This window comes from Pseudarthrobacter sp. 01T43, from assembly GCF_056398665.1.
On the sequence record NZ_JBFTPV010000012.1, the window covers coordinates 1 to 55,824 of the forward strand.

53 protein-coding genes (1 of these 53 only partly in view) are annotated in these 55,824 nt (G+C 65.4%); 23 read left to right on the forward strand and 30 right to left on the reverse strand.

Going from position 1 to position 55,824, the window contains the following annotated elements; translation table 11 throughout:
* A partial coding sequence (locus AC1DIM_RS12105) for a phage holin family protein (protein ID WP_477710848.1) occupies positions 1-176 on the reverse strand: 176 nt, incomplete at its 3' end.
* Positions 173-1,096 (reverse strand): hypothetical protein, encoded by a 924-nt coding sequence (locus tag AC1DIM_RS12110; protein ID WP_477710733.1) that lies wholly within the window; start codon positions 1,094-1,096, stop codon positions 173-175. The genes AC1DIM_RS12105 and AC1DIM_RS12110, both read right to left, overlap by 4 nt.
* A gap of 357 nt (positions 1,097-1,453) precedes the next feature.
* Between AC1DIM_RS12110 and AC1DIM_RS12115 the strand changes: the two genes are divergently transcribed.
* A complete protein-coding gene (locus AC1DIM_RS12115; protein ID WP_477710734.1) occupies positions 1,454-1,933 on the forward strand; it encodes a MarR family transcriptional regulator in 480 nt (159 codons plus the stop codon).
* A 48-nt stretch (positions 1,934-1,981) separates the two neighbouring features.
* Here AC1DIM_RS12115 and AC1DIM_RS12120 read toward each other — a convergent pair whose 3' ends face one another.
* A complete protein-coding gene (locus AC1DIM_RS12120; RefSeq protein WP_477710735.1) occupies positions 1,982-2,260 on the reverse strand; it encodes a zinc-binding dehydrogenase in 279 nt (92 codons plus the stop codon).
* A gap of 192 nt (positions 2,261-2,452) precedes the next feature.
* The gene (locus AC1DIM_RS12125) at positions 2,453-2,764 is read right to left on the reverse strand and encodes a putative quinol monooxygenase (RefSeq protein ID WP_477710736.1); all 312 of its coding nucleotides are present in this window, start codon (positions 2,762-2,764) and stop codon (positions 2,453-2,455) included.
* 260 nt (positions 2,765-3,024) lie between these two features.
* Between AC1DIM_RS12125 and AC1DIM_RS12130 the strand changes: the two genes are divergently transcribed.
* A complete protein-coding gene (locus AC1DIM_RS12130; RefSeq protein WP_477710737.1) occupies positions 3,025-3,396 on the forward strand; it encodes a VOC family protein in 372 nt (123 codons plus the stop codon).
* A 20-nt stretch (positions 3,397-3,416) separates the two neighbouring features.
* On the opposite strand, the gene AC1DIM_RS12135 is transcribed toward AC1DIM_RS12130, so the two are convergent.
* Positions 3,417-3,989, reverse strand: a complete 573-nt coding sequence (locus AC1DIM_RS12135) for an MOSC domain-containing protein (protein ID WP_477710738.1) — start codon at positions 3,987-3,989, stop codon at positions 3,417-3,419.
* Between the two features lie 152 nt (positions 3,990-4,141).
* Here AC1DIM_RS12135 and AC1DIM_RS12140 point away from each other — a divergent pair, with 152 nt between their 5' ends.
* On the forward strand, positions 4,142-5,797 hold the full coding sequence (locus AC1DIM_RS12140) for an HNH endonuclease signature motif containing protein (RefSeq protein ID WP_477710739.1): 1,656 nt from the start codon (positions 4,142-4,144) through the stop codon (positions 5,795-5,797).
* Between the two features lie 3 nt (positions 5,798-5,800).
* On the opposite strand, the gene AC1DIM_RS12145 is transcribed toward AC1DIM_RS12140, so the two are convergent.
* Together AC1DIM_RS12145 and AC1DIM_RS12150 are read right to left on the reverse strand one after the other, a co-directional pair.
* Positions 5,801-6,490: a matrixin family metalloprotease gene (locus AC1DIM_RS12145; protein ID WP_477710740.1), complete on the reverse strand. Its 690-nt coding sequence runs from the start codon at positions 6,488-6,490 to the stop codon at positions 5,801-5,803.
* A 401-nt stretch (positions 6,491-6,891) separates the two neighbouring features.
* Positions 6,892-7,212: a DUF427 domain-containing protein gene (locus tag AC1DIM_RS12150; RefSeq protein ID WP_477710741.1), complete on the reverse strand. Its 321-nt coding sequence runs from the start codon at positions 7,210-7,212 to the stop codon at positions 6,892-6,894.
* Positions 7,213-7,458: 246 nt separating this feature from the next.
* On the opposite strand from AC1DIM_RS12150, the gene AC1DIM_RS12155 reads away from it, so the two are divergent.
* On the forward strand, positions 7,459-8,505 hold the full coding sequence (locus tag AC1DIM_RS12155; RefSeq protein ID WP_477710742.1) for a hypothetical protein: 1,047 nt from the start codon (positions 7,459-7,461) through the stop codon (positions 8,503-8,505).
* A 92-nt stretch (positions 8,506-8,597) separates the two neighbouring features.
* Positions 8,598-9,650, forward strand: coding sequence for an LLM class flavin-dependent oxidoreductase (locus tag AC1DIM_RS12160; protein WP_477710743.1), 1,053 nt, complete (start codon positions 8,598-8,600; stop codon positions 9,648-9,650).
* 87 nt (positions 9,651-9,737) lie between these two features.
* On the opposite strand, the gene AC1DIM_RS12165 is transcribed toward AC1DIM_RS12160, so the two are convergent.
* Positions 9,738-10,661, reverse strand: coding sequence for an AraC family transcriptional regulator (locus AC1DIM_RS12165; RefSeq protein ID WP_477710744.1), 924 nt, complete (start codon positions 10,659-10,661; stop codon positions 9,738-9,740).
* 272 nt (positions 10,662-10,933) lie between these two features.
* Between AC1DIM_RS12165 and AC1DIM_RS12170 the strand changes: the two genes are divergently transcribed.
* From AC1DIM_RS12170 to AC1DIM_RS12200, 7 genes are all read left to right on the forward strand, one after another.
* A complete protein-coding gene (locus AC1DIM_RS12170; protein ID WP_477710745.1) occupies positions 10,934-12,280 on the forward strand; it encodes an ABC transporter substrate-binding protein in 1,347 nt (448 codons plus the stop codon).
* A gap of 26 nt (positions 12,281-12,306) precedes the next feature.
* On the forward strand, positions 12,307-13,275 hold the full coding sequence (locus tag AC1DIM_RS12175) for a carbohydrate ABC transporter permease (protein WP_477710746.1): 969 nt from the start codon (positions 12,307-12,309) through the stop codon (positions 13,273-13,275).
* Complete coding sequence (locus AC1DIM_RS12180; RefSeq protein WP_477710747.1) at positions 13,272-14,201, forward strand: carbohydrate ABC transporter permease; 930 nt, start codon at positions 13,272-13,274, stop codon at positions 14,199-14,201. Before AC1DIM_RS12175 ends, AC1DIM_RS12180 begins: the two co-directional genes overlap by 4 nt.
* A gap of 40 nt (positions 14,202-14,241) precedes the next feature.
* Positions 14,242-15,321 carry an NAD(P)-dependent alcohol dehydrogenase gene (locus AC1DIM_RS12185; protein WP_477710748.1) on the forward strand — a complete coding sequence of 360 codons (1,080 nt, stop codon included), beginning with the start codon at positions 14,242-14,244 and terminating at the stop codon, positions 15,319-15,321.
* 2 nt (positions 15,322-15,323) lie between these two features.
* Positions 15,324-16,358, forward strand: a complete 1,035-nt coding sequence (locus AC1DIM_RS12190; protein WP_477710749.1) for a carbohydrate kinase family protein — start codon at positions 15,324-15,326, stop codon at positions 16,356-16,358.
* 63 nt (positions 16,359-16,421) lie between these two features.
* The gene (locus tag AC1DIM_RS12195) at positions 16,422-17,189 is read left to right on the forward strand and encodes a formylglycine-generating enzyme family protein (RefSeq protein WP_477710750.1); all 768 of its coding nucleotides are present in this window, start codon (positions 16,422-16,424) and stop codon (positions 17,187-17,189) included.
* A gap of 230 nt (positions 17,190-17,419) precedes the next feature.
* Positions 17,420-18,193 (forward strand): oxygenase MpaB family protein, encoded by a 774-nt coding sequence (locus AC1DIM_RS12200; RefSeq protein ID WP_477710751.1) that lies wholly within the window; start codon positions 17,420-17,422, stop codon positions 18,191-18,193.
* A gap of 81 nt (positions 18,194-18,274) precedes the next feature.
* Here AC1DIM_RS12200 and allB read toward each other — a convergent pair whose 3' ends face one another.
* The 9 genes from allB to AC1DIM_RS12245 all read right to left on the reverse strand — a co-directional run bounded on the left by allB (position 18,275) and on the right by AC1DIM_RS12245 (position 30,040).
* Positions 18,275-19,618, reverse strand: coding sequence for an allantoinase AllB (gene allB, locus AC1DIM_RS12205; RefSeq protein ID WP_477710752.1), 1,344 nt, complete (start codon positions 19,616-19,618; stop codon positions 18,275-18,277).
* 136 nt (positions 19,619-19,754) lie between these two features.
* Positions 19,755-20,198, reverse strand: coding sequence for a hypothetical protein (locus tag AC1DIM_RS12210; RefSeq protein ID WP_477710753.1), 444 nt, complete (start codon positions 20,196-20,198; stop codon positions 19,755-19,757).
* Positions 20,199-20,461: 263 nt separating this feature from the next.
* Positions 20,462-21,274 (reverse strand): bifunctional allantoicase/(S)-ureidoglycine aminohydrolase, encoded by an 813-nt coding sequence (locus AC1DIM_RS12215; RefSeq protein ID WP_477710754.1) that lies wholly within the window; start codon positions 21,272-21,274, stop codon positions 20,462-20,464.
* Positions 21,275-21,288: 14 nt separating this feature from the next.
* Complete coding sequence (locus AC1DIM_RS12220; RefSeq protein ID WP_477710755.1) at positions 21,289-22,602, reverse strand: DUF6986 family protein; 1,314 nt, start codon at positions 22,600-22,602, stop codon at positions 21,289-21,291.
* Positions 22,603-22,605: 3 nt separating this feature from the next.
* The gene (gene aceB / locus AC1DIM_RS12225; protein WP_477710756.1) at positions 22,606-24,219 is read right to left on the reverse strand and encodes a malate synthase A; all 1,614 of its coding nucleotides are present in this window, start codon (positions 24,217-24,219) and stop codon (positions 22,606-22,608) included.
* A gap of 68 nt (positions 24,220-24,287) precedes the next feature.
* Positions 24,288-25,196, reverse strand: coding sequence for a factor-independent urate hydroxylase (gene pucL, locus AC1DIM_RS12230; RefSeq protein ID WP_477710757.1), 909 nt, complete (start codon positions 25,194-25,196; stop codon positions 24,288-24,290).
* A 23-nt stretch (positions 25,197-25,219) separates the two neighbouring features.
* On the reverse strand, positions 25,220-26,077 hold the full coding sequence (gene xdhC, locus AC1DIM_RS12235) for a xanthine dehydrogenase accessory protein XdhC (protein WP_477710758.1): 858 nt from the start codon (positions 26,075-26,077) through the stop codon (positions 25,220-25,222).
* A 1-nt stretch (position 26,078) separates the two neighbouring features.
* On the reverse strand, positions 26,079-28,532 hold the full coding sequence (gene xdhB / locus AC1DIM_RS12240; protein ID WP_477710759.1) for a xanthine dehydrogenase molybdopterin binding subunit: 2,454 nt from the start codon (positions 28,530-28,532) through the stop codon (positions 26,079-26,081).
* A complete protein-coding gene (locus AC1DIM_RS12245) occupies positions 28,529-30,040 on the reverse strand; it encodes a xanthine dehydrogenase small subunit (RefSeq protein ID WP_477710760.1) in 1,512 nt (503 codons plus the stop codon). Before AC1DIM_RS12245 ends, xdhB begins: the two co-directional genes overlap by 4 nt.
* A gap of 76 nt (positions 30,041-30,116) precedes the next feature.
* Here AC1DIM_RS12245 and AC1DIM_RS12250 point away from each other — a divergent pair, with 76 nt between their 5' ends.
* A complete protein-coding gene (locus tag AC1DIM_RS12250; protein WP_477710761.1) occupies positions 30,117-31,097 on the forward strand; it encodes an aldo/keto reductase in 981 nt (326 codons plus the stop codon).
* A gap of 1 nt (position 31,098) precedes the next feature.
* Here AC1DIM_RS12250 and uraH read toward each other — a convergent pair whose 3' ends face one another.
* Both uraH and uraD read right to left on the reverse strand, forming a co-directional pair.
* On the reverse strand, positions 31,099-31,440 hold the full coding sequence (gene uraH / locus AC1DIM_RS12255) for a hydroxyisourate hydrolase (RefSeq protein WP_477710762.1): 342 nt from the start codon (positions 31,438-31,440) through the stop codon (positions 31,099-31,101).
* Positions 31,437-31,934: a 2-oxo-4-hydroxy-4-carboxy-5-ureidoimidazoline decarboxylase gene (uraD, locus tag AC1DIM_RS12260; protein ID WP_477710763.1), complete on the reverse strand. Its 498-nt coding sequence runs from the start codon at positions 31,932-31,934 to the stop codon at positions 31,437-31,439. The genes uraH and uraD overlap by 4 nt, the downstream gene beginning before the upstream one ends.
* A 274-nt stretch (positions 31,935-32,208) precedes the next feature.
* On the opposite strand from uraD, the gene AC1DIM_RS12265 reads away from it, so the two are divergent.
* A complete protein-coding gene (locus tag AC1DIM_RS12265) occupies positions 32,209-33,582 on the forward strand; it encodes an MFS transporter (protein ID WP_477710764.1) in 1,374 nt (457 codons plus the stop codon).
* A gap of 246 nt (positions 33,583-33,828) precedes the next feature.
* Here AC1DIM_RS12265 and AC1DIM_RS12270 read toward each other — a convergent pair whose 3' ends face one another.
* Together AC1DIM_RS12270 and AC1DIM_RS12275 are read right to left on the reverse strand one after the other, a co-directional pair.
* Positions 33,829-34,785: a zinc-binding dehydrogenase gene (locus AC1DIM_RS12270; protein ID WP_477710765.1), complete on the reverse strand. Its 957-nt coding sequence runs from the start codon at positions 34,783-34,785 to the stop codon at positions 33,829-33,831.
* A gap of 203 nt (positions 34,786-34,988) precedes the next feature.
* Positions 34,989-35,186: a hypothetical protein gene (locus AC1DIM_RS12275; RefSeq protein WP_477710766.1), complete on the reverse strand. Its 198-nt coding sequence runs from the start codon at positions 35,184-35,186 to the stop codon at positions 34,989-34,991.
* A 328-nt stretch (positions 35,187-35,514) separates the two neighbouring features.
* Between AC1DIM_RS12275 and AC1DIM_RS12280 the strand changes: the two genes are divergently transcribed.
* From AC1DIM_RS12280 to AC1DIM_RS12295, 4 genes are all read left to right on the forward strand, one after another.
* Complete coding sequence (locus AC1DIM_RS12280; protein ID WP_477710767.1) at positions 35,515-35,847, forward strand: ArsR/SmtB family transcription factor; 333 nt, start codon at positions 35,515-35,517, stop codon at positions 35,845-35,847.
* 13 nt (positions 35,848-35,860) lie between these two features.
* A complete protein-coding gene (locus AC1DIM_RS12285) occupies positions 35,861-36,361 on the forward strand; it encodes an SRPBCC family protein (RefSeq protein WP_477710768.1) in 501 nt (166 codons plus the stop codon).
* A 98-nt stretch (positions 36,362-36,459) separates the two neighbouring features.
* A complete protein-coding gene (locus AC1DIM_RS12290) occupies positions 36,460-36,987 on the forward strand; it encodes a hypothetical protein (RefSeq protein WP_477710769.1) in 528 nt (175 codons plus the stop codon).
* 4 nt (positions 36,988-36,991) lie between these two features.
* Positions 36,992-38,680 carry a long-chain-fatty-acid--CoA ligase gene (locus AC1DIM_RS12295; protein ID WP_477710770.1) on the forward strand — a complete coding sequence of 563 codons (1,689 nt, stop codon included), beginning with the start codon at positions 36,992-36,994 and terminating at the stop codon, positions 38,678-38,680.
* Between the two features lie 111 nt (positions 38,681-38,791).
* Here AC1DIM_RS12295 and AC1DIM_RS12300 read toward each other — a convergent pair whose 3' ends face one another.
* Together AC1DIM_RS12300 and AC1DIM_RS12305 are read right to left on the reverse strand one after the other, a co-directional pair.
* On the reverse strand, positions 38,792-39,433 hold the full coding sequence (locus AC1DIM_RS12300) for an NADPH-dependent F420 reductase (protein WP_477710771.1): 642 nt from the start codon (positions 39,431-39,433) through the stop codon (positions 38,792-38,794).
* 123 nt (positions 39,434-39,556) lie between these two features.
* Positions 39,557-40,264 (reverse strand): molybdate ABC transporter substrate-binding protein, encoded by a 708-nt coding sequence (locus AC1DIM_RS12305; protein WP_477710772.1) that lies wholly within the window; start codon positions 40,262-40,264, stop codon positions 39,557-39,559.
* A 265-nt stretch (positions 40,265-40,529) separates the two neighbouring features.
* Between AC1DIM_RS12305 and AC1DIM_RS12310 the strand changes: the two genes are divergently transcribed.
* A complete protein-coding gene (locus tag AC1DIM_RS12310) occupies positions 40,530-41,003 on the forward strand; it encodes a MarR family winged helix-turn-helix transcriptional regulator (protein WP_477710773.1) in 474 nt (157 codons plus the stop codon).
* Positions 41,004-41,084: 81 nt separating this feature from the next.
* Entirely contained in the window at positions 41,085-42,548 is a 1,464-nt protein-coding gene (locus tag AC1DIM_RS12315; RefSeq protein WP_477710774.1) for an MFS transporter, read from the forward strand.
* 76 nt (positions 42,549-42,624) lie between these two features.
* Here the strand turns inward: AC1DIM_RS12315 and AC1DIM_RS12320 are convergent, their stop codons facing one another.
* On the reverse strand, positions 42,625-45,066 hold the full coding sequence (locus tag AC1DIM_RS12320; protein WP_477710775.1) for a transglycosylase domain-containing protein: 2,442 nt from the start codon (positions 45,064-45,066) through the stop codon (positions 42,625-42,627).
* A 211-nt stretch (positions 45,067-45,277) separates the two neighbouring features.
* Here AC1DIM_RS12320 and AC1DIM_RS12325 point away from each other — a divergent pair, with 211 nt between their 5' ends.
* Positions 45,278-45,916, forward strand: a complete 639-nt coding sequence (locus AC1DIM_RS12325; RefSeq protein ID WP_477710776.1) for a PadR family transcriptional regulator — start codon at positions 45,278-45,280, stop codon at positions 45,914-45,916.
* 33 nt (positions 45,917-45,949) lie between these two features.
* Here AC1DIM_RS12325 and AC1DIM_RS12330 read toward each other — a convergent pair whose 3' ends face one another.
* From AC1DIM_RS12330 to AC1DIM_RS12355, 6 genes are all read right to left on the reverse strand, one after another.
* Positions 45,950-47,665, reverse strand: coding sequence for a CocE/NonD family hydrolase (locus tag AC1DIM_RS12330; protein WP_477710777.1), 1,716 nt, complete (start codon positions 47,663-47,665; stop codon positions 45,950-45,952).
* Entirely contained in the window at positions 47,658-48,626 is a 969-nt protein-coding gene (locus AC1DIM_RS12335) for an MBL fold metallo-hydrolase (protein ID WP_477710778.1), read from the reverse strand. Before AC1DIM_RS12335 ends, AC1DIM_RS12330 begins: the two co-directional genes overlap by 8 nt.
* A complete protein-coding gene (locus AC1DIM_RS12340) occupies positions 48,623-49,555 on the reverse strand; it encodes an alpha/beta hydrolase (RefSeq protein WP_477710779.1) in 933 nt (310 codons plus the stop codon). The genes AC1DIM_RS12335 and AC1DIM_RS12340 overlap by 4 nt, the downstream gene beginning before the upstream one ends.
* 5 nt (positions 49,556-49,560) lie before the next feature.
* Entirely contained in the window at positions 49,561-50,688 is a 1,128-nt protein-coding gene (locus tag AC1DIM_RS12345) for an FAD-dependent oxidoreductase (protein WP_477710780.1), read from the reverse strand.
* 66 nt (positions 50,689-50,754) lie between these two features.
* Positions 50,755-51,708 (reverse strand): phosphotriesterase family protein, encoded by a 954-nt coding sequence (locus AC1DIM_RS12350; protein ID WP_477710781.1) that lies wholly within the window; start codon positions 51,706-51,708, stop codon positions 50,755-50,757.
* Positions 51,709-51,758: 50 nt separating this feature from the next.
* Entirely contained in the window at positions 51,759-52,769 is a 1,011-nt protein-coding gene (locus AC1DIM_RS12355; protein ID WP_477710782.1) for a phosphotriesterase family protein, read from the reverse strand.
* 245 nt (positions 52,770-53,014) lie between these two features.
* On the opposite strand from AC1DIM_RS12355, the gene AC1DIM_RS12360 reads away from it, so the two are divergent.
* Positions 53,015-54,736, forward strand: coding sequence for an MFS transporter (locus tag AC1DIM_RS12360; protein ID WP_477710783.1), 1,722 nt, complete (start codon positions 53,015-53,017; stop codon positions 54,734-54,736).
* A 53-nt stretch (positions 54,737-54,789) separates the two neighbouring features.
* Positions 54,790-55,824, forward strand: the 5' portion of a protein-coding gene (locus AC1DIM_RS12365) for a cytochrome P450 (RefSeq protein WP_477710784.1). Its footprint extends 138 nt past the window's final position; 1,035 of the gene's 1,173 nt are visible here — the first part of the coding sequence; the start codon lies at positions 54,790-54,792; its stop codon lies beyond the right edge, outside the window.

Here is a 55,824-nt window from a genome sequence, read left to right on the forward strand (position 1 = left end):
CCGCCCTTGCCTGCCTTGCCGGCTGAGTCTTTGAGTTCGGCCTTGGCGAGGTCGACTTCCTGGCGCATCAGGGTGGACAGGTCGCGGGTGACTTCACCGAGCAGCTCACCCAACGAGGTGTTATCGGCCTTCACGTGCGCCGCCGACGCTGGAGACTCCGGAATCTGACTACTCACAGGTGGCGCCCTTCCCCTTCGGCGTACGGGTCTGCGACCGTTGCCGGCCGCACGGGCTCACCCAATGCAGGCTCACCGAATGCAGGCTCGCCGTAGGCTGGCTGACCCAATGCTGGCTCACCGAATGCGGGCTGGCCGTATGCGGGCTGACCCGATGCTGGCTGGCTGTATGCGGGCTGACCGTATGCCGGCTCACCGTACGGGGGCTGGGCCAGTCCGGGCTGGGCTGATCCTGGCCGGCCGACGACTGGTTCGTCGTAGAACGGCCCACCAACCCCGGCCGTCATGCCCGGCTCGGTGGTGGGATATGCCGGCGGGTAGCTGGACTGCTGCACTGCCGGGCTGGGGGTTCCGGTCGAAGCGGGGGCGCCGGCCTGCAGGCTGCGGCCCAGCCGTCCTGCCAGCACGCCCGCGCCTGCGGCGAGGAGGAGGAAGGTGCCGGGTCGCTGCCGCGCGAAGCCCTTGACTTCTTTCAGCAGGGATCCGGGGTCCCGGCCGTCAAGCCACGACGCTACGGACTGCGACCGATCGGCGGCCTGCCGCACGAGGTCCGAGGCCACGCCAGGCTCATTGGAAGCTTCCGCCATGGCGCGCAGTTCGTCCGAAACCGAGCGCAGGCCGTCGGCTACCTTCTGCTGCTGTGTTCCCGCCTGGCTGGTGAGATCTGATTTGGCCTGGTGCAGGAGGTCCCGGGCGTTGGCTTTCGCCTCGGAGGCAACATTGGCAGCCTCCGCCTTGGCCGTATGGACCACGTCCTGGGCCGCGCCAGCTGCCTGGTTGGCCACCTGTGAAGCCTCTGTTTTCGCCGCGTCGGTTTTTGAAGCAGAGCCGCCCGGCGCTCCGGCGAGCGTGGCCGGGGCCGGGTCGCCGTACTGGTCGAGGGTCGACGGGGATGTCTGGGGCCATTGGTTCTCAGTCATTGTCGCTCTCTTTCTTGATGGATCACGTTCTTGATGGATCACTATGGCGAGGAGTGCCAGCGATGCCGGCGCGGATCGAATAGTAAGCAAGGTTAGTATTCGATACTAAGCACACTTGCCATCTAGTTTGCAATGGTTGGCTTTCCTGGCGCGGGCATTCGGGAGGGGAGGCGGGCACTCTTCGGCAAGAATCACAAGCCTGCTTGCCAAGTGGATGATAAGCATGCTTATGGTGGTGGCGTGAACCATGCGTAATCCGCCGACGACGTGCCCCGCCGTCGTAGGCAAGGCAGCATCGACGTCACTGCGTCGTGTGAACGTCAGAAGGTGTGAACGTCAGAGGCAAGGACGGTTCAGATGAAGAGCAATTCAGAGAATGATGTCCGGGACGGATACCGGCTCCTCATCCTGGCGGCGAGGTTGTTACAGCGCCGCCAGGATCAGGTCCTGGCTCCCTTGGGACTGACCCGGGCTGCGGCTATTGCCATGGGCGGCCTCGCCAACGGGCCCCTCAACCAGGAACAGTTAGCCACTGTCATCCATGTCAAAAGCCAGACCATCGGCAGGGTCCTGGAGCGGCTCCACGGGGCGGGGCTGGTCACCAGGACACGCCATCCGCGGGACCGGCGCCAACTAACCATTGGGCTCACGGACGCTGGCCGGGCCCTCCTGCAGTCCGCCCGTGATGCCCAGGCCAACGCCTACCCCGTGGACTCGCAGGGATGGCGGAAACTCCGCAGGGAACTCACCAGGTTCGTGGACAGCCTGCAGGAGGACCCCGCTTCCGCAGGACCCCATTCAACGTCCAGAGTGCCCCGTCATTGGAACAATGAGTGAGGAAGCCATGCAGGACCCGCCTCATATTGAGAGCCGAAACGACGGTGCTCATGATGCTTGTCCCTGGCGTGTGTGGACGCGCAGGCCTGCGTTGCCCCGCGTCCGTCCGGCGTCCACCAAGCGCTGGGCCTCGACGACGTCGGCGAGGCTGTCGGTCCTGTCGATGACCGCCCTGTACTTGCCTTCCCCCGCGAGGCTTGCGAGGTAGCGCACGTCGCCGGCGGCGTATCTGAGCTTGAGGCCGCCGGCGGTGACCAGGAGCAGGGCACCTCCCGCTGCGGGACTCCCTTGCACCCTCGCGAACGGAGCGTTGCGCACGCAGGCCATGACGACGTCGTACGTTGCGTCCCTGCGGTGAAATCAGCCGTCGTGATTCGCGTTCGCCCTGGACCTCTTCCTGGACGGCATCGAACGGCTCAACCAGCGTGGCTGGAGTTCCCGGGCAGCCCGACTCGAGCGTGGATAAATGGAAGCGGACGACGACGGGATCTCCCGACGTCGTCCGCTTGGCTTTGGTGCCTAGAGTTCGCCCTGGTGCGCGGTGCCCGCCGGCACGGGCACCAGACGGGTAACTTCCACCGGCTTTTCGAGGAGTCCGTCCAGCGACGCGTTGAGCCGTTTGACGGGCTCGCCGGCGCCGTGGGCGTCCAGCAGCTCCGCACTTTCCCATTTTTCGATCATGATGATGCGGCCAGTCGGCGATTCATGGATGGCGTACAGCAGGCAGCCCGCTTCCTCGTGCACTTCTGCAATGGCCGGGGCGAGGGCAGCGACCACTTGGTCATAGGTGCCTTCTCTGGGAGTGAATTCTGCGGTGACAACGATGGTCATGGGCATCTTTTCCTTACGAGTGAAACGGGATCTGCATTGGAGGTCATGTTAGCCGTGTGGGGACAGTAATCCTGCCTCGATGTTGTGCGCGGCCGACGCCGGAATTGATTCAGTGTTGTTCAGTTCCTCGTTCGTTCTTGTCGTCGTCGGTCGTATCCCGTGGGGATAAGCCTCGAAGTAGTACGCCAGGGCACCCGGGGATCCTTGGCGCTGAAGTAGGTATCATCGGAGCATTCGTCCCCTTGAGAGTGGAGTGGTCCATGCAGCTCGGCGCCTTTTCGATCAGTCTCACAGTCAAGGACATCGCAGCGTCAGCCGCGTTCTACGAGAAACTCGGCTTCACCAGCTTCGCCGGCGACATCACCCAAAACTGGCTGATCCTGAAGAACGGCGAGACGGTGATCGGCCTCTTCGAGGGGATGTTTGAGAAGAACATGCTCACGTTTAACCCGGGCTGGAACCAGAACGCCGAGGCGCTCGGCGCCTTTACCGATGTGCGCGATATCCAGAGGGAACTCAAGTCCCAGGGCGTGGAGTTTGTGTCCGAGGCCGATGACGCCACAGCGGGCCCGGGTAGCTTCATCGTGGTGGATCCGGACGGTAACCCGGTGCTGGTCGATCAGCACGTCTGACCCGTTTCCCCGGGACCGCGCTAGGGCAACCGTGACGCCTTGAGCATCGTGGCCTCGCCGGCCCGGCCGGGCTCCAACGGGACCGGGCTGACCAGAACGGCCGGCCCGCGGTGGAGGAATCCGTCCGTGAGCGGCTGGCAGCGCACACCACCTCGGCCACGCATTGCCTTATGCGCGCCGGGGGCGAGCATCTGGTCCATCCATGCGCAGGGGTTGGCGGGACGGCCGGCCTTCAGCCCCACCTCCTGTCCGCGCGATTCCAGCACGAAGTTGCCGCCAATCAGTGGTGCCAGCTGGGCGCCCCGGAGGACTATGTTGCGCCGGGTCAGCAGCGGGTCAAACGGTGAGGTGCCGAGCTCCGCCGCCATCGCTTCGAGAGCCTCGATGGACATCAGGGTCACGGCCGCGTCCATATGTGCGGCCTTGCCGAAAAACCGGTCCCCGACGATCCCCTTCCCCGCCACCAGTTCGACACATTCCGCGTCCGTGGTGGGGACATCGGCCGCCCCTTCGCGTGCGCGGCCGAAGTAGGCGTGCGCGGGGGACACCAGCAGATGCAGGATGTCGACGTCGTACCGAAAGCTTTCCGTCATGCTTCCACGCTATCCCCACAGCCGGTGTGCGTCGCGTGCGGGTGATGGACGACGGCGGGGAGTCCCGCTGTCGTCGGTCCGTGGGGCTCGTGCTGGGCCGCACGAAGCGGCCGTCTTGCTTGAATGTCGGACCCCCTTGTCATGATGGGTGTATGGGGAAAGCGGCGGTGGCGAAGGCGTTTGCGGACATGGAGTCTGCTCTTGCTGTGCTCACTGCCGAGGCGGACGGTTCTGGTTCTGAGTGGTCGGCGGAGGGTGATCCGTTGGCGGGTGTGGCTGATGGGTGCTTGGATATCCTTGCCGGGGCCCGGAGGGTGGAGGCCGGGTTGGCGGGGGTGAAGGCCCGGTCTGCCGTGACGTACGCGGACGCCGTCCAGGCTGTCGCGCCGCCGGAGGCTTCGGTGCGGGCGCAGGAGGCGGCGGTGACTGCGGAGATCGGGTGTGTCCTGATTATCGGGCCGCGGGCCGCGGGGGCTTTGCTGTCCGAGTCCCGTGAGCTGACCACGAGGTTGCCGTTGACCCTGGCCGCGCTGCGGGCGGGCACGATTTCGTGGCAGCATGCCCGGGTGATGGTGGATGAAGCCGGCACCCTTGATCGGGCCGGTGCCGCGGCGCTGGAGGCCCACTTCCTGGACCCGGACGTACCGGACCCGGCTCTGGGGTGTCCTGCGGGGGAGATGCCGGCGTCCCGGTTCCGGGCCAAGGCCCGCACGTGGCGGGAACGCCACCACGCCGAGAGTATCGAGAAACGCCACGCCAAGGGTGTCCTGGACCGGCGGGTTGAGTATGCCCCGGACCGGGACGGGATGGCGTGGCTCTCGGCGTATCTGCCCGCGGACCGGGCGGCGGCGATCTGGAACCGGACCACCGCGATCGCCCGAGGCCTGCAGGGCCCGGAGGAGTCCCTGACCCTTATGCAGCGCCGAGCTGACGTGTTCGCCACAGCCCTCCTGACCAGCGGAACCAACGGATCCAACGGATCAAACGGATCAAGGGACGATGCTGCAGCCTTCCTGGCCAGCGGACCCAGCGGATCAAGCCCCGATGCTGCCGGGAGCACGAATCCGGCAGGCCACGGTCCCGGGCAGGTCCCGCACCCGCGGGCCCAGGTCCTCGTGACGGTCCCGGTGTTTTCCCTGCTCGGGGCCACCGAGGAACCGGCGATGCTGGACGGGTACGGCCCGATCCCGGCGTCGATGGCGAGGGACCTCGTGGCGAACGGGGCGGACTCGTTCTACCGGGTCCTGGTTGACCCGCGGGACGGGGCGCCGCTGGAGATCGGCCGGACCAGCTACCGTTTGACCAAGGCGATGCGGAACTGGCTGCGGCTGCGGGACGGTAAGTGCCCGTTCCCTGGTTGTTCCAACCAATCCCTGGACAACGAAGCCGACCATATCCTCGCCTGGGCCAAGGGCGGCACCACCGGCATAACAAATCTGGGCCAGCCATGCCCCAACCACCACCGCCTGAGGCATACCAGCGCCTGGCGGCCCACCCCGGCGACCAAGAACGAACCGCCGGGCTGGATCTCGCCCTCGGGGCGACGATACCGAAGCGAACACCAGGATTGGGAAACACCCCACTGGCCCCACCAACCCAAACCGCAGGAAAAATCGAAGGAAAAACTGAAGGAAGGAGCACCGCGCCGTCACCCGGCCAGACACCCGGCTACAAACCCGGTCAGCCACCCGCGCGGCCACCCGGACAGACACCCGGCCAGAGACCCAGCCAGTCACCCGGACCTTATCCACACCGAACTATCACCGGGCGAAGACGGCCTGGAACGGTTCCTCCACGCCCTCGCCTAACTGTCACAGCCGTGGGACGCACGCCCCGGTTCCCAAGAGGGCGAGCCCGGCCCGGTCGCCGGCGCCAAAGTCGAACTGCCCGCTGTTCTCTTCATGCATCAATTGCGTCGGGTCGTCCACGTGATCCAAGCCGAGGACGTGCGCGAGTTCGTGCATGATGATGGCGCGGACCAGCAGGGAGCCGTCGGAACGGGCCAGGATTTCCCTGAGTCCAGGTGCGTCAAGTGTCACCTGGCCTGCGACAAAAACGTACGGCTCACCGGGGATGTGGGCGTAGGAGCTGCCTCCAGTTCCCGCAACCTTCCCGGCCAAGTCTGGTGATTCCTCCGGCGTTGACCAGACAATGAGCACTGGCGCCCATTGTTTGCCGTAGCGGTCAGGTTGGTACGTCGAACGCGTTTTCGACGGCGCCTCGGCAGTCGTTCCGTCGTAAACAAAGTGCAGGCCCGAGGCGGCGGAGACCAAGGACACTGCCTGTTCGATAAGCCGCTCGGTTCCGGGCGGCGCGTTATCGGGCCGAACCACGTAGTGCACGGGGCGGCAGGGGTCATAGGCAACAAAACGCTGGCCGGGGTCCGGCGACTGCTGCAGGACGTAGGCGGTCGATCCGCTGGACGCCGGCGGGAGCCCGAGCGGCGCGGACGCAGCCTCAAAACCAGGCGGCGGCACCTTGGCACCAGGCAGGTATGGCATGACGTCGGGTAGCACGTACCGATCGAAGAGAGCCGGTGTGAAGTAGAGACCCACTACCAAGGCGATACCCAGAATCGTGGTAAACGGCTTTCTCCACCTTCGCCCGCGGATTTTCTTTCGGTTGGCGGTCCTCCTGGCTGAGATTTGCGAAACCGGGGGACCCCGCCAGGGATCCGGAGCCTGCAACTTGCCCAGTGCCTCATCAATCGCCCACTGCGGAACGCGTCCGCTGGGCGAACGGCGGATCCGCGGAAGACCGTCGTCGCCAGAATCCGATCCCAATAGTTCCCCCTTGTGCCGCCATACCCATCTCCGTTGATGGTCAGATCAGCATAATGCCCGGCGCTGAAGCGTACGACGCCGTCGCCTCCCGCCGTCTCCTGCTTGATTTGTGTGCCGCGCTAGTCCTCGATGGTTACGCCGCGCCAGAAGGCGATACGGCCCTCGATGGGCTTCGCCCGCGTTGTGGTCTCCGGGTAGAACCAGGCGGCAGCAACGTTCAGCTTCCCGTCCACTTCCAGCGTATGGTAACTGGCTTGGCCCTTCCACGGGCAAACGGAATGCAGATCGCTGTCCCTGAGGTAACCGGCGGTGACGGTGTTGCGGGGAAAGTAGTGATTGCCTTCCACCACCACTGTCTCTTCGGACTCGGCAATGACTTTCCCGTTCCAGACAGCCTTGACCATGTGGTTCCTCTCTTTGGGGGGGGCGGCCCGTTCCATGAGGGACCTCCTTCTGGTGTGCCACTTTAGGTATGCCAACGGCATCGCCGGGGCGCTTTGTTCCCGGCCGCACGTGGGTACCACCAGGCGCAGGCCACGAGGACAGCTTCTGTTCATGGCCCCGAAACCGTGCAGCCCCGCGACGTTAGTCCTCGGCATGAAGTCTGTTAACGCACAAGCTCAGCGAAATGCCAGGGGATTCCCCGGTCACCTGAGCTGCCATTGACTCGACCGAGGAGTACTCCTGTGTTCGTGAGAAGCGCCGTCACCGCCTTTGTGGCACTTGCGTCCGCGACCGCACTCGCGGCCGCGCCTGCTGTTCCATCCGCCGCCAGTGTCCCCTCGAATGACAAGGCGTTCAGTTTTGGGGTCGTCGGCGACATCCCCTACGGCGCCGATGACCTCGCCAAGTTCCCCGCACACATCAAGGACATCAACGCCGATACCGACCTGAAGTTCGTCGCGCACGTGGGGGACATTAAGAACGGGTCATCCGTTTGTTCCGACGAATACTTCCAGCGCATCCGCACCGAGTTCGATAGCTTCGAGCACCCGCTGGTCTTCACCCCCGGCGATAACGAATGGGTGGACTGCCACCGCACCAACAACGGTGCATACAACCCGCTGGAACGGCTGGACAAGCTGCGGGAGGTGTTCTTCAACCGACCCGGGAAGACGCTCGGCGAGACAATGCCCATCAAGAGCCAGGAACGCCTGGGCCTGCCCGAGAACGTCCGCTTCACGCAGAACCGCGTGGCATTCTCCGTGGTGAACGTCCAGGGCAGCAACAACTCCCTCCAGCCGTGGACCGGCCTGGGCGAGACGGCTGCCACGCCTGAGCAGCTGGCCGAGGTGGAGCACCGGAAGGCGGCCGAACTGGAGCAGATCCGCGCCACTTTCAGCGACGCCACGCGCCGCAACGACCGTGCCGTGGTCCTGATGACGCAGGCTGACATGTTCGATCCGGCGCTGCTCGACGCAGCCCTGGCCAACCCGGAAACAGTCTCCGGCTTCCGCGAAATTGTCCGGGCCATCATCGACGAGACCAACCGTTTCGACGGTCCCGTCTATCTCATCAACGGTGACAGTCACGTCTACGCCGACAACCAGCCGCTGGCGGCCGGCTCACCGTGGCTGGCTGTCTACGGCCACGCCGCGGCCGCCGACCAGCTTCAGCGCATCACCGTGGACGGATCGGCCAACGCCACCAACTACGTGAAGTTCCGCGTCGCCCCCAACAGCTCAAAGGACGGCGAGGTCCTGTCCTGGGAAAAGGTCCCCTTCAGCGGGTAACCGCTGCGGTGGAGCGGACGAYGGCGGCGCCTCCCGCCGTCGTCCGCTTCCGTTTCCCGTCCGAAACCTGCCCCGGGAATGAATCCTTGAACTTGAATGTTCAAGCAATCATGGACTTTGGCATCTTTACTTTCGGCGAACTAACCCGCAGCGACACCGGCAGCGCCCTCTCGCCGCATCAGCGGCTCAAGGAGATTATCGAGCTAGCGAAGCTGGCGGACCAGGCAGGCCTCGGCTTCATGGGCCTGGGCGAGCACCACCGGCACGACTTCGCCCTCTCGGCCCCCGAAATCGTGCTGGCGGCCATCGCCCGGGAAACCACCAACCTCCGGCTCAGCACGGCAGTGACCGTGCTGTCCACCCAGGACCCCGTGCGGCTCTTTGAGCAGTTCGCCACCCTGGACCTCATCTCCGACGGCCGTGCCGAGATTATTGCCGGCCGCGGGGCCTTTATCGAGTCCTACCCGCTGTTCGGCCACGACACCGCCGACTACGACGGACTGTTCGACGAGAAGCTGCGCATGCTCCTCGAGCTCCGCGACAATGCAGTCCTGGACTGGAAGGGGAGCCTGACCCAAAGCATTCCCGGCATGGACATCGCACCCCGGCCCCTGCAGGAAAAGCTTCCCGTGTGGGTGGGTGTCGGCGGGACGCCCGCCAGCTTCGCCCGCGCGGGCAGGCTCGGACTGCCGCTGTCCATCGCACTGCTCTCCGGCCCGGAGCGCTTCCGCCGCCTGGCCGAGCTGTACCGGCACAGTGCGGAAGAAGCAGGCCACGATGCCGCCGCACTGCCGGTGGGGGTGGGCGGCCACTTCTTCGCGGCCGCCACGTCCCAGCAGGCGCGCGACACCTTCTACCCGCACTACCGGGCGTATTTCGAGCAGAACATGCCACGCAATGTGGACCATTTCCCGCGTTCCACCTTTGATGATTGGAGTGATCCCGGCGGTGGACTGCTGGTGGGAAGCCCGCAGCAGGTCATCGAGAAACTCCTCCAAATCCACCAGACCCTGGGCAATACCCGCTACATGGCGCAGATCGGCCTCGGCGGCCTGCCGTTCGCCGAAACCGCCCGCTCCATCGAACTGCTCGCCACCGAAATCATGCCCGCCGTCAATCGGGAGCTGGGCGTCGGAGTCGCCTAAACGCAACGGAAACGGGCGACGGCGGGAGGTCCCGCCGTCGCCCATCCCACCTGAACTGCCTGGGAAAGCCCGGCAGCGGCCCGAAGGTCAGCCTTGCGTCCGTTGGCGGTACTGCCGGGGCGTTTCGCCGGCGTCGTTCAGGAAGTGCCTGTTGAAGTTGGACAGGTTGGAAAACCCGACTTCGTAGCAAATGTCCGAGATGGCTTTGTCGCTGTGCTCCAGCAGGCGCCGGGCATGGGCGAGCCGAAGCTTGCGGACCAGGTCGCTGAAATTCTGCCCGGTGGCGCGTTTGAAGTACTTCGAAAATGTCGGTTCGGGCATGCCAACCAGGGCAGCCGCCTCGGACATTTTCACACTGCCAGCGTGGTTGCTGAAGACGTACTCAAGAACGATATCCACCACGGCCGCGGCCTGGCCATCCAGCTGGGGCCTGAACCATTCATCCGCCAGATAGCGCCGGTCCTCCTGCGGTGCATGCGCTAGCACCGCAAACAGTTCCAGGAGATGGTGCAGCCGCGCCAGTCCGGTGGAAACGCCCATGGCTTCGATGGCCGCCGCCGCGGCCTCAGCCGTTCGCCCCAGGAACTCGATCCCGCGCGCGGACTGTTCCAGCAGCGGCTTAACCTCGGCCAGTTCCGGAACAAGCCCAGCGGTCTGCTCCACCCACTTTCCATCGAACTGGATCAGGGCGTCCCTGCCCTCGATGACTTCGCCGGGCTCCAGGTCGCTGACCCAGTCGTGGGGCAGTCCTGATCCGACCAGGGACACGTGCCCGGCCTCGAAGGTGCCGATGTGGTCTCCCACGATGAACTTGCCGGTGCCCTTCCGGATCAGATGGATCTCGTACTCGGGGTGATAGTTCCAGCGGGCTGCCGCGGTGGGATAGTCATGCTCGTGCCACCGGACCGAATGGTCCGGGTCGGGCGGGATGACTTCCCGGCTGGCGCGCATCCCCAGCAGCCTCTCGGCCAGCCTGGCTGTTGCTCCGTCGGTGGGAACTGCCGTGCTCATGCTTGTACTCCAGGCATCCGCGGTTATGAAAAATGGACAGCACCGTGGGGCGCCTTCCCACAGTAGCGCCTGCCGCCCACAGTCCGGTAGGGAAAATTTGTATCAGAAACGGGCATGCACGGCGCTAGTTGTGCCGTACCCCACACCCCTACAGTTGAGGAAGACCAGCCCGGCACATCGAAATCCCGATGACCGGCCCTACAGCCCAGTACGTCGATAAAGCAGTCGACGCGAGCAGGCTGTGTACCCCCCTAAGAACAAAGGAGTCCTTAATGCGCCCAAAAATGCGTGCTGCGACCCTCGCCGTCGGCGCTTTGTGCGTCGCCCTGAGTGCCTCAGCCTGTGCCGGTGCCGGCGGAGGCAATTCAGCCGGAGACCCGAAAAGCATCAACGTCCTGATGGTGAACAACCCCCAGATGGAGGACCTGCAGCGGCTCACCGCTGATAACTTCACCAAGGAAACCGGCATCCTGGTCAACTACACCATCCTTCCGGAGAACGACGTCCGCGCCAAGATCAGCCAGGAGTTCTCCAGCCAGGCCGGCCAGTACGACGTCGCGTCGCTGTCCAACTATGAGATCCCGTTCTACTCCGCCAACGGCTGGCTCGCGCCGCTGGACAATGTGGCCGCCGACGCGAAGTTTGACCAAAAAGATATCCTGCCCGCCTACACGGCATCCCTCACCGGCACGGACGGAAAGCTGTACGGCGAACCGTTTTACGGTGAATCGTCCTTCCTGATGTACCGGAAAGACATCCTGGCGGCCAAAGGCCTGACCATGCCGGCCAAGCCCACTTGGGATGAGGTCGCGGACATCGCGGCGAAGGTGGACGGGGCGGCTCCGGGGATGAAGGGCATCTGCCTGCGCGGCCAGCCGGGCTGGGGCCAGGTCTTCGCTCCGCTGACCACCGTGGTGAACACCTTCGGCGGCACCTGGTTCGACAAGGACTGGAACGCTCAGGTCAACAGCCCTGAATTCACCGCCGCCGTCGATTTTTACACCAAGCTCGTGCGCGAGCACGGTGAAGCAGGCGCCGCGCAGGCAGGCTTCACCGAATGCCTGAACAACCTGAGCCAGGGCAATGTGGCCATGTGGTACGACGCCACCTCGGCCGCAGGTGCCCTGGAAGCCGACTCGTCACCGGTGAAGGGGAAGATCGGCTACGCCCAGGCACCGGTCAAGGAAACCAAGCCCTCCGGCTGGCTGTGGACCTGGTCCTGGGCCATGCAGGCGGCCTCAAAGAAGCAGGATGCCGCCGGGAAATTCATCTCCTGGGCCAGCTCAAAGGAGTACGAGGCACTCGTGGCGTCCAAGCTCGGCTGGGCAAAGGTTCCCTCCGGCAAACGCATCTCCACCTATGAGAATCCCGAATTCCAAAAGGCGGCGCCGTTCTTCGAAGCCGAACGTTTCGCCATTGAGAACGCGGACCCGAAAAACCCCGGCGCGCAGCCACGTCCCGCCGTCGGCATCCAATTTGTCGGCATTCCCGAGTTCGCTGCCCTGGGCACCAACGTCTCCCAGGGAGTGAGTTCGGCCATCGCAGGCCAGGGCTCCGTGGCTGATGCGCTGGCCAAGGGCCAGGAAGCCGCCCAAAAAATCGGCAACAAGTACAAGTAGCAACAACCGAACCGCAGGAGAACATCATGACTACCGCAACGGCGCGCATCTCCCGCCCGGGACACCACGCAGCCAAACCAACACGAAACGCCCGGTCGCGCGAACGCGCCCTGGCCTGGGCCCGGCGTGCACCGCTGCTTCCGGCCCTGATCTTCCTTATCGTTGTCACCCAGCTTCCGTTCGTGGTGACACTGATCATCTCGTTCCTGAACTGGAACAGCCTGAGCCCTGACAAGACCGCATTCGCCGGCCTCGAGAACTATGCCACGGTCCTCACAGACCCGGACCTGCGGCAGGCGATCTTCACCACCATCCTTCTCACTGTCTCCGTGGTGCTGTTCAGCCTGCTCGTCGGCCTGGGCCTTGCCCTACTGCTGGACAAGAAGTTCATCGGCAGGGGACTGGCACGGACCCTGTTGATCGCACCGTTCCTGGTGGTGCCGGTGGCAGCGGCCCTCATCTGGAAGCATGCCCTCCTCAACCCCACCTACGGGCTGATCAACGGCATCCTGACCTGGATCTGGTCACTCTTCGGCAGCGGCACGGCGCCCCAGCTGGACCTGCTCTCGCAGGCACCCCTGATGGCCGTGATCATCTCACTGGTGTGGCAGTGGACCCCGTTCATGATGCTCATCCTGCTGGCGGGCCTGCAGTCCCGCCCCATGGACACCGTCGAAGCGGCGCAGATGGACGGCGCCACACCCTGGGCGATATTCCGGCACCTCACGCTGCCGCACCTGCGCCAGTACATCGAGCTCGGCGGCCTTCTCGGAGCCATCTACATCGTGCAGAACTTCGACGCCGTCTTCACCCTCACCGCGGGCGGACTGGGCACAGCCAACCTGCCCTACGCCATCTACCAGACGTTCTATTTCGCCAACGAATACGGCCTGGCCTCCGCAGCCGGCGTCGTGGTGGTCATCGGCACCATCATCGTGGCGACCTTTGCCCTCCGCACCGTATTCTCGCTCTTCAAGAAGGAGGCAGCACGATGAGCACGCTCACTCCTGCCGCGCCACGCAATACGGGCTCTGCCCGGTCCGCATCAGCCACCGCACTGAACACCGGCACCCGCAAGCGCGGCAAGTCGCGCATGGACCCCACCCGCAACAACACCGCCGCCGGCCTCGGGGCCTGGCTGCTCGCCCTGCTGTTCGCCGCCCCGGTCCTGTGGATGATCCTGACGTCCTTCCACTCCGAAACCGATGCAGCCACGAACCCGCCGTCCATCGCCGCAAACCTCACCCTGGACGCGTACCGGGAATTCTTCGGGGAAACGTCCGGCGTCAGCCCGTGGCCGTCGCTGATCAACTCCGCCACCGCCTCGATCCTGTCCACGGTCCTCGTCCTGGTGCTGGCCATCCCGGCCGCCTACGCACTGTCCATCCGGCCGGTGAAGAAGTGGACCGACGTGATGTTCTTCTTCCTCTCCACCAAAATGATGCCGGTGGTGGCTGCGATCCTGCCGCTCTACCTGTTCGCCAGAACCGTCGGTGCCCTGGACAACATCTGGTTCCTGGTCCTGATGTACACGTCCATGAACCTGCCCATCGCGGTCTGGATGATGCGGTCCTTCCTCGCTGAAGTACCGGTGGAAATGCTGGAAGCCGCCCAGATCGACGGCGCCGGGCTGCTCCTGACGCTTCGCAAGGTAGTTGCACCCGTGGCCATGCCCGGCATCGCCGCGACCGCCCTGATCTGCTTCATCTTCAGCTGGAACGAGCTGCTCCTGGCCCGGGTCCTCACGGGGGTGGTGGCAGGCACTGCCCCCGTTTTCCTCACCGGCTTCGTCTCGGGCCAGGGCCTCTTCCTCGCGAAGGTCTGCGCGGCCGCCGTCGTCATCTCGCTGCCGGTGCTGTTCGCCGGTTTTGCCGCCCAGGACAAGCTCGTCCAGGGCCTCTCGCTCGGCGCCGTGAAATAACTGGCACCTCCACTTTCGAATTCGTAGAAGGAGTACTCCCATGACCACCCCAACCACCCATTCCCCCGCTACCAGCCTCGATGCCCCCGCCGTCAGCCCCGAACGCCCCACCACCATGCGCGCCTCCGTCCTGAAGCGCCAGGGCGAAATGGCGATGGAAACCCTGCCCGTTCCGCAGCTCGACGCCGACCAGGTCCTGGTGCAGGTCGCCGCCGTAGGCGTCTGCGGCAGCGACGTCCACTACTACGAACACGGCCGGATTGGTGACTACGTGGTGGACCACCCGCTCATCCTCGGCCACGAACTCTCCGGCCGGATCGCCGCCGTCGGAAGCGCCGTGGATCCCGCCCGCATCGGTAACCGGGTCGCCGTCGAACCCCAGCGCCCTTGCCGCAAGTGCAAGCAGTGCAAAGCCGGGCGCTACAACCTCTGCCCGGACATCGAGTTCTACGCCACCCCGCCGATCGACGGCGCCTTCGCCGAGTACGTGACCATCCAGTCTGACTTCGCCTTCGACATCCCGGACAGCGTCAGTGACGAGGCGGCCGCGCTCATCGAACCGCTCTCTGTGGGTCTTTGGGCCTGTGAGCGCGCCGAGATCAAGCCCGGTAGCCGGGTCCTGATCGCCGGTGCCGGCCCCATCGGCATCATCGCAGCCCAGGCCGCCCGGGCCTTCGGTGCCACGGAAATCTACATCACGGACATCGCCGAAGACCGGCTGGACTTCGCGCTCCAGCACGGGGCAACGCACGCGCTCAACGCCAAAACGGACAGCGTGGAAGGGCTTGACGTCGATGCGTTCATTGACGCATCCGGCGCCCCGCAGGCAGTCCGTTCCGGCATCAAGGCAGTGGGCCCGGCCGGCCGCGTGATCCTGGTGGGGCTCGGGGCGGACGATGTGGAACTCCCCGTTTCGTTCATCCAGAACCGGGAGATCTGGCTCTCCGGCGTCTTCCGGTACACCAACACCTGGCCGCTGGCGATCCAGCTGATCGCCGACGGAAAAGTGGACCTGGACATCCTGGTGACCGGCAAGTTCAGCCTCGCCGAGTCTGAAGAAGCGCTGAAAGCCGGCAAGCAGGCGGGCCAGCTCAAGGCCGTCGTCTACCCGGGCCGCTGACCATGATCACCGTCATCGGCGAATCGCTGGTGGACATCATCAGCGACCCGCACCGGGAGCTGCCTCCCCAGGGAACTTCTACGCAGGCGCACCCGGGCGGGAGCCCGCTGAACGTGGCGGTGGGCGCTGCCCGCCTCGGCCTGGCGACCACGCTCGTGACGCACTACGCCGACGACCCCTACGGCGATGTGATCGAAGACCACCTCAACACCAATGGCGTCACGGCGATCAGGGGCGGCAGCGCACCGACGTCGACGGCGACAGCCACGCTCAGTCCCGACGGCGCCGCCACCTATGCGTTCAACATCAGCTGGGACATCAACGGGGCAGCCCTTCCCGCCCTTGAAGCCGTGCAGCGTTCCCACCATGTCCATACAGGCTCCATCGCGGCCGCCGTTGCTCCAGGAGACCAGGCCACGCTTGCCCTCCTGGCGGGAGCGGGGGAGCACGCGAGCATCAGCTACGATCCGAATTGCCGCCCCGGGATCGGCCCGGATGTGGCTGCGGCACGCGGGCAGGCGGAACGCTTCGTGGCCGCCAGCGACATCGTCAAAGCCAGCGATGAGGACCTGGCCTGGCTCTACCCGGACCGGACGCCGGAGGAGACCGCTTCAGCATGGCTGGAACTCGGGCCGGCAGTGGTGGCCATGACGCGAGGCGCCGAAGGTCCGGTCCTCCTTTCCCGCCACGGCAGGGTGGAGCTGGCAGCCGAACCCGTCGCCGTGGCAGACACCGTAGGCGCCGGCGACTCTTTTATGGCCGCGCTCATCTCCGGCCTGGACCAACTCAAAGCACTTGGAGTTGCCGGCCGGCCGCGGCTGCAGGCCCTGACCGTAGAGGACCTGCGGACGCTCGCCGCCTACGCCAACCGCGCGGCGGCGATCACCTGCTCCCGTCCGGGGGCCAACCCGCCGGACGCGACCGAACTCGGTCCGCTGGCTCTCCCAGCCGCGGTCCTGGAAACGTCAAGCGAAGGATACTTCGAACCGCTGCACGCTTGCCCGGCGGCCCGTGCTGATGCTCGGAACCGCGACTAAAGCCGTTCAGGACTGAGCGGTACGTGACAGGGGGAAGTCCCACCGGCACGTACTGTTGGCGGCATGGTCTTCCCATCACTCCAGCTGGCAACGATTCCCGCCGGCACCGTGGAGTTGCACGATGCACGGTCCGGTTCCAGCCGGGAGGTCGCGCTGCTGCCGTTCGAGATCGGACGGACCCCGGTCACGTGGGCGGACTGGGCTGCGGTCTTCGACGCGGCAGATCGACCCGGTACGTCACCTAACCTGCCCGCACATCCGGTGACCTGGTTTGAGGCAGTGCAGTGGTGCAACGAGGCATCTGCCATGGCCGGGCTCAGTCAGGCTTACCAAATCCGCGACCGCAAAGTCCTCTGGGAGGTCGACGCCGACGGGTTCAGGCTGCCCACGGAGGCAGAGTGGGAGTGGGCCTGCCGTGCCGGGACCAGCGGACCGATCTACGCGCTCCTGCGGGACATTGCGTGGACGGCGGCCGATCAGGTGGACGGCCCCCAAGAGGTTGCGCACAAGGCACCGAACGCGTTCGGTGTCTTCGACATGATCGGCAACGTCTGGGAGTGGTGCTGGGACTACGCCGATACCGCCCGCTATGGCGATTACCGGAGCCTTCGCGGCGGAGGCTGGGCCGACCCCGAGTGGAGCTCCCGGTCATCAGTCCGCCGGGGCAGTGCGCCGGACGCGGTCCTGGAGGACGTCGGGTTCAGGGTGGCTCGCGGGCCGGTGGGTGAATCCGGCGCCCAGACCGCACAAGGCTGGTCGGCGGCAGCCGACCAGCGCAGGGCCGGCATCCGTGGCCCGCGTCCGGTCGGATGGACACCGCTGCGGGACTGATCGGAGAACGGGATCAAGGGAACGGGACTGATCGGAGAACGGGACCAGGAGAACGGGACTGATCGGAGAACGGGACCAGGAGAACAGGACTGATCGGAGAACGGGACCAGGAGAACGGGACCCGGAGGACCGGACCAAACGACGACGGCGGGGCCACCGAAGAGGACCGGTTGCACTCCGTGACGTTGGACTCCGTTTCCGCCTGCGGGGATTCCCGGTATCGTGTGGTGATGGTGCGCAGCTTGGCTGATATCGGGGCAGAAGGTGTCCTGCTCGTGGGAGCCGGCCGCGCCATCTTGCTGCAGATCGCGAACCCGGCCGTGGGGCACGGCGTGGCCGAGCACAGCGACTTCGCTGGCCGCCCGCTCCAGCGGTTCCGTTCCACCGTCACGTACGTGTACGCCGTGGTGTACGGGACGGAGGACCAGATCGCGGCCGTTCGCCGCAGCGTGAACCGCGCGCATGTCGCCGTCCGCCGCCGGCCGGATGCCGGTTCCCCCGGGTACAGCGCGTTCGACGCACAGGCCCAGTTGTGGGTGGTGGCAACACTGTACGACACCGCGGTGATCATCTACGAGAAGATCTACGGCCAGTTGGACGACGAGACAGCCGATCTCATGTACCAGGACTACGCGCGGATTGGGACCGTCCTGCAGCTCCCGGCGGAGCTGTGGCCGGCCGACCGTGCAGCTTTCAGAGCGTACTGGGATGCACGCGTCCAGAATCTGGAACTCGACACCGTCACAGCCCGGGTAGGCCGCCAACTCCTTTACCCGCCCGCTGGCCCCCTCTGGCTCCGGATGAGCATGCCGCTGATCCGGTTCATCACCGCAGGTCTGCTGCCCGCCCACCTTCGGAGCGGCTACGGACTGCCGTGGAGTGACCGCCACAGCCGCCTGTTCGACCGAACCACCCGCTGGTCCGCGGTGCTGTATCCGCGGCTGCCGCGGGTAGTCCGGCACTGGGTCAAGGACTACTGCCTCGGCCGGCTCCGCACAACTTAGGAAGGTGCTGAGCGAAAGAAGGTGCCGGGCAGGAAGCGCACCGGGCATAGAACGCGCCCGGCAACGAACGCCCGGAGAGTTTCAGGCTTCGCCGCGGCGGAGCAGCCTCCCGGTGGGCGTCTGCCCGTCCACTAAGCTGCCGCGCAGGTAGGTTGCGCGGACGACGCCGGAGAGCGCCTTGCCGTCGTAGGGCGTGATCGGGTTCTTGTGCTTGAGCGTGGAAACGTCTACCACGAAGGCCTCGTCGGGCGCGAAGATGGAGAAGTCCGCGTCGTAGCCGAGGGCCAGTTGGCCCTTCATGTGCAGCCGCGCGAGGGCGGCGGGCTTCTCCGCCATCCAGGACACCACCTGTTCCAGGGCTATGCCGCGGTGCCGGGCTTCGGTCCAGATCAGGGAGAGCCCCAACTGCAATGAGGAGACGCCGCCCCAGGCCACGGCGAAGTCGCCGTTTTCAAGGTCTTTCAGGTCCAGGGTGGAGGGGGAGTGGTCCGAGACGATGCAGTCGATGGTGCCATCCTGCAGGCCCTGCCACAGCAGCTCGCGGTTGGCGGCTTCGCGGATGGGTGGGCAGCACTTGTACGGGGTGGCGCCGTCGGGAATTTCCTCGGCCGTGAGCGTGAGGTAGTGCGGGCACGTCTCCACGGTGAGGTTGACGCCGTCGCGCTTTGCGGCTGAAACGGTGGGAAGCGCGTCCGACGACGAGAGGTGCAGGATGTGTGCGCGGGCGCCGGTCCGTCGGGCCCGCTCGATGACCTCGGCGATCGCCTTGTTTTCGGCTCCGCGGGGGCGGGAGGCCAGGAAGGTTGAGTAATGGACACCGCCCGGGCGCGGGGCACTCTCGATCGCCTGCGAGTCTTCAGCGTGGACGATCAGCAGGGAATCAAAGGACTTCAGCTCGGCCATGTCCGCTTCCATCTCCGCTGGCTCAAGGGGTGGGAACTCGTCCACGCCGGAGGGCAGCAGGAAGCACTTGAAACCGAAGACGCCTTCATCATGCAAAGGACGCAGGGCAGCCATGTTCCCAGGGACCGCGCCGCCCCAGAACCCGACGTCCACAAAGGCCTGGTGCTCGGCCACCTCGCGCTTGAGCTTGAGGGCATCCACGGTGGTGGTGGGCGGGATCGAGTTCAGCGGCATGTCGATAATGGTGGTCACCCCGCCAGCCGCGGCGGCGCGGGTGGCTGAGGCGAACCCTTCCCACTCGGTGCGGCCTGGCTCGTTGACGTGGACGTGGGTGTCCACGAGGCCGGGGATCAGGGTTTCGTCGTCGGCGAGCTCGGTGAGTTTAGCGCCAGCGAGGCCTTTGTCGAGCGGTTCGATGGCAACGATTTTCCCGCTGCGGACCCCCAGTTCGCAGGCCCTGATGCCGGACGTAGTGAGGATCCGCTTGCCACGGATGACAAGGTCAAAACGTTCCTTCGACATAGAGATCCTCCCCTGTGTGCTCATCCTAGGTCCCTCCGGGGAGATGGCACAGTGAGGAGCCAGGGGCGTGCGCCCCTGGCTCCTGCCCGCGTGGATCGTTTTGTGAACACTCCACGCGGATGTTGAGCGACGTGCCTTAGTAGCGGCTGCTCTTCTCCCACCGGGTCCAGTCAGACCAGTGTCCCCTCTCGTCCGCGACACGGAATGAAACGAGTTGGTAGACGTCGTTTGAACCCCGATGGTCAGCGTGGTCAACACTGTGGATGGTCCGGGAGTGGTCGCGCCAATCGAAACTCTCTTTGAAGTAAGAGCTGCCAAGGAAATCGTCGTTGTGGCGGCCGCGCTCGTCTTCGTAGCGTAGTTGACGGATCTGGACCGTCTTCCCGCCTTTGCAACTTACGTCGATCCGGAAGTCGAACCTGTCGCCGCGAAGGTCGGTCGGATGGCGGGGCTCGACGGTACAGCCGTTCCGGCTTGTTTCGGCCTGGGCCGGTGCAGCCATTGCCACGGAACCCCCGAGCATACCTACCGACAGGACCGGAACCAGGGCGATCCTTGCCCGGGTCGAGCGGGTTTTCATAGTTGGAGTGATGGACATTTTTTTGCTCCTGTAAGGATGCGTTGCACATTTTTGGACAGCGCTGCACGGACGCGACTGAGCGTGACTGGTTTTCGTCAGTGTGGCGGCCGCAGCCTGCCCGTCCCATTTTTCAAACAGCACGCCCCGAATGAGCGGGGGCTTCACTCCGGATTCGAAATTAATGTTGGGATCCGGTACTTAAATGCTCCGCCTGTGTTTGCCCGGGCGCTAGGGGAGCCGGTACTTATTTGCCGGTTTTCGATTCAGGTGAGGCGGACCTGCCTGTTGACGTCTTTGTACAGCAGGTAGCGGAACTGGCCCGGCCCGCCGGCGTAGCAGGCCTGCGGGCAGAAGGCGCGCAGCCACATGAAGTCCCCGGCCTCCACTTCCACCCAGTCCGCATTGAGCAGGTACATGGCCTTCCCCTCCAGGACGTACAGGCCATGCTCCATCACGTGCGTCTCCGGGAACGGGATCACTCCGCCCGGCTGGAACGTCACGATGTTCACGTGCATGTCGTGGGCCAGGTCGTGGGGGTCCACGAAGCGGGTGGTCTTCCATGCACCCTCGGTGCCGGGCATTGCGACGGCTTCGACGTCCGAGTCGCTGGTGACGAAGGACTTGGCCTCGTAGCCCTCCAACCGCTCGTAGGCCTTGCGGATCCAGTGGAAGGAGACGATGTCGGCCGAGACGTTCTCCAGTCCCCAGGTGGAACCGGCGGCCAGGTAGGCGTAGCCGCCTGCGGCGAGCTGGTGGAGTTCGCCGTCGAGGGTCAGGTTGACCGTCCCCTTGGTGACGAAGACGACGCCTTCAACACCTGCCTCAAACTCGGCTTTGGGCGCGCCGCCGCCCGGGCCGATTTCCACAATCAGCTGCGAGAACGTGGTGGCGAATCCCGAGATGGGCCGGGCGATAATCCAGGACCGGGTGTTGGAGAAGCCCGGCAGGTTGCTGGTCACAATGTCGGTCATGACGCCCTTGGGGATGACCGTGTAGGCCTCCGTGACGATKGCSCGTTCCGTGGTGAGGTGGGTCTGTGGCGGCAGGCCGCCCGGGGGGTAGTAGTACTTGCCCATGGTTGGAGCCTTCCTTACTTCGAGGTGGACTGTGACGTGGAGACGTGCTGCGACGTGGAGGCGGATTGTGCGAGCCGCGGGTGCGCCAGTGCGGTCAGCTGGGAAAGCTCGACGCCGGCGAGCACCTGGACTTCGTCCGCGCCGACGGCGCCGCACTGGACGCCGCGCAGCACGAAGGCTGCCAGCGCCCGGGCGGTGGCGGGTTCGTCCATGACGCCGCCTTCGGTCTGCTCCACGTAGTTCCGCAGCCGGGCCGCGGCAGCTGGGAGTCCCTTGCGGTAGAAGGCGTAGGTGGCGGAGAAACGGCTGGGCAGCTGGGCCGGGTGCAGGTCCCAGCCCTGGTAATAGCCGCGCTCCAGGGATCGCCGCACCAGCCGGCCGTGCAGCTTCCACGCATCCTCGACAGCGTCGCCCACCGGGATGATGTTGGTGGAACCATCGGACAGGCGGATTCCGGTACCGGCCACCGCGAGCTGCATGACTTCCTTGGCGAAGTCGGCCACGGGATGTTCCATGGACTGGTACTCCGCTGAGATCTGCAGGGATGCCGAGTAGTCGTACGTCCCGTAGTGCAACCCGCTGATGCGGCCGGGAACAGCGTGCGGTAGCTGCGCTACCGGCGAGGTTCCCTCCGGCCCGAGTATGAGCTGGGGCGTTTCCACCTGGACCTCGAACCGCAGCCGGCCTGCACGGAGCGAGTGCACCTGCTCCAACCGGGACACAGCGTAGTCCATGGCCTGCACCTGGGCGACGGTGGTGACCTTGGGCAGGGTGAGGATCAGGCCCTCCGGGAGTTCACCGGCTGAGGCCAGTCCGGAGACGAACAGGTCCAGGGTCCGCAGGCCACGTGCTCTCGTGGGTGCCTCGAAGCACTTGAACCGGATCCCGATGAACGGCGGCGCCGTGCCAGCGGCGACGGCCGCGGCCACCGCGTTGGCGGTAGCAACGGCGTCGGCGTCTTCTGCCTCGTCACCGCGGTGGCCGTAGCCATCCTCGAAGTCCAGGCGGAGATCCTCGATGGGCTCCGACGCCAGCTTCTCTACCACCCGTGAGGCGACTGCCGCAGCCAGTTCGGCGTCCTGGCCCAGCAACCGACCCAGACGGGCCACGCCGCCGTGTGCTGCCGCCGTCGCGAGCGCCTGCGCGCCCCAGTCTGCCGCGAGCGACGGCGTAAACCGGTCGGCGGGGACGTAGACGCTGTGGACGGGCTGGCGGGAGCCGTTGTCGCCCGGGTAGTTCCGCTCCAGCAGGTGGTCGGTGGCCGCCAGTTGGGCATCGATGTATGCAGTGTCCGCCGAGGACAGCGCAGGAGTGGGGGACACCGCCATGCCTTAGTCCACCAGTTCGTACGCGGGTTCGGTGAGGAAATCGGTGTAGTCCTCGGACAGGCAAATGTTTTTGATCAGGTGGCTGGCCGGCTCGTAGTAGCCCACGAACGCTTCCTCACCGACCTCAGTGCGGAGCCGTTCCGTTTCCTCGCCCAGGATTTGATCCACCAGTTCCCGGGTCACGGTGTTTCCCGTGTCAGCCAAGACGGACTTGTTCCGGATCTGCTGCCACACCTGGGAACGGGAAATCTCCGCGGTGGCGGCGTCCTCCATCAGGTTGTGGATGGCCACCGCACCGTTGCCGGACAGCCAGACGGCGGTGTAAGCGACGGCGACGTACAGGTTGAGGCGGAGTCCCGCCTCGGTGACCTGGCCGCCGGCCGAAGCGATGTCCAGCAGCTGCTCCGCGGTGACGGAAACTTCCGGACGCTGTTTATCCAGCTGGTTGGGGCGGCCGCCCTCTTCCGGGTTGCCGAGTACGCCGTCGAACACCTCCTGGCAGGTGGGGACGAGGTCGGGGTGGGCCACCCAGGAACCGTCGAACCCGTCGTTGGCCTCGCGGGTCTTGTCCGCGCGGACCTTCGCGAAGGCGGCCGCGGTGACGTCGGGCTGCTTGCGGTTGGGGATGACACTGGCCATGCCACCCATGGCGAACGCGCCGCGCTTGTGGCACGTCTTGACCAGCAGTTCGGTGTAGGCGCGCATGAACGGTGCGGTCATGACCACGGAGGCGCGGTCCGGGAGCACAAATTCTTCGCCGGCGTCGCGGAAGTACTTGATGATGCTGAACAGGTAGTCCCAGCGGCCGGCGTTCAGGCCCGAGGCGTGGTCCCGCAGTTCGTACAGGATCTCGTCCATCTCGAAGGCGGCCGGGATGGTTTCGATCAGCACGGTGGCGCGGATGGAGCCCTGCGGGATGCCGAGGAAATCCTGCGCGAAGACGAAGACGTCGTTCCAGAGCCGGGCCTCAAGGTGGCTCTCCATCTTGGGCAGGTAGTAGTACGGGCCCTGGCCATTCTTTATGAGCTGTTGGGCCACGTGGAAGAAGTGCAGGCCGAAGTCCACCAACGCGCCGATGGCGGGTTCGCCGTCGATCAGTACATGTTTCTCCCGCAGATGCCAGCCGCGAGGCCTGACTACCACCACCGCCAGCGGGGCGTCCGTGCGCAATGTGTACGCCTTGCCCTCGGGCGAGGCGTAGCTAAGCGTGCCCCCGGCGGCATCGCGGAGGTTCAGGATGGCGTCAATGACGTTGCCCCACGTCGGCGTGCTGGCATCCTCCAAGTCAGCCAGCCAGACCTTGGCACCGGAGTTCAGGGCGTTGATGGCCATCTTGGCGGGTGACGCGGGCCCGGTCATTTCAACCCGGCGGTCCTGCAACGGTGCAGGTGCCGGGGCAACCCGCCAGTCACCGTTGCGCACGTCCTGCGTTTCCGGCAGGAAATCCAGCTTGCCGGTATCCGCCACCCGCTGCCGCTTCACCCGGCGGGCGGCAAGCAATTCCTGGCGGGTGCCGGCGAAACGCTGGTGGAGTTCCTCGATGAACGCCAGCGCCTCGGGAGTGATGATCTCCTCCGCACGGTCGATTGGCTGGGAATCTGTCACGGTGATGGCCATTTCTGGTCCTTTCGATGGCTGTGGGGCAGCCTGTGGGGCGGGCGGGTCAGGCGGATCTGTTGGTGAACCTAGCAGAAGCCGGCGATGCCGGACCAGGCCGTCTCAGCGGGGATGGCATCCTCGCGCTGGACTGTGGCCTCGATCAGGCCGTAGGGCCGGTCTGCCGCGAAGAAGACCTCGTTGGGGTTATCGAGGCCGAACGGCGAGAGGTCCACCAGGAAGTGGTGCTTGTTGGGCATGGAGAACCTGATCTCGTCGAGCTCCTGGTGGGCTTCCAGAACCTTGGTGCCCATGTCGAACAGGGTCTGCTGCAGGGCGTGGGAGTASTTCTCCGTGAAGGCTTCGAGCAGGAGGGCCTTGATGTCCGCGTAGCTCTTGTTGAAGTCCAGGCCGCTGAAGTCGGTCCCGGTCTTGAAGCGCCAGCGGGCGGAAACATCGGTGGCCAGGATGCGGTCGGTGGTTTCCGGGAGAGTGGTGTATTTGTCCTTGGCGAAGCCCACAAAGCCGGACTGGGTGGACTTCAGGACGGTGAGGTCCTGGAGACCGGAGATCAGGTGGGTGGCGGCGCCGTCGCGGACCAGGACGGCAGTGCGGACTTCCTGGCCGTTGCGCACGAAGGAGTGGTGATGGCCGGAACCGTGGGCCTGGATGCGGTCCCAGCTGTAGGACTCTGCTTCCCAGCGGCCGCCGGTGACCCAGTCGAAGCTGGACGTGAAGTGCTCGCCCAAGCGGAGGAGGAAGGCCTCGGGGGAGCCAATGCCGTCACGGGCAAAGGCATAAATGGTGTTCTTTTGAGTGTCCGTGGCCACCACGTGGGCGTTGTCGCCTTCAAGGTGGGCCGCCTCGAAGTCACCGCGGAGCTGCGACGTGACGTTCAGGTCCTCGATTTCGTGGCGGCGGGTGTCGCGGGTTATCTTCACGACCCGGACTTCGGCCTTTCCGTACTGGTTCTGGCCGAGGACGATGTTGCTGCTCATGTTCAGATTCCCCACTTCATACGTTATTTCCTGGCGCTGACGGACGGGCTGGTTGGCGGGACGGCTGGCGTGCGGACTGGCGGGACGGCTGGCGGCAGAGCCTGGAGCAGGCGGGCCGCGGCGCTCACGGCGATGACCGCCGGGGCTTTTCCCCTCACCTCGGGCAGCCCGATCGGGCACTGGATCCGGTCCATGTCCGACTCGCTAAAGCCTTCCGCCGCCAGCTTCTGCCGGAACCGTACCCACTTGGCACGCGAGCCGATCAGTCCCACGCTCCCCAAGTCAGCGCGGCGCAGCGCAGCATTACAGAGCAGGAAGTCCTCGGAATGGTCGTGGCTCATGATGAACACGTGCGCGCCCGCCGGAAGGTCACCCAGGAACGAGTCCGGAACCGGTGTGTGCACCGCGTGCACGTCCGCCACGCCGGCCGTCACGTCTGCCAGCCGTGCCGCGGCGAGCTGCTCTTCGCGGCTGTCCACCAGGTACAGGGTCATGGGCATCCGGGAGAGGATGCGGCCCAGTTCGTAGCCAACATGCCCGACGCCGAAGATCGCCACGGTGGGAAGGGAGAGGAAGGGTTCGAGCAGCACCCGAACCTTCCCTCCGCAGCACTGCCGCCCGTGCTGTGTGGCTGCATGCTCGTTGAGCGAGAACTCGGTGTTTTGGGGTGCAGTGACGCCGCTGGCCATCATGTCCCGGGCTTGGTCCACCACGGTGGCCTCGAGGTTACCGCCGCCGATGCTGCCCCAGCTGGCTTCGGCACCGACCACCATTTTGGCGCCGGCTTCCCGTGGTGCATGGCCGCGCACCTCGGACACCGTGGCCAGGACCCCGGGTAAACCCGCGGACCTCAAATGCTGCAGGGCTTCCAGCCAGTCCATGTCAGGGCGCTCCCGTCGTGACTGGTGGGGGCGTGACGACGGGCGGGGACGTCATGTCTGGCGAGGACTGGGCGGCCGGCGCCGCCGTCGTGACGGGCGGGCGGTCGCTGCCGTCAGGATTACCCGAAGCGGCGAAGACCCGCTCCAGCGCCCAGAACACTGCCTCAGGGGTGGCCGGAGTGGCCAGTTCCACGGAGCTGCCCGCCGGACCGAAAGCCGCAACTGCCTCCCGCAGGGCCTCGCGGACGCTGATGGCCAGCATGAGCGGGGGCTCGCCCACGGCCTTCGATCCGTAGACCACGCCGCTTTCGGTGGCCCGTTCGAACAGGTGGACGTTGAACTCCTCGGGCATCTCCGAGAAGCTGGGCAGTTTGTAGGTACTCGCCGACTGCGTGGTCAGCCGGCCGCGCCCTGCGCCGTCGGACACGTCCCAGCGCAGGTCCTCAAGGGTCAGCCACCCCGCCCCCTGCACGAAGCCCCCTTCAATCTGCCCAACGTCGATCAACGGCGAAAGGCTGTCGCCGACGTCGTGCACTATGTCTGCGCGCAGCTGTCGGTAGGCGCCCGTGAAGCGGTCCACCTCCACCTCGGTGACCGCCGCGCCATAGCTGAAGTACTTGAACGGCTCGCCCTGCATCCGGACGCTGTCCCAGTGCAGTCCCTCGGTCCGGTAGTACCCGGCGGCCCAGAGCGGGACCCGCTGGAAGTAGGCGTCGTGGACCACATCGGCGAAACTCAAGGCGCGGTCGTGGAACCCGATCCCCGTCACCATGCCGTCGTGGAACCGCACATCGTCCGGGTGGATGTTCAGCTTCCGGGCAGCCACCTCGGCCAGCCTCGAGCTGATCTGCTCGCAGGCGTTCTTGACGGCCCCGCCGTTCAGATCGGCGCCGGAGCTTGCCGCGGTGGCCGACGTGTTGGGCACCTTGTCGGTCCGGGTGGGAGCCAGCCGGATGAACGCGAGCGGAACGCCCAGCGCGGTTGCCGCCACCTGGCGCATCTTGGTGTGCAGGCCCTGGCCCATCTCGGTGCCGCCGTGGTTGATCAGGACGGACCCGTCCTTATAGACGTGGACCAGCGCGCCGGCCTGGTTGAACGCGGTGAGGTTGAAGGAGATGCCAAACTTCACGGGCGTTATGCCGAGTGCCCGCTTGATGTTCGGATGCGCTGCGTTGAAGGCCGCGATGCGCTCACGCCGCCGTGCCACGTCCGCGCGGTCAAGCAGCGACTGCCAGATGGCGGTCAGCCGTTCCGCATGGCGCACCGGCTGTCCGTACGGGGTGGCCTGTCCTGGCTCGTAGAAATTCCGACGGCGGAGCTCGCTTGGCTCGAGGCCCAACAACGGTGCGCAGCGGCCCAGGATGTCCTCGATCACGAGCATCCCCTGAGGACCGCCGAAACCGCGGAACGCCGTCTGCGACGTTTTGTTGGTCTTCGCGATCCGGCCGTGCACCTCGACATGGGGGATGTAGTATGCGTTGTCGATGTGGCACATGGCCCTCGCCAGTACCGGTTCAGAGAGGTCCAGGCTCCAGCCGCCGTCGCTGGTGAGGGTGGCCTTAAGCGCCTGGAGGCGGCCGTCGTCGTCGAATCCTGCTTCCCAGCGTGCGTGGAACGGGTGGCGCTTGCCGGTCATGGTGATGTCCTGGGTCCGGTTGAGGCGGAGCCGGACCGGGCGTCCGGTCAGGCTCGCGCCCAGGGCGGCGATGGCAGCGAAGCCGTGCGGCTGCATCTCCTTGCCGCCGAAGCCGCCCCCCATCCGCAGGCACTGCACCGTCACCTCATGGTTGTGGAGGCCCAGCACGTGCGCCACGATTTCCTGGGTCTCGGACGGGTGCTGGGTGCTGCAGTGCACAAAGACCTGCCCGCCCTCGTCGATGTAGGCCAAGGACGCCTGGGTTTCGAGGTAGAAGTGCTCCTGGCCGCCGAACTCGAACTCGCCGCTGAAGCGCCGGGCCGCGCTCGCCAAAGCCTGGTCCGGTTCACCCCGCGCAAGTGTCGGCTGGTTCCCCTGGAAGCTCCCGGCCGCCATGGCTTCTGTGAGCGTCAGGAGCGAAGGCAGCGCCTCATACTCCACCGCCACCTCCTCCGCACCCAGCCGTGCTGCCTCCAATGACTCGCCGAGGACCCAGCACACGGCCTGGCCGTGAAACATGACCTCGCCGGGGAAGAGGGGTTCGTCGTTCTTGGTGCCGGAATCGTTGACACCCGGAACGTCCGACGCCGTCAGCACCTTCACCACGCCGGGAACCTCCAGCGCGGGTTGGGTCTGCAGTCCGATGACCCTGGCATGGGCGTGCGGTGCCTGGACTGGCCAGGCGTGCAGGACATTTTGGGAGCGCACCACAAGGTCGTCGGTGTAGAGGGCCGTCCCGGTCACATGCGCGGCCGCGCTCTCGTGGGAAACCGGGACCCCCACCACGGGATTGACGGGACGTTCTGCAAGGGATTTCACGGCGCCACCTCCGCGGCGTTCTCGGCATAAAACTTCAGCAGGGCCTGCCTCAGCATGGCCGAACGGTAGAGCGCACTCGCGCGCATGTCATCGATGGGTGTGCCCTCGTCCGCCATCACGGCGGCCGCCGCGGTCACCGTGTCCGCGGTCCACGGCTGGCCCGTCAGTGCCTCTTCGGTTGCGGTCGCCCGAATCGGGGTGGCCGCCACACCACCGAGCCCCATCCGAACTGAAGCGACGACGCCGTCGGCCACCCGCAGCGCAATGGCGACCGACACGCTGGAGATGTCATCAAAGCGCCGCTTGGCGATCTTGTAGAACGCGGTGTTTTCGGCCAGGGGCAACGGAATCCGAACTGCGCGGAGCAGTTCCCCGGGTCTCCTGACGCTCTGCCGGTACCCGGTGTAATACTCCGCGAGCGGCACCTCACGCTCCCCGTTAAGGGAAGTCAGAACCACCCGCGCGTCCAAGGCGAGGAACGCCGGCGCGGCGTCGCCAATGGGGGACCCGGTGGAAAGGTTCCCGCCGAAGGTCGCCGCATTCCGGATCAAGCGGGAGGCGAACTGCGGAAACAGCTGGCTGAGAAGGGGCACCCGGCCGGCGAGGCCGCGTTCGGTCTCCGAGAGGGTGAGTGCTGCACCGATCTCAACCTGGCCGGCGTCGAACATCAAAGTCCGCAGCTCCTCCAGACGGTCGATGGCGAGGACCAGCGGCGGCCGGGAATGCCGAAGGTTCACTTCGACGCCGAGGTCAGTTGCGCCTGCGACCAGTTTTGCGTCCGGGTTCTGCTGCAGGGTGCGGAGGACTTCGTCCAGCGTTTGCGGGCGCAGGAACCGTGCGCCGTTCTCCGTTCGGGTGTGCTTCGCGGCCGGAGCCGGGCGGCTTTGCCGGGCCAGCAACGGGTCTGCGGCCGGCGGGTTCCCGAGTGCGTAGGCCGCATCCCTGAGGGGCCGGTAGCCGGTGCACCGGCAGAGGTTCCCGCTGAGGGCATGGAGGTCGAACCCGTTGGGGCCGCATTCGTGGTCGGTGGCGTGCCCTTCACCCACGGCGCCGGTCCCGGTGTCCTGCTGCACCTGCACCTGCGCACTGGCCTGCGCCGGGCTCCGGTCCGGGCGATAATACTCAGCCGCCATCGAGCAGATGAAGCCCGGAGTGCAGTATCCGCATTGGGACCCGCCCCGGTCTGCCATTTCCTGCTGGACGGGGTGGAGGTCTTCCCGGGCGGAGCCGGGCACGGACGCCGTGCCCAGGCCTTCTGCGGTGATGATTTCCTGGCCGTCGAAGGCCAGGGCGGGAGGCAAACACGCATTCACGGAGGTCCAGCGGCTGCGATGGGGCCCGTCAGGCCGGGCGACCAGGACGGCACAGGCCCCGCATTCGCCCTCGGCGCAGCCTTCCTTGGCACCGGTCAGGCCTTCGGCGCGCAACCAGTCAAGGAGCCGGGTATGCGGGCTGGCGCCGCTGCAGTCGCGGGGCCGCCCGTTGACCACTACCTTAATTCCGTCCATGCTCCATCCTTGCCGCGAGCACAGCGGAAAGCCAGAGCTCCGCCGCCGGCGTGTTCCGGACCCCTATAGTCGAGGGATGGAACAGCGGATTTTAGGCAAGACCGGACGTAAGGTCTCCATCGTGGGACTGGGCACCTGGCAACTCGGCGCCGATTGGGGCAATGTTGACCCGGCTCAGGCGCAGGCCATCCTGGCGGCATCTGTCGAAGCCGGCGTCACTTTCTTCGACACTGCGGACGTCTACGGAGACGGCAGGAGCGAGCAGGCCATCGGAAAGTTCCTCGCGGACAATCCCGGGCTGGACATCACTGTGGCAACAAAGATGGGCCGCCGCGTGGCCCAGCAGCCGGAGAACTACACCCTGGCCAACTTTCGGCAATGGGTGGACCGGTCCCGCAAGAACCTGGGCACCGACACCCTGGACCTGGTCCAGCTGCATTGCCCGCCTACGCCGGTGTACAGCAGCGCCGAAGTTTATGACGCCCTGGACACACTCGTTTCCGAGGGTGCCGTCCGCAATTACGGCGTCAGCGTGGAGCGCACCGACGAGGCGCTGGAAGCAATCCGCCATCAGGGAACCGCTTCGGTCCAGATCATTGTGAACGCGTTCCGGCTCAAGCCCCTGGACGAGGTCCTCCCCGCTGCGAAGGCAGCAAACGTGGGCATCATCGCGCGCGTGCCGCTCGCATCGGGCCTGCTCTCCGGCAAATACACGAAGGAAACCACCTTCGCCGAGAACGACCACCGGAACTACAACCGGAACGGGGACGCCTTTGACGTCGGGGAGACCTTCTCCGGCGTGGACTACCAAGTGGGCCTCAAGGCTGTGGCCGAGTTTGAACAGCTGGTCCCTGCCGGCGCCAGCACCGCCCAGGCGGCCATCGCCTGGATCGCGGCGCAGGATGGCGTCACCGCAGTGATCCCCGGTGCCCGCAACGTGGAACAGGCGACGGCGAACGCTGCCGCGGCGTCCGTGGGCATCACCGAAGAGTTCGACGACGGCGTCCGCTGGATTTACGACCACTACTTCCGGGCCGCCATCCACCCGCGCTGGTAGCTCAGCTGCCGCGGTACGTGGAATAAGCGAACGGGCTGAGCAGGAGCGGCACGTGGTAGTGCACCCCGGACTCCACCACGCTGAAGGTGAGCGTCACCTCGGGGAAGAACGTTTCGGTGCCGCTTGCTGCGAAATACTTTCCCGTATCAAAGGCCAGGCGGTAGGTTCCCGACGGTAGGCGCTCCGGCCCCAACTGCTTGATGCGTCCGTCCGAATCCGTCACGCCCCCCGCGATCCGGACCCAGCCGTCGCCGTCGAGCACGTGCAGGGATACCGCCACGTCCGCCGCCGGCTGCCCGGAGCCGGTGTCAAGTACATGGGTGGTGACGTGGGAGATGCTCATGTGCTGATCAGTCCTTCGAGTCGGAGCAGTGCGATTTCCCGCAACTGCTGGCCAATGATGGCTTGTTCCTCGTCGCCAGTGTGGGCGAGCCTGGTGTTGAGGGCGGCGAGGATCTCCGTGCGGCTGCGGCCGGCAGCGCGGATCAGGAAGACCTGCCCGAATTTCTCCTCGTACAGCCGGTTGCCCTCTGCCAGGGCCTCGGCGATGGCTTCGTCGGCCGCCCCCAGCCCCGCCTGTTCCGCCGTGGACAGTCTGGCTTCCCTGCTGTCGCCCTTCGCCCGCTCACCGATCCGCGGGTGGTGGGCGAGGGCCGCCCCGATTTCTGTCTGGGTGAAGGGGTGCGCTGCGGACCGGGCGGCCGCCAGGAGCGCTTCGGGACTGGAAAACGGCCGCCCGGAGGCGAGCTCGTCGATCCAGCGCCGGATGTCCAGGCAGGGGCGGAGATATTCGGCGGCCTCCGTGCGGCTAGCCGAGTTGAACTGTTCAAGCTGCATGAGACAGGTCCTCATATTTTGATGCGGGGTGTCAACCGGCCCTGCAATTTCAGGGCGGCAGTTTCCGACCCTGCGAGTGATTCAGACATACAGAGTCTCAATCAAGGTCGAATCTATATTTTTCAATTCTCAATTATTGACCTAGGGTTGCCGGTGTCGCGGACGTGATGCCAGGCACAACCGACGCCTGCTGCAATTGTCCGCCGCCCCAATTCCACGGCTGCCCGAGCCGCCAAGGCTAAACACGCCGAAAACACGTGAAAGAGAGTCACCGTTGACTAAAGCTGCCTATAACGTCCAGGACGTTATCGACAACACGCCCATGGGGGTGAAGCGCTGGTCCGTCATAGCCCTGTGCTTCGTGATCGCTTTGCTGGACGGTTTTGATACCCAGTCCATCGCCTTTATCGGCCCGGCCATTGCCGACGATTTCGGCCTGCAGGCCACCGACATGACCTGGGTCATCATGGCCAGCACCATCGGCATGTGCGCAGGTGCCATGACATTGGGCACGTTCGGCGACAGGATCGGCCGCAAGAAGACCATCCTGCTGGCACTGGTCCTCTTCGGCGTGTTCTCCCTGGCCGGAGCCTTCGCCCAGACGCTGGAGCAGATCATCGTCCTGCGGTTCCTGATCGGTCTCGGCATGGGCGGGGCAACACCGGCACTCCTGGCCCTGACGGCGGAGTTCAGCCCGAAATCCCGCCGCGGCACGTTTATGACCCTGGTGCTGCTCGGCCTGCCGGGTGGTGCGTTGCTTGGCGGTCTGGTGGCCGCGGCCTGGCTTCCCGTGATGGGCTGGCGCGGCATCTTCCTTGTGGGCGGCGTGCTTCCGTTGGCGCTGCTTCTGGTCTGCCTCAAGATGCTCCCCGAGTCCCCGGTGTTTCTGGCCACCAAGCGGACACCTGCCGCGCAGGCTGAGGCACGCAAAATCATGGCAGCCATCTCCGGGACGCCGGTAGATCCGGACGCTGAACTGGTTACCGAGGATAGGAAGGAAGAACGGAGCTCCATCTCCGCGCTGTTCTCCGCGAAGTACCGGATGGTCACCATTGCCGTTTTCGCCACCTATCTATTGAACTGGATCGCCTGGTACCTGCTGCTCCTCTGGATGCCCACAGCGCTGAAGACGCTGGGGCTCGCAGCTTCGCAGGCCGCTATGGGGACCGTGACCGTTAACGGCGCGTTCATCCTCTTCGCCATTCCGCTGTCCATGATTCTGCCGAAGGTCAACGCGCGAAAACTGCTGCTGGTCATGTTCGGCGCCGGGATCCTCGTGGCGCTGGGCCTGGGACTGGCTGGTTCCAACTTCGCCTTGGTCTTTATCCTGATCGGCCTGGCCGGCTTCGGCATAGGCGGCCAGCAGCTGGCCCTGAACTACCTGATCGCGAACGCCTACCCCACCCAGCTGCGGGCCACGGCCACCGGCTGGGGCATCGGAATCGGCCGCCTCGGCTCCATCGTGGGTTCAGCCCTCGGCGGGCTCATCCTCGCCGGGTTCGGTGCCTCCGGTTACTTCATGACCCTGGCTGTCCCGCTGGTCCTCGCAGCCCTGGCCACCTTGCTGGTGCGCAACTCGGTTGCCGCCGCCGCAGTGGAGGCTGAAAGCGATCCGGCGTCAGCGCTGAATCGCGAACCTGCCCTTTAGCGGGCGAAGACGCAGAAGCGCCGGCGCGGAAGGTGCCGCGCAACCCCAACGAGCAGGCAGCGCCCATCCTGTTTATGGCCTCCGATGATGCCAGTTACATCACCGGCACAGTCCTTCCGGTGGGTGGCGGCGGCCAGGACTAGCGCTCGTCTCTTGAGACACAAAACTGAAGCGGACGACGCCGGGGGTGCCGGCGTCGTCCGCTTCTGTTTGCAGTGTTACAGGTTTGCAGTGGTACCGAAGCTGCTAGTCCTCGTACATCGCGATGAAGCGGCCCACCACGCCGCCCTTGCGCAGCTTGTCGATTGCGTCGGGGATGTCCGCCTGGGTGATCAGGTTCATCGGCGGGTTCAGCTGCCCGGACTTCATCAGGGCGTAGAGGTTCTCGAGGTCTTCCTTGGTGCCCGACTTGGAGCCCTTGATCGAAAGCTGGTTGATGATCAGCGGGTAGGTGTTGATGGTGGACTCGAGGCGTCCCATGCCAACCTGCACCAGGGTGCCGAACTCGGCAAGCGTCTCGAGCGCGGCCGCCGTGGTGGTGCCGAAGCCGGCGTAATCAACAATCAGGTCCAGCTTCTTGTCCTTGAAAGCTTCGATGGAGTCCGCAACTCCGGCCAGGCCGATTTCGTCAGCGAGCTTCTGCGTCTCGGGATTCACCTCGGCGCCGTACACCTCTGCTCCGGCCAGCACGGCGACGCGGGCGCCGATATACCCGAGGCCGCCGAGTCCGATCACGCCGACCTTCATGCCGGCCTTGGCTCCGCCGACGGCCATGATGGCGTGGTACGCGGTGAGTCCGGCATCCGTTGCCATGGCGCCGAGTTCAAAAGTGACCTCGTCCGGCAGCTTGACCAGGTTGTCGTCCGTGGCGAGCAGCTTGGGGCCGAAGCCACCGTCCCACTTGCCGTAGCCGATGGCGTCACCGTCGCTCATGACGGGGGAGAGGCCCACGCGGTCGCCGATCTTCCAGTGGTCCATGCCTTCGCCGACCTCGGTGATGACACCGGCGTTTTCGTGGCCCATAGTGCGGGGGAGTTCGGGGAACAGCGGCATCCAGCCCGCGTCGTCAAGGGCAGTGACGTCGGAGTGGCACACGCCTGCGGCCTTGACGCTGACAACGACCTGGCCCGGACCGGTAGCCGGTTCCGCGACCTCGTTGAGTTCCAGTGGGTTGTTGGTGCCGCTGAACTGCCATGCCTTCATGGGGCATTCTCCTTCGTCGATCCATTGAATAACTTCATGCATATGCATGCACTAAGATCCACCATACCCCTCTTTTGGGCGGCGGGGCCCGCGATGTGACCCAACTATCACGCGGATTCCCCGGGCACAAAAAAGAAGCGGACGATCACTGGAACCCAGGGAGGTTCCGGCGGTCGTCCGCTTCTGTATTGGCGCGGAACCGTTTAGGCGGTGACGAGCTGACGGTCGTCGCTGCGGACGGTCAGTGTGAAGGTGTTGGGACCGCTGGCGTGGACCGCGATGCGGCATTTGGTGGTGTTCGCCTTGACCGAGAGGTCCTGCGCCGCGGCGTCGAGAGTGTGGTCAATGGAGGACCGGTCCCAGATTTTGAGGGATACGGAATGGCTGGATTCAAACGTCATTGTTAGTTCTTTCGCTCATGCAGTTGACGGCCGGGTCATCCTTGAATCGGCCGCATCCTCGTCGGTGAGGATTGCTGATTTAGAAGTGCGGGGCAACGAGGCCCCATAGCCATGGTTCACGGTGAGCCGGGGACTTGACAACCGTAGCGGCGAAAGTGTGATCGATTACACGTTCGTGTCGCATGCCTGTTACGCGACCGTTCGGCGTGCCGCGAACAGGACCGCCTGCAGCAGGTTGGCCTGCCGGTCCGGGAGGGGCCTGCCCTTCCAGGCGGCGTCCCCGGGAACCCGTTGACACCCCGTAGCACCGGGCGTATCGTACAACCAAATGGTTGTAGATAAGCTCAGTGATGCGGACGTGGACCGCCTCTTCCAGGCGCTTGCAGACGCTACCCGCCGGGACATCGTCCGGCGCGTGACCGTGGCGGAGTACTCCGTCTCCGGCCTTGCTGCGCTCTACGCCATGAGTTTCGCCGCCGTCCAGAAGCACGTGGCGGTTTTGGAGCGCGCTTCCCTGGTCACCAAGGAGAGGCGCGGAAGGGAGCAGATCGTGCGGGGCAACCACAACGGATTGCAGAAGGCCCGCCGGCTACTCGATGAGTATGAGGCGATCTGGCGGCAGCGCGCCGGACGGATCGCGGACATCCTGGCAGAAGGATAAGGAAGGTACGGCAATGCCTGTTATCAGTTCCACCAAGAATCTCGAGGCACTCAGCTTCTCCCTCGTCGCCGAGTTCGACGCCGCCGTCGAACGCGTCTGGCAGATCTGGGAGGACCCCCGCCAACTGGAGCGCTGGTGGGGACCGCCCACCTGGCCTGCAACGTTTAACGGGTTTGACTTCAAGCCCGGCGGAAAGGCCAGCTACGTCATGACCGGGCCCGAAGGCGAGAAGGCCGGCGGCTGGTGGAAGTTCACCGCCATCGAAGCCCCGCTGAAGCTCGAATTTGATGACGGCTTCGCGGACGACGACGGCGCCCCGGTGGACGCCCTCGGCATCACCCACGCAGCCGTGGACCTCGAGGACATCGGCGGCCGCACCCGGATGACCATCATGTCCACCTTCGAATCCGAGGAACAGATGGAGGAGATGGTCAAGATGGGCATGGAGGAGGGCATGAAGTTGGCGGCCGGCCAGATCGATGCCGTCCTCGCGGAGCACGCCCGAGCGGTGTAACAGCAGCTTTAACCGCAGGGATTGAGTCGGTTTAGCGGCGGCGGGGCGGTGGTGCAAGAATCAACATGAACCGCCGCCGTCGAGTCGAGGAGCGCCACATGTCCGAATTGCAGGATTATCTCAGCGAATGGGCCGAGCTGTGGGGCCGGGTCAGCGGGGCTGGGCCAGCCGCCGATGGTTCCGCTGTGCTCATCACAGCGGAAGCGGATGCCACCGCCGCGCGGGAGCAGGCGCAGGAGCGGGGGCTCTCGCCCATCGGCGAGCACGTCCTCCTGACTGCCATCACGGCCGAAGTTGCCGCAGCCCACGCCCTCCCGGAGGATGCCCAGGTGGCTTCGGCTCCCATGGGGGACTACGACGTCGCCGAGATCTCTGTGTTCGACCATCCTGTTTGCGGCGGGCGCATCAGTGTCGGCGAGGCTGCAGCGGTCATCGGCAACCTCCGCTTCGAAACGCCGCAGGACCGGGATGCTTACGAACCGGCTTTGCTTGCCACGCTCGCCGAGGAGGCCTTCCTCCATGGCGCCCACACGCTGATCCTCATCGTGGACCCGGACGAGGCGGACCGCTTTCTGGGGTCGGGATGGACGGCCGCCGGGCGTGTGCTGAGCTTCGGGCAGGCCTGACGGCGTGAAAGACGTAGGTGTGCAGCCGTGGGTGAAGAACTACCAGCCCGGGGTGCCGGCGGAGATTGAGCTGCCAACCGAGTCGCTGACGGCGATGCTGGAACGCTCCGTGGCCGAAGCCGGCACGGCTCCGGCGCTGGAGTTCTTCGGCCGGCGCACCAGCTACGCCGAGCTCGGAGAACAGGTGGACCGTGCCGCCGAGGGCCTCCGGCAGCTGGGTGTGCGGGCCGGCGACCGGGTGGCCCTGATCCTGCCGAACTGTCCGCAGCATGTTGTGGCCTTCTACGCGGTACTCCGCCTCGGCGCCGTGGTGGTGGAACACAACCCGCTGTACACCTCCCGGGAGCTCCGCCATCAGTTTGAGGATCATCAGGCCAGGGTGGTCATCGCCTGGGACAAGGCGGCCGCGGCTGTCCGGGACTTCCCGGCTGACATCGAGATCGACCACGTTGTCTCGGTCAACCTGCTGGCAGCGTTCCCCGCGCTGAAGCGCCTGGCGCTGGGCCTGCCCGTGGGGAAACTGCGCGAAACCAGGGCATCCCTGACCGCCCCGGCTCCCGGCACCATGCCGTGGAAGCAACTCCTGGGCCACGGCCGGATTGACCCGGCACACCCGCGGCCCTCGGTGGAGGACCTCGCGGTCATCCAGTACACCTCCGGGACCACCGGCAGGCCCAAGGGCGCCATGCTCACCCATTTCAACCTCTACGCCAATGCCCTGCAGGGGGAAGCCTGGATGCAGGGGGCCGAGTACGGCAAGGAAGTCTTCTACGCCATCCTGCCGATGTTCCACGCCTTCGGCATGACCCTCTACCTCACGTTCGGCATCCGCAAGCAGGGCCTGCTGGTGCTCTTTCCCAAGTTCGACACCGATCTGGTGCTCGCCGCCATGAAGAAGTCACCGGCCACCGTCTACTGCGCCGTCCCGCCGATCTACGAGCGCACCGCGATGGCGGCCAGGGAAAAGGGCGTCTCCCTGCGCTCTTGCAAGTACTGCATCTCCGGGGCCATGAACCTGCCGGACCATGTGGTGGAGCTCTGGGAATCCGTGTCCGGGGGCCTGCTGGTGGAGGGCTATGGCATGACCGAATCCTCGCCGGTGGCGCTGGGCAATCCTTTCCACCCAAGCCGGCGGCCGGGGACCATCGGCGTGCCGTTCCCGTCCACGCTGATGAAGGTGGTGGAAGTGGACGACCCCGCCACGGAGGTTGGGCCCGGCCAGCAGGGGGAGCTGCTCATTAAGGGCCCCCAGGTATTCCGGGGCTACTGGAACAACCCGGAGGAAACGGCAAAGACGCTGACTGCGGACGGCTGGCTGCGGACCGGCGACATTGTCACGGTCGATGCGGACGGTTTTGCCACGGTGGTGGACCGGGCGAAGGAGCTGATCATTACCGGCGGGTTCAACGTCTCACCCAGCGAGGTGGAGTCCGTCCTGCGGCTCCACCCGGATGTGAAGGACGCCGCCGTGATCGGTAAGCCGCTGGAACGGGGCGGCGAGCTGGTGGCCGCAGCCGTTGAGCTTGAACCCGGCACAACACTCGATGAAGAAGCCCTCCGGGCCCATTGCCGGGAACATCTGGCCGGCTACAAGGTGCCGCGCCGGATTGTGGAAATCAAGGACATGCCCCGCTCGATGCTCGGCAAAATCCTCCGAAGGCAGGTCCGGGATCAGGTGCTTCCGGAGCTTTAAGCAACCGGAACCCACGTCTCTGGGGACCGGGGCTCAAGTCTTCATGACATAAAGTAAGGGCACGACGCCGGGAAGTCCCGCGCGTCGTGCCCTTGGCTTTTGTTCGTGGTTTTACTTGGTGACCGCGAGTCCGGTGTCCCAGTTGAAGTCGGCGAACGCGGGGTTGGCCTGCATGGTCATGAGGACGAACTGGAAGCCCTCGAGTTCGCGGGAGCGCTTGAGCGGACCCACCACCAGCGGGCGCATGCCGGCGGCGCTGACGAAGCTGCTGACCGCCTGGTTGGCGTCCGTGTTGTCACCGGCGATGAAGACGTCCAGCGGCTGGCCGGCGGACTCGCCTGCCACCAGCGTGCCGGCGAAGGTGGTGTTGAAAGCCTTGACCACGTTGGCTCCGGCCGGGGCCAACGCTGCGATTTCTTCGGCGGCCGAGGAGCCGGGCTCCACCACCAGGGAATCGAAGGTTTCGAAGTTGACCGGGTTGGTGATGTCCAMGATGGTCTTGCCGGTGAGTTGCTCGCCGTACGCGGTGACCACTGATTTGGCGGCGTCGAACGGGACCGCCAGGATCACGATGCCGCCCTGCGGCGCGCTCGCCGTGGTGCCGGACGTGACGTTTGCTCCGAGTTCGTTGGCCAGTGACTGCGCCTTGGCGGCGTCCTGGCCGAGGATCTCGACGTTCTTTCCTGCTGCGAGGGCGCGGGTTGCGATGCCGCGGGCCATGTTGCCGTTGCCGATGATCGTGATGTCAGTCATGGTGGTCTTCTTTCCGAAAAGGCGGGCGAGGAGGGTTTTCATCAGATTCTGTTCTGCTGGAGGATTACTACTTGAAGCTACAACTAAATATATGCCCATTAAGTTGAAGTGTCAAGTATTTCTTCAGCAAACTTCCAACCCATTTGCCGCGTATGCCGCTCGTGCTTCGGGGCCGTGCAGGAATTCGCGCAGCGCCGCGGTTCCGGCGGCCCTGGATGCGGTGCCCAGCGCCGTCGAGAAATATGTGTATTCCTGAATGGCCTCCGGAAGCGGACCAATGATGGTGGCCTCCGGAACGAGGATCAGCTCACTGAGCTGGTGGATGGCGAGGTCCGCGCGGCCATCCAGCAATGCCGCCGCAGTCGGCCCCGAATCAACCACGGTGGCCTTGGCTGTGACCTGCTCCGCAATCCCCAGCCGTTCCAGCAGTCCGGCGAAGTAGATGCCGCTGGGTCCGCTGCGGGAGTAGGCCACCGAACGGGCGCTGGTCACCGCGTTGATGAACGCGTCCACCGTGCTGATGTCCGGAGCCGGAGTGTCCGGCGGAACTGCCACGCCCACTCCCGTCCGGGCGACGGGCCTGGTGTCCGTCACGATATCCGCTGCGGCAAGGCCGGCCAGGGTGCCCGCGATTCCCACGATCACGTCCGGACGGGCGCCGGACTCGATCCTGGTCAGCAGCCGGAACGTGGGCTCGAAGACCGCCTCGACGTGGGGGCCGCCCGCCGTGCTGTATGCGGGAAGGATGGTTCCCTCCATGGCCTGTTTGAGCGCAAACGCGCAGAACAGCGAGAGGGGCCGGGAGTCGTGGCTGGCAGCTGGAGTATCCATCGGGGTCCTAGGGGTAGTCAAAGCGGTACGCGAGTTAAAGCAGTGCGTGCTCCCTTAAGACTTACCCTGCGGTAGCCCGCGCTGCGATTTATGAAGGCGGCCTTTGGCGAGCCATCGAACGCCGGAGCCCTGTGATCATTGCACTAACCTGTGGATGCGGCTCGGCTGGACCGTTGACCGTGAAGCGTCGCTCGATCTCATGGTGGACAACCGGTGTTTCCTGCTGGCTGCATAGCCGTGCCTGCGCCGCCCCTATGCTTGGGGGATGGCAAGTGTTGACCCCCCTGAACAGCAGACCAGCCCCGCAGCGCACCGGGATCTGGCCGTCGCCATCCTTGATGTTTCCTTTGAAGTGCGGCGCAAATCCCACGAGGGCACCGGCGTCCTGCCGCTGTCAAGTGGACTTCTTGACATTGTGCGCGTCATCGAGCGGCACCCCGGCATTACGGTGGCTGAAGTGGCAGCGCGGCTGGGGCGGCAGCTGAGCAACGTGAGTGCGCAACTGCGGGAACTGGTAGCCCTGGGGCTGGTGACCCGCACCCGCGACGCGGCCGACAAGCGGTACGTGGTGCTGCACCCCACGCCCGAAGCCCTGCGCATCAGGACTGTCCTGGAGGGGGCATGGGCTGAGGCCCTGGCGTCGGCCAGCTCCAGGCTGCTGCCGGCGGAACAGGCGCAGATAGCTGCCAGCCTGCCCGCCTTGGAACGGCTGGCCTGCATCCTGGCAGAACCCGAGTAGGCTGCCGGGCGCTGTCGAGCGTGGGCGCTGAAGTAGTTATGCTTGTATAAGTATTACTACTTCAAAGGGATGGAAACAGCCGTGGCGACTCAGCTGGCAAGTGCGGAGACTGAACAAAAAATAAGCGGGAAAAGCGGGTGGGGGGCATTGGTCTTCCTCGCACTGGCGCAGTTTATGGTGGTGCTCGACGGCACCATCGTGAACCTGGCTCTGCCCCGTCTCCAGATCGAAATGGGAATCAGCGATTCCACGCGGTCCTGGGTGGTGACGGCCTACGCCCTCGTGTTCGGTGCCTTCCTGCTTCTCGGCGGCCGGATCGCTGACTTCTGGGGACGCAAGCGGACGTTCATCGTGGCGGCTGCAGGCTTCGGAGTCGCCTCCCTGATCGGCGGCCTTGCACAGGAACCCTGGGAACTGATCAGCGCCCGCGCCCTGCAGGGTGTCTTTGCGGCGCTTCTTGCCCCGGCGGCCCTGGCGCTACTGACCGTCTCCTTCCCCGGCGGCAAGGATCGGGGCACCGCGTTTGCGATCTTCGGTTCCATCAGCGGTGTTGGTGCTGCGGCCGGCGTCCTGCTGGGCGGCTTCCTCACCGACTACGTGTCGTGGCGCTGGTGCTTTTTCGTGAACGTACCCATCGCCCTGATCGCACTGTTCGGCGTTGTCAGGATGGTCCGCGAAAGCAAAGCCGAAGGCCCCTCGCAGTACGACTGGCCCGGAGTGGTCCTCGCCGCCCTCGGCCTGGGCTCCCTCGTTTACGGTTTCACTAACGCCGAGCACGGCTGGGGAACGCCGGAGGCCTGGGGCTTCATCCTCGCGGGCGTGGCGCTGATGGTGCTGTTCGTCGTCGTCGAGAAGAAGGTCAAGCACCCGCTCCTTCCGCTGCGAGTGGCAACCGAACGCAACCGCGCGGCTGCCTTCCTGGCCTCGTTCCTGGCCGGAGCCGTTCTCATTGGCGGCATCCTGTTCATCAACTACTACATCCAGATTGTGCTCGGTTTCGCACCGTTCATCGCGGGCCTCGCCTCCCTCCCCATGACAGTGGTGCTCATTGTCACGGCGGCCATCGTGGCCAAAAACCTGCCGAAGCTGGGCGCGAAGATCCCCACCGCCGTCGGGCCTGTCTTTATCGCTGCAGCTATGCTCTGGCTGACCCGGGTCAGCGCGGAGGGCACCTACCTGGTGAATATGCTCCCCGCCCTGATCCTGATGGGGATCGGCCTGGGCATGGTCTTTGTGCCCATGCAGAACCTCGCGCTGTTCGGTGTGGCCAACCACGACGCCGGCGTGGCCAGCGCGCTCGTGAACGCCACGCAGCAGATTGGCGGCTCGCTGGGCATCGCCCTCTTCAGCACCATCGCCGCCGCAGCAACCGCAGCTGCGGCGGGAAGCAGCCAACTGGCGGCGCTGTCCACCGGCTACTCGTCCGTGTTCCTGTGGGCTGCCGGAGTTGCCATCCTGATCACTCCGCTGGCACTGCTGCTCATCACCATCACCAAAAAGACGTTCAGCGGCAGCGACTCGAACCAGCCGGTCCACCTGGGCTGACACCCCAGGATCTCAACACCAAAGGCCGACGACGGCGGGAGCCTCCCGCCGTCGTCGGCCTTCCTGTGCTGGTGCATCAATCGTCAGGTTGGTCTGGCGGCGGATCGATCCCCGGATTGTTCGGTGGCGGGGGCTGGGGCGGGGCCGGAGGGCCGGGCGCGGGCGCGGGCGCGGGAGCAGGCGCGGGCGCGGGTCCGGGCGCCGGAGCAGGAGGAAGGGCAGGGGCCGGGGCAACAGGCGCCGGAGCTGGGGGTGGCTCCGGTGCAGGCGCGGGTGCCGGTGGTGCTGGCGCCGGGGGAGGAGCGGGGGCTGGTACAGCGGGCGCCGGCGGCGCAACCCAGGGCGCAGCGGGAGCGGGGGTGTACGACGGTTTCATCATGGATGCCGGTGGCGGCGGGAACGGGTTTGCCGGATACAGCGGAGCCGCCTGCAGCATGTAATTGACCCATTGCGGCCCGGCAATCATCCAGCCATCGAGCCGAGGGTAAAAGGTTCCATTGATGGTGACGTTCTGGCCGGAACGTTTCTGGCCCTCCAGCGCATCACCAAAGAAGGACGCGGTGACAAGGCCGGACGTGTAGCCCACCACCCAAGTGGAGCCGTTGTTGTTCGAGGTGCCCGTCTTGGCAGCAGTTGGCATCTTGGTGTGGATCTTGGGGTTGATCCAAAAGCCGGAGCCCTTGACCAGCACATCCTGCAGCACCGAGTTGACGCCGCGTGCCACGTCAGGCTTCACCGCGTCCCGGCAATTACTGGGCTGGGCCGGAAGCTTGCCTCCTGTTGCGTCAGTGACATCCACCAGCGCGGCGGGACTGCAGTACTTTCCGTCGTTGGCAAAGGTGGCGAAGGCGTTAGCCATGTGCAGCGGCGCCACACCGGTGGCGCCCAGCAGGTTGCCCAGCTGGTGCATGTTGATCTGGGCGCCATCCAGGCCACTGTGAAGGCCCACGGTGTCCACCATCTTCTGGATGCCGCAGAAGTCCAGTTGGGCGGCGGTTGCGAACGTGGCCGTGTTGATGGAGTTGTACAGGCCATAGTTGATGGGCATGGGGCGGTAAAAGCCGTCCTCGGCGTTCTGCAGGTCATCCGCAGCGCCCTGTTCGGGGTTGTTCTGGGCCGTGCTGTAGGCGCCCAGCACTTTTCCGCAGCTGGACCGCCACGGGAACCCCAGCGGGTACACCCGCCGCGAGGCGTCCACCACGGCTGTGAGGGACTTGCCTTCGTTGAGCCACTCCGCGAAAGTAAATGGCTTCATCGTTGACCCGGGCTGGAAGCCGCCGGCGCCGTTGAGGTCGTTCCCCTGGGGATCCTTGGCGTCAACATTGAAGTTCAGTTGGGTGTCGAATTTTCCGTCAGCCGGCAGGAATACCGTGTTTTGCGCCATTGCCAGGATCTTCCCCGTGCCCGGCTGGACTGAGACGAGTGCCGCGCCCCAGTGGTCCGGGTTGGCGCCGGCCGTGCCATCCACCTGCGCCTGGGCTGCTGCCTGCAGCCTGCTGTCCAACGTGGTGGTGATGGTGAGGCCGCCGCGGTAGAGCCTCCTCTGCCGCTCGATCAGGCTCGAACCATAGGCGGGATTGTTGAGGATCAGGTGCGAGACGTAATCGCAAAAATAGGGCGCCATGGCTGCGTTGGCGCAACCTTGCCGCTCCGGAGTGATCTTGAGCTCGATGGGGGTGGCCGCAGCTTCGTCGTGCTGGGCCTGGGTGATTTTGCCGTGTTTGAGCATCTCCGCGAGTACCTGGTTGCGGCGGGCCATCGAATTCGCGGGATTGATTGCAGGATTGTAGAAGGTGGGGCTGTTGACCAGCCCGGCCAGCAGCGCTGCCTGCGGGAGGGTCAGGTCCTTCGCCGTGGTGCTGAAGAAATACTTGGCGGCCGCTTCCACTCCGTACGCGTCACTGTTGAAGAAAACAATGTTCAGGTAGCCCTCAAGGATCTGGTCTTTGGTGAACTTCTTTTCCAGTGCGACGGCCAGCTTCATCTCCCGCAGTTTGACGCCCATGTCCTTCTGGCCGCTGAGGATCACCTCGTCCCGTTTGTCCTGGGACAGCCGCGCTTCGTTGACGACATTGGTGACGTACTGCTGGGTAATGGTGGATGCCCCTTGCTGCCCGCCGGAAGTCACATTGGAAACAAGAGCCCGCACAATGCCCTGGGGGTCGATGCCGGCATGTTCGTAAAAGCGGTTGTCCTCGATCGCTACGATGCCGTCCCTGATGTACGGAGACATGTGGTCCAGCGGAACCCTGACGCGGTTTTCGGCGTAGAACGTGGCGATCGTCTGACCATCCGCGGTGAGCACCCTGGTGGTTTGCGACGGCGGCTGGACGGTAAGTTCTGCGGGGAGGGCGTCAAAGAAACCGATGGAGGTGCTGACCCCGAACCCCGCGGCTGCCACGGCGGGCACCACCAGGCTGGCGGCTAACACGCCGCACAATGCGCTCGCGGTGAAGAACCCGAGGATCCTTACCAAGGTCCTGGCTACACGATGCCCGCGCTTCTTTTTCTTCGCCATTTATCAGCCCTCAAGCTCGCGACGTGTGAACAGGATACGCCGCGGAGCGTGTGGCAACCAGATGTAGGCCGAACTGATAGCAAAGCCGCAATGTCGTCGACGAAGAATCCATTTTTATCCTTGTGCACCGATAGTTACCGATATATCGTTAACTATCGGTGATAGGTTCACCGGCAGATAATTCGACAACGTATGAAGGGAAGATGCCACCATGAAAGGCATTCACGATGACAAGTTTCTGGAACCGTCGTTCGGGCGCGGAAAGTTTGAGCGCGGAAGGGGCCAGCGCGGCCCGCACGGGCACCGCGGCGCAGGGTTTGGCCCGGGATTCGGACCGCGCGGAGGATTCGGACCGGGATTTGGCCCAGGGTTCGGGCCGGGCGGAGGTTTTGGTCCCGGCTTCGGGTCAGGTTCCCGGCGGGCCGGCAGGGGAGACGTCCGCTGGGCGATCCTGTCGCTCCTGGCCGAAGCCCCTTCGAATGGCTACGGCCTGATCAAGACCATCGCAGAGAAAACCTCCGGGGCATGGCGGCCCAGCCCCGGTTCCGTTTATCCAACGCTCCAGCAGCTGGTGGACGAAGAACTGATCACGCCGCTCAGCGAGGGCCGGCGCACGGACTTCACCCTCACCGACGCCGGCAAGGCCTACGTGGCCGAGCACGCCGAGGAACTGGCGAACGCGTGGAACACCGAGGCCGAAGGGTCAGGGCCGGCATTCCACCAGAGCGTGGGAAAGCTGATGGGCGTTATCCATCAATTCCGGAGTGCCGCAACAGAAGAGCAGCGCACTGCGGCAGTGGAAAAGCTGGACGAAACCCGCCGGGCGCTCTACCGGATCCTGGCCGATTAGCCAGGATCCGGCGTCGTGCGTTGTCTCGAGTGCCTAGTTCGTGGTGAACGGCAGGACGAGCCGGGAGCGGTGGGCGGCGTCGCGGTAGATCTTGTGGGTGACGGGCCGCCCCACCGGCAGGTGGAAGGCATCCGGCGGCAGCAGGGCGTTGTGCTCGTCGGCAAGCGGCTCGTCGTTGGACAGCTCCACCACCAGGCGGTGGCCCGGCTTGAAGGTGTTGGCGAACGGGTACAGCCGCAGCACGTATTCCTCGATCTCCCCCGGCTCCACCGGCACTGAACGCGTGTGCGGGTGGTACGGGTTGCCCTCGGTGGTGCGCTCGTCGAGTTCGCGGTGTGAGGCCTTGAGGTAACCGCTGGTGATGAGCTGGCGCTTGCCGTTAGGGGCGTAGTCCCAGAGCCGCATGATGAAGTTGGTGTCGGGCTGGTCGATTTCCGCGAAGATATGCGCGGCACCCGTGCCGATCAGCTCCGTGGCCGCCTCGAACGTCTCGGTGCTCCAGGACAGGATCTCCACCTTGTCCGTCACCGTCAGCGGCGCCTGGTAGAACCCGTCCGGGGCAGCGTATTCGGCCGCCATCGGCTCGGACTCTGGCGACAGCTTGCCGCGCGGACGCAGGTACAGGGACTTGTACTCAACATCCTTCGGCGGCCACTGGTCCGCCGTCACCACCTCGCGGGAACCCTCAACGAAGACGCTCACGGGCGGCTCGTCCATCACGCCGTTATCGATGCCCTTGATCCAGTAGTCGTACCACCGGAACATCTTCTCGTGCTCCTCAATGAAGGGGCGCGACTGCATAGGCGGGTAGGGGCCGATGTCCAGCTTCTTGGGGCCCTTGAGCGCGTCATACAGCTCGATGGTGCCGTCCAGGGTCCAGCCGCGGCCCTGGTCGAGCTGCAGGTAGACGGGGATGTCGATGTTCGGGGCCAGCGTGATCGGATTGCGCTCTTCGTACCAGTCGCCGTCGAGCTCATTCATCACGATGTCGAACCAGGCCTCGTGGTTCTTCGGGTAGTGCAGGACATGGACCAGGTTCGGCCACGCTGCGACGTCCGGGTCCTGCAGGCGCTCGGCAACGAGCTTCTTCAGCTCCTCAGGGGAGTACTTTTCGACCATGCGGGACTTGACGTTGTCCGTGAATGCCCAGCCGGAGTCGCCGCCGCGGCCCTCGCGGGCAGCGCGCGGCATAAACCACATGACGCCGCCGTGGTAGGTGGTCTCGTAGAAGTCGTAGTGGCCGCCGGAGACGAAAATGGCCTTCAGGTGCGGCGGGCGTTCGGCAGCGGCAAGTACCTGCATGGAGCCGAAGTAGGAGATGCCCACCATGCCCACGTTGCCGTCGCACCAGGGCTGCTCGGCTACCCATTCGATGAAGTCGTAGGCGTCCTGGCCCAGGGAAACGCCGCCGGCGTTGTAGTTGCCGATGTGCTCGCCCCCGGAGGCGCCGGAGCCGCGCAGGTCGCCTATGACGTGGACGTAGTCCTCCTTGACGATCCGGGCGATGTCACCGGCCTCGATGCAGCCGTCCCACATGGGGCTTGGGCGCCGCTGCGGCGGAGTGGTCAGGGCGAGGGCCTGCAGTTCCTTGCCGTAGGGGCTCAGCGCCACCAGGGCAGGGCGCGGCTTGTCGTCGGTGCCCTGATAGGCGTCTGCGGCGAGTTCGACGCCGTCGCGCATGGGGACCCGCAGGTCCTTGCGGACGGCGATCTTTTCGCCACCGGCATTCACTAGCTGGAAGTCATCCACGAGTGCTTATCTCCTCATCTTCGGTCAAACGGTCGAGCGTTGTGCGGTACCCATGCAGCGTTGTGAAGAACGGCGACGGTTCCAAGGTGGGGTCGCCCGTGTAGCCAAGGTCCTCGGCAACGCGGGCGAACGGTGAATACGGCGAATCCGATTCCTGCAGTCCTTCGTCCAGGCAGCCGCAGGCCGCGTCCTTGACGCGGGCCTCGATCGCCAGGCTGCCCTGCAGCGCTTCCCGGGCCTGATCGGCGTCGAGCTCCACACCGTACGCAGTGCCGTCCGCGCGGCGGTACGGGTGTCCAAGGTAGAGGTGCCGCGGACGGATCTCGTCGCTGAGGTACTGCAGGCTTGTGCGGTAGCCGGCCGGGTCCACAAATCCAGGGAATCCGTTGGCTGCCCCGTGGACCTGGACAGCATCGCCGACGAACACGTCGTTTTGTCCGTCAATGACGTAGGCAACCGAGCCGCGCGTGTGGCCCGGAATCGAGTGGACAGAAACGGTGACGTCCCCGCCGAGGGAAATGGTCTCGCCGCCCCGAACCAGCATCGTTGGCTCCATCTCGCCGGAGATGACCGCGTTGGTGGCCGCAGTCAGCTTGGCCTCGCCGTCCGGGTCATCCACATACTGTGCCCGCCCGGAAAGGTATTCGTCCACGTGGGCCCGGCGTGAGCGGAGCATCGGTGCATCGGCCTCGTGGATGACCACCTGCGCACGCCGACCGGTGAGCTCCCACAGCGCGTGTGCGCCGCCGATGTGGTCGATGTGGCCGTGGGTGAGGAAGATCCAGCGGACGTCCTCGATCCGGCGGCCGATCCCTTCCAGTGCCGGCACCATGCCTTCGGCGGGCGAGGAGGCGATCCCCGTGTCCACGATGGCAGGCTCCGGTGCATCGATGAAGAAACTGTAGAGGCCGAAGCGGCCCCACGGGGAGACCAGGGGATGGACGGCGACTGATCCGGTCACTGCCCGGCCCTCGCGTGCAGGAAGCCGGCTGCCTCGCGGAAGGGCCGGTAGAACTCGGGGATCCAGGAGAAGTTCTGAACGAAGCCGTGGTTGGCTCCGGCGTAGCGGCTGACCGTGGCGTCCACTCCGGCATCCCGCAGGCGCTGGGCGTAGAGCTCGCCTTCGTCCCGCAGGGGGTCGTGCTCTGCCGTGATGATCAGGGCCGGCGGCAGGCCAGTGAGATCTTCGCGCTTGATGGGGGAGACCAGGGGGTCGGCCGGATCCGCGCCGCTGTCGAGGTAGAAGGCGTTGAAGGGCTTCAGGCCCGCAGTTTCGAGTCCATACCCGACGGCGTTCTCCCGCATTGAGGGGTACCGGTCTTCGTCGAAGTCCAGGTCCACGGACGGGTAGAACAGAATCTGGTGCGTGACGCCGTCGAACCCGTCGTCGTGGGCCTTGGCGGCGACGGCGGCGACAAAGTTGCCCCCGGAGCTGTCGCCGCCGATGGCCAGGTTCTTCCCGTCCCAGCCCAGGGTATTGCCCTGTTCGGCGGCCCAGCGGACCACCGCGTAGCAGTCCTCGAGACCCGCCGGGAAAGCCGCCTCCGGGGCCAGCCGGTAGCCCACGGAGATGACCTTGAAGCCGGTCTCCTTGGCCAGTGACCGGGCAACATGGTCGTGTGTGTCCAGGCTGCCCAGGAAGAACGCGCCGCCGTGGAAGTACACCAGCACGCCGTAGGCGTCGGACTCGGCCGGCGTGTAGATGCGGACGGGCACCGCACCGGATTTGGTCTCTGCCGTGACGTCTTCGACGGCGTGCAGCGGCAGCCGCTCCGCGGGCGGGGCTACGTGTGCAGCCTCGCCTGCGCGCATCGCGGCAGGGTCAAGCGGCGAGCCGTCGGGCGCCGGGATAGTGGCGAGGATCTTCGCAATTTCGGGATGGATGGTCATGGCGTTCAGGCCTGCGCTGCGGCCGCAGGCTGCTGGGACTTGGGCTTCTGGCCGGGGAAGACGTCGTTGACTTCTTCCTCGCTCCAGCCCTGGCGGGAAATACGCTGCAGCTCGTCCGTCACCGGCTTGCGGGTCGACTGGAACAGGGCCAGCGCCTCCTTGACCGAGTGGGCTTGGGCCAGCGCGTCGGCAAGTGCTCCTGCGTCCTCAATGGCGGAGTTCGCGCCCTGGCCCTGGTGGTGCAGCATGGAGTGCGCCGCATCGCCCATGAGGACAACGGAGTCGGTATGCCACGTGTCGACGGGGTCGATGTCGTAGACGGCTCGGATGTTCACGGTGTCCATGTCCAAGCCCCGGGTGATGGCCACGATCCGCTCGTCGAAGCCTTCCACGGTCTTCAGGAGGTCTTCCTTGGTGATGGTGGGCGCCCAGGTGCCGTCCGGGTTCAGCGCGGTGATGTCAAAGGACATCTGGTTGCGGTGGCGCAGCGGCAGCAGGTAGACCTTGGTGCCCTTACCGATGTACATGCGCAGGTTGTCGTCGGTCACCATGCCGTGGGCGTCGTCGGCGGAGATCACCACGCGGTAGGCGTGCTCGCCGGAGAACACCGGGCCGTTGTCGCTGAAGAGCTGCTCGCGCACTGAGGACTTGATGCCGTCGGCACCGACCACGAGATCGGCCTCGGCGGTCTCGCCGTTGGCGAAGGTCAGGACGGAGCGGCCGCCCTTGTCTTCAATGGTCTCCAACCTGTGGCCGAGCTTTACCATGCCCTCGGGGAGCACGCTGAGGAGGGCCTCGATGAAGTCGCGGCGGTGGATGAGGTACGTGTGCTTCTCTTCGCCGAATTCCGGCCAGGTGTCCTTCATGATGGGGTCACCGGTGGCGGTAAGGATCTCGAAGTAGTCGCTTGCCGAACTCACGTTGGCGATCGCGTCGAAGATCCCCCACTGGCGGAACCGGGCCATGGTGGCGGGACGCAGGCCGATCCCGGCACCGACCTCGCCCATCTGGGGAGCCTGCTCATAGACCTTGACGTCTGCACCGAGCAGGCTCAGGGCCTTGGCCGCGGCAGCGCCGCCGTAGCCTGCGCCGATGATGGCGATCTTGAGGTTCTTGATGTCTTCAGCCTTCATTGGATAAGTCTCTTTCGTGAGCCAGACGGCGCCTGGAGGGGTAAGTTGTGGTGTTCTGTACGGGGGTCAGGCGTGGAGCGACAGGAAGTCGGCCGGGTTGTCCTCGAGCAGGAGTTTGAGCGTGGCGTCGTCGATGCCGGCAGCGCGCATGTCCGGGATCATGTCCTCGAAGATGTAGTTGATGGTGTGGCCCTTGACGCCCGGCCAGCCCAACGGGCTGCAGTTGGCGTCGGCCGAGACCAGGAGTTTGTCCGCATACCCCTTGTTGACGAGGTTGACGAAGTGCTCCATGCGTTCGGCGCGCTTGCGGCCCCAGAACGGCGGATCCGGCAGCTCGAGATCGTAGCCGAAGGTGTCGAAGCCGATCCGGCCGCCCTGCTCGTAGATCCAGTCGTGCGGGGTGATCGGAGCGTTCAGGCCGTCGTCGGCGTGGCCGAAGAGCACCCGGTCCAGTGAGAGGCCCTCTTCGTTGAAGATGCTCACGGCCGGTTCGGGGTCGATGGCCAGGTGGGTCAGGATCGGGGCGCCGGTGACGACGGCGGCACGGGCCGCGGCACGGTAGATGCGCTTGTCGAGGTCGGTCATCCGTCCGCCCCGGCTCACGCCCACCTTGATGACGCCGGCCTTGGCACCGGTGTTTCCGATGCCCACGGTGATCTCGTGGATGAAGACCTTCGCGAGGTAGTCCACGGTGGCGCGGGAGAAGTGCGGGAGGGCGGTGTCGCCGCCAACGAAGCCGGTGCAGGCCACGATGTGCACGCCCGTCTTGCGGGACAGGGACTTGTAGTAGTCGACGTCGCGGCCGTTGCAGATGCCGGTGGCGTCCACGAAGGTGCCGCCGCCGTATTCGCGGAACTTCCGCAGCTTCGGCACGGTTTCCTCGTACGCCTGTTCCGGCGTCTTCCACCATTTTGTGTCCAGTTCGGACCCGGGCATCCCGTAGCCGATGTGTTCGTGGACCGCCACGATTTCCAGTTCTTCGGCCGGGATGGTTCCCAGCACGGTGTTGACCTTGGTCATTCGTTCACCTCAGAGGTTCGAAAGCTTGTGATGTGGGGGCTGGTGGGTGCTTAGCGCACGGTCAGCAGGTTGCGCGGGTTGTCCTCAAGGACGCGCCGGGCGTCTTCGTTGCTGAGGCCCTGTGCCTTGAGGAAAGGCACGAACGTGGTCATTACGTGGCTGTAGGGCAGGTTGTACTCCGGCAACCCCTTGGCAACGCCGATCGAGTTGCCCGACAGGATGATCTTCTCTGCACGGCCGGCTTTGACCAGCTCAAGGACCAGTTCGGCGCGCTCCTGGTCGGTGAGGTAGTCCGCGTGGTCGTTCAGGCCCACGTGGTCGATGCCCACGAAGGCCCCGCGGGCCGCCACCTCGACGGCCGAGCCCTTGGCGTCCCGGCGGTCAAGGTCGCCGACGAGCACCCTGTCGGCCCCGATCTCCTCGTCCAGGACGATGTCCAGATCGTGCAGGACGTCCGCGCCGAAACGGATGGACACCGGCACACCAGTGTTCTTAGCGGCGCGGGCGGATCCGCGGAACAGGCTTTCTTCAGTCGGCGTCATGCCGGCGCGGTCGGCGACGGTGGCGACGATGCCGGCGGCAGCACGCCGCTCGACCCGGGGGACCACCATTCCCTCAGTGACCTCTTTGCCGAAAAGATCGGCAAACTTCTCCGCAGGCCACGGGGTGGGCGGGTTGGTTTGCGGGGTCAGGAAGTAGCCGCCGAGTTCTTCCTCGGGGCCCAGGCCGGTGGAGGCGACGATGTGGACGCCAGTGGAGCGGGAGAGTGCTTCGTAGAGCTTGAGGTCGCGGCCGTGGAACATTCCGGTGCTGTCCACGATGGTCTTACCGCCGTGGTCACGGAACTCATGGAGCTTTGCAGCGAGGACCTCGAAGATCTCCGCCCGGTCCATGGAGATGTCCGGGGCGTACTGGGCGCCGGGGAGTACTGACAACAGGGCCTCATGGACCGCGACGACGCCCAGTTCAGAAGCAGGGACGGGACCCAGGACCGTGTTGACGGTTGGCCCGGCTGGGGCATGGAACGCATCGCCGGTAGCGACGGGTGTGGTGTGACTCATTTGGCTTCTCCCTTGAAGATGGGGGCTGAATGCAGGGGCGCCGCGGAGTCCGGTCCGTGCCGTGGCTCCGTTGCAATGTAGCCAGCATCACATATTTCTATACAGAGTGTCAAGCAATTGAACGCAACGTATTGATCCATACGCTTACGATTCCAACGTGAAGTAGACACTCTTGACATTGTGTAAAGCTTGGCATCAGACTGTGGGGAGCGCCACATCTATCCGGAAACAAGGGAGTTTCATCGATGAACCAGACCATCCCAGTACCGAGCCGCGGCTCGGTTCGGGCCACCTTCGTCGCCGCCTACAGCGCGGTCACACTGGCACAGATCACCAACGCCCTGCCGGGAGCCCTGAGCGGCACCTTCGCAGTGGAATTCCACACCTCGGGTGCCGGCCTGACCTGGATTGCCGGCATGTTCCTGATGGGCATTGTCGTTTTTGAGCTCAGCTGGGGACTCTTGGGCGACATGTTCGGACGCAAAAAGCTGCTCTACGTCGGCGCTGCGGTCAGCGTTATCGGCTCTGTGTTGGCCGCGCTGGCGCAGACCACCGAAACGATGATCTTCGCGCAAGCGGTTGGCGGCATTGGGGCGGGCATCCTGTTCCCCATCTCGCTGTCCATGATCGCGGCGATCACCCCGGACCACCGAGCCCGGGCGAAGGTCATCGCGACCTGGGCCGGGTTCCTGTCCCTTGGCGCGGTGATCTCGCCAGTGCTCGCGGGCTTCACGGCGCAGTTCTTCACTGTGCCGGGGGCTGCTCCGGGTGCGCCCAACGAGTTCAGCGGCTGGCGGGCGGCCTACCTGGTTGCCGCCGGCATTGCAGTGCTCGTGCTCCTCGTCGCCCTCCGGGCGAAGGACTCCGCGGCCGCCGAAGGGCGCAAGCTGGACCTGCCCGGCCAGTTCACACTGGCACTTGGCCTCATCGCCGTTCTTTATGCCACGGTGACAGCGGTGGACGCCGGCTTCGGCAGCGCCCAGGTGATCGCCAGCTACATCGCCGGCGTTGTCCTCCTGGTCGCCTTCGTGGTCATTGAATCACGCACCGCGGAGCCACTTATCCACCTGTCCCTGTTCAAGAACAGCGCCTACTCGATCACCGGCATTGTGGCGGTCACGGGCATGTTCGCCTTCCTCGCGATCTGCTTCAGCACAAGCGTCGCAGTCAGTGGACTCGCCCTGGCCGAGACCTGGAAGATCGGCGTGCTCTTCGTCTTCATCCAGGGTCCCGCCTTCGCCTTCATCCCGGTGGTGGGATGGCTCATCCACCACGTGGCCCCGCGCTGGGTGCTCACCGCGGGCTTTACACTCATGGCCGTCGCCGGCTTCTGGCTCTCCACCTTCGCCCTCGGCACTCCCGAGGCTTTCGGCGGCACTCCGTGGACTGCCTTCATTCCGCCGCTTCTGGTGCTTGGCATCGGGTTCGCCCTCACCGTCGGGTCAGTCACTGCCGTAGCCATCAACACCGTCCCGCCCCGGCAAATCGGTATGGCTTCGGCAACAACTAACCTGCTGCGCGATCTCGGCTTCGCCCTCGGCCCCGTTGTCGGCTCAGCGATCGCCTTCGGCATCGGCGCCACCGCCTTTGCCGGACCCCTTGCCGGGATCCTTAGCGGTGCGGGCCTTCCGGCGGAAGTCGTCAGCGGGCTTTCAAACGTGCCACCTCTGGGATTCCTCTCCGGCTGGGACGGCGTCATCGCCCAGTTCACCGGCCAGGCAACGGCCGGCGGCGCACCGGCCCAGGCTGTCGACGGTATGGTCAAGGCCCTGGCCTCTGCCCAGCCCCAGATCCAGGGCGTCGCGGGGACTTCCCTCGGCCAAGGCTTCCAGGCTGTGTACTTCGCCGCCGGCATCGCTGCAGCGCTGTCTGCCGTTCTTACCCTCTTCATCTCCGCACGGTCCTCGGCTCCGTCGGCTGATGCCATAGCCGAGACCACCGAAGCCAACGCTGAAGCCGTCGCCTAAGACTCACGGCCCCCGGCTCCGACCCACCACCTACTATCCGCAAGGAGAACACCTTGACTGCCCCCATCGAATCTGACATCGACATCTGGGATGACGCCATCCTCGTTGATCCCTACCCCACCTACGCCGAACTCCGCGAGCAGGCTGCAGTGGTCCACCTCCCCAAGAATGACCTCTACGTCCTGACGCGCTACGGCGTCATCCGCGACGCCCTCGGCGATCCGGAAACCTTCTCGTCCACCAGCATCGGGTTCAACCCCATGGTGAACGAAGCACTGCAGGGCACCTCGCTGGCCTCCGACCCGCCCGTGCACACCCAGCTGCGGGCGACGCTGTCGCAGAACCTCACCCCCCGGGCGCTTCGCGGACTGAAGGTGGTTATCGACGAAAAGGCTGACAAGCTCGTCGCCGAGCTCGCTGACAGCGGCAGCTTTGAGGCCATCGATTCCCTGGCCCGGGCCTTCCCGATCGAGATCGTTGCCGACCTCATTGGGTTCCAGGGACATGTCAAGGACAACATGCTCCGGTGGGGCCAGGCCGCCATGCAGGTCATCGGCCCGCTGAACCAGCGCACCCAGGAGAGCTTCCCCATCGCTGGGGAGCTATATGGCTGGTGCTCGTCGGTCACCGCCGAAGACCTCGCCCCCGGCTCCATCGGCCGCGGAATCTTCGACGCCGAAACCCGGGGCGAGATTCCCGAAGGCGCCGCAGGGCACATCATCCATCAGTACCTCGGTGCCGGCGTCGATACGACCATCGCCTCGATCGGGAACATCGTTGCGCTGTTTGGGCGCCACCCGGAGCAGTTCGACATGGTCCGGGCGAACCCGGAACTGGTGCCTGCAGCGTTCGCCGAGGTGCTGCGCTACTGGGCGCCGGTCCACATTTGGGGCCGCAAGGCAACCCGCGATGTGGAGATCGACGGCGTGACCATCCCCGCCGGCGCGCAGGTGGGCATTCTGTTCGGCGCCGGGAACCGCGACCCGCGGCACTACGAAAACCCGGACACCTTCGACGTCGCGCGCAACCCCGTGGATCACCTGTCCTTCGGTTACGGCCCGCACGGCTGTGCCGGCCAGGGGCTGGCG

What these genes read in the sequence shown, in the direction of transcription:
- AC1DIM_RS12110 (WP_477710733.1), bottom strand. Translation starts at nt 1,096, where the DNA reads ATGACTGAGAACCAATGGCCCCAGACATCCCCGTCGACCCTCGACCAG.
- AC1DIM_RS12115 (WP_477710734.1), top strand. Translation starts at nt 1,454, where the DNA reads ATGAAGAGCAATTCAGAGAATGATGTCCGGGACGGATACCGGCTCCTC.
- AC1DIM_RS12120 (WP_477710735.1), bottom strand. Translation starts at nt 2,260, where the DNA reads ATGGCCTGCGTGCGCAACGCTCCGTTCGCGAGGGTGCAAGGGAGTCCC.
- AC1DIM_RS12125 (WP_477710736.1), bottom strand. Translation starts at nt 2,764, where the DNA reads ATGACCATCGTTGTCACCGCAGAATTCACTCCCAGAGAAGGCACCTAT.
- AC1DIM_RS12130 (WP_477710737.1), top strand. Translation starts at nt 3,025, where the DNA reads ATGCAGCTCGGCGCCTTTTCGATCAGTCTCACAGTCAAGGACATCGCA.
- AC1DIM_RS12135 (WP_477710738.1), bottom strand. Translation starts at nt 3,989, where the DNA reads ATGACGGAAAGCTTTCGGTACGACGTCGACATCCTGCATCTGCTGGTG.
- AC1DIM_RS12140 (WP_477710739.1), top strand. Translation starts at nt 4,142, where the DNA reads ATGGGGAAAGCGGCGGTGGCGAAGGCGTTTGCGGACATGGAGTCTGCT.
- AC1DIM_RS12145 (WP_477710740.1), bottom strand. Translation starts at nt 6,490, where the DNA reads ATGCCATACCTGCCTGGTGCCAAGGTGCCGCCGCCTGGTTTTGAGGCT.
- AC1DIM_RS12150 (WP_477710741.1), bottom strand. Translation starts at nt 7,212, where the DNA reads ATGGAACGGGCCGCCCCCCCCAAAGAGAGGAACCACATGGTCAAGGCT.
- AC1DIM_RS12165 (WP_477710744.1), bottom strand. Translation starts at nt 10,661, where the DNA reads ATGAGCACGGCAGTTCCCACCGACGGAGCAACAGCCAGGCTGGCCGAG.
- AC1DIM_RS12170 (WP_477710745.1), top strand. Translation starts at nt 10,934, where the DNA reads ATGCGCCCAAAAATGCGTGCTGCGACCCTCGCCGTCGGCGCTTTGTGC.
- AC1DIM_RS12175 (WP_477710746.1), top strand. Translation starts at nt 12,307, where the DNA reads ATGACTACCGCAACGGCGCGCATCTCCCGCCCGGGACACCACGCAGCC.
- AC1DIM_RS12180 (WP_477710747.1), top strand. Translation starts at nt 13,272, where the DNA reads ATGAGCACGCTCACTCCTGCCGCGCCACGCAATACGGGCTCTGCCCGG.
- AC1DIM_RS12185 (WP_477710748.1), top strand. Translation starts at nt 14,242, where the DNA reads ATGACCACCCCAACCACCCATTCCCCCGCTACCAGCCTCGATGCCCCC.
- AC1DIM_RS12190 (WP_477710749.1), top strand. Translation starts at nt 15,324, where the DNA reads ATGATCACCGTCATCGGCGAATCGCTGGTGGACATCATCAGCGACCCG.
- AC1DIM_RS12195 (WP_477710750.1), top strand. Translation starts at nt 16,422, where the DNA reads ATGGTCTTCCCATCACTCCAGCTGGCAACGATTCCCGCCGGCACCGTG.
- AC1DIM_RS12200 (WP_477710751.1), top strand. Translation starts at nt 17,420, where the DNA reads ATGGTGCGCAGCTTGGCTGATATCGGGGCAGAAGGTGTCCTGCTCGTG.
- allB (WP_477710752.1), bottom strand. Translation starts at nt 19,618, where the DNA reads ATGTCGAAGGAACGTTTTGACCTTGTCATCCGTGGCAAGCGGATCCTC.
- AC1DIM_RS12210 (WP_477710753.1), bottom strand. Translation starts at nt 20,198, where the DNA reads ATGAAAACCCGCTCGACCCGGGCAAGGATCGCCCTGGTTCCGGTCCTG.
- AC1DIM_RS12220 (WP_477710755.1), bottom strand. Translation starts at nt 22,602, where the DNA reads ATGGCGGTGTCCCCCACTCCTGCGCTGTCCTCGGCGGACACTGCATAC.
- aceB (WP_477710756.1), bottom strand. Translation starts at nt 24,219, where the DNA reads ATGGCCATCACCGTGACAGATTCCCAGCCAATCGACCGTGCGGAGGAG.
- xdhC (WP_477710758.1), bottom strand. Translation starts at nt 26,077, where the DNA reads ATGGACTGGCTGGAAGCCCTGCAGCATTTGAGGTCCGCGGGTTTACCC.
- AC1DIM_RS12245 (WP_477710760.1), bottom strand. Translation starts at nt 30,040, where the DNA reads ATGGACGGAATTAAGGTAGTGGTCAACGGGCGGCCCCGCGACTGCAGC.
- AC1DIM_RS12250 (WP_477710761.1), top strand. Translation starts at nt 30,117, where the DNA reads ATGGAACAGCGGATTTTAGGCAAGACCGGACGTAAGGTCTCCATCGTG.
- uraH (WP_477710762.1), bottom strand. Translation starts at nt 31,440, where the DNA reads ATGAGCATCTCCCACGTCACCACCCATGTACTTGACACCGGCTCCGGG.
- uraD (WP_477710763.1), bottom strand. Translation starts at nt 31,934, where the DNA reads ATGCAGCTTGAACAGTTCAACTCGGCTAGCCGCACGGAGGCCGCCGAA.
- AC1DIM_RS12270 (WP_477710765.1), bottom strand. Translation starts at nt 34,785, where the DNA reads ATGAAGGCATGGCAGTTCAGCGGCACCAACAACCCACTGGAACTCAAC.
- AC1DIM_RS12275 (WP_477710766.1), bottom strand. Translation starts at nt 35,186, where the DNA reads ATGACGTTTGAATCCAGCCATTCCGTATCCCTCAAAATCTGGGACCGG.
- AC1DIM_RS12280 (WP_477710767.1), top strand. Translation starts at nt 35,515, where the DNA reads ATGGTTGTAGATAAGCTCAGTGATGCGGACGTGGACCGCCTCTTCCAG.
- AC1DIM_RS12285 (WP_477710768.1), top strand. Translation starts at nt 35,861, where the DNA reads ATGCCTGTTATCAGTTCCACCAAGAATCTCGAGGCACTCAGCTTCTCC.
- AC1DIM_RS12290 (WP_477710769.1), top strand. Translation starts at nt 36,460, where the DNA reads ATGTCCGAATTGCAGGATTATCTCAGCGAATGGGCCGAGCTGTGGGGC.
- AC1DIM_RS12305 (WP_477710772.1), bottom strand. Translation starts at nt 40,264, where the DNA reads ATGGATACTCCAGCTGCCAGCCACGACTCCCGGCCCCTCTCGCTGTTC.
- AC1DIM_RS12310 (WP_477710773.1), top strand. Translation starts at nt 40,530, where the DNA reads ATGGCAAGTGTTGACCCCCCTGAACAGCAGACCAGCCCCGCAGCGCAC.
- AC1DIM_RS12320 (WP_477710775.1), bottom strand. Translation starts at nt 45,066, where the DNA reads ATGGCGAAGAAAAAGAAGCGCGGGCATCGTGTAGCCAGGACCTTGGTA.
- AC1DIM_RS12325 (WP_477710776.1), top strand. Translation starts at nt 45,278, where the DNA reads ATGAAAGGCATTCACGATGACAAGTTTCTGGAACCGTCGTTCGGGCGC.
- AC1DIM_RS12340 (WP_477710779.1), bottom strand. Translation starts at nt 49,555, where the DNA reads ATGACCATCCATCCCGAAATTGCGAAGATCCTCGCCACTATCCCGGCG.
- AC1DIM_RS12345 (WP_477710780.1), bottom strand. Translation starts at nt 50,688, where the DNA reads ATGAAGGCTGAAGACATCAAGAACCTCAAGATCGCCATCATCGGCGCA.
- AC1DIM_RS12350 (WP_477710781.1), bottom strand. Translation starts at nt 51,708, where the DNA reads ATGACCAAGGTCAACACCGTGCTGGGAACCATCCCGGCCGAAGAACTG.
- AC1DIM_RS12355 (WP_477710782.1), bottom strand. Translation starts at nt 52,769, where the DNA reads ATGAGTCACACCACACCCGTCGCTACCGGCGATGCGTTCCATGCCCCA.
- AC1DIM_RS12360 (WP_477710783.1), top strand. Translation starts at nt 53,015, where the DNA reads ATGAACCAGACCATCCCAGTACCGAGCCGCGGCTCGGTTCGGGCCACC.